Here is a 57,061-nt window from a genome sequence, read left to right on the forward strand (position 1 = left end):
TTCAGCCAGGGCAGGTAGTCGGGGGTGCGGTTGAGGAGCACGTAGCCCCAGGCCGCGGTGGCCGTGGCGGTGGCCGCGAGCGTGAGCGACGCCCACGTCCTCGACCGCTCCTCCCACAGGACCGTGACGCCCATACCGACCAGGGCGGCGATGTAGGGGGCGAGCGCCACCGTGTAGTACTGGTGGAAGATGCCCGCCATGTAGCTGAAGATGACCGCGGTCATCAGCAGGGAGCCGCCCCAGGCGAGGAACGAGCCGCGGACCGGGTCCGTGCGCCCCGCCATGGGGGTCCCCCCGCTCGAGCGAAGCCGAGAGTGGGGGAGGGTGAGCACCAGGCCCGCGACGAGCAGGATCAGCGCCGCCGGGAGCAGCCAGGAGATCTGGGAGCCGATCTCGGAGTTGAACATCCGGTTCCAGCCGGTCGCGCCCCACTGGCCGCCGTTGCCGCCGCCACCGCCGCCGACGCTGCCGGTCTCGTCGCCGTTGATGCGGCCCAGGCCGTTGTAGCCGAAGGTCAGCTCCAGGAAGGAGTTGTTCTGCGAGCCGCCGATGTACGGGCGGGACGAGGCAGGCCACAGCTCGACGATCGCGACCCACCAGCCGCCGGAGACGACCAGCGCGACGGTGGCGAGGCCCAGTTGCGCGAGCCGCTTCCTCAGCCTCACCGGGGCGCAGACGCCGTACACCAGCGCCAGCGCCGGCAGGATCAAGAAGGCCTGCAGGGTCTTCGTCAGGAAGGCGAAGCCGACCGCGACACCCGCCCACACCAGCCACTTGGTGCGGCCGTCCTCCAGCCCCCGGATGACGAAGTAGACGGTGAGCGACATCAGCAGCGCGAGCAGCGCGTCCGGGTTGTTGAACCGGAACATCAGCGCCGCGACCGGGGTGAGCGCGAGCACCGCGCCCGCGATCAGACCGGCGGCCGGACTGAACCGGCGCCGGACGGCCGCGTACACCACGGCGACCGTGAGGACGCCCATGACGACCTCGGGGACCAGGATCGCCCACGAGTTGAGGCCGAAGATCCGGACCGACAGGGCCATCGGCCACAGGGAGGCCGGTGGCTTGTCGACGGTGATGGCGTTGCCCGCGTCCAGCGAGCCGAAGAAGAACGCCTTCCAGGACTTGCTGCCGGCCTGGACCGCCGCCGAGTAGAACGAGTTGGCGTACCCGGAGGCGCTCAGGTCGTACAGGTACAGCAGCCCGGTGGCGAGCAGCAGGCCGAGGAACGCGGGGCGTACCCAGCGGGGGTCCTCGGGCCGGCCGCGCCAGAGTCTGCGCGTGAGCGGCTGCTGTGGCTGACCGGAGCCGGGGGCGGGGGTCGGTGGCGCGGCGGGTGTCTGCGGGGGAGCGGCCGGGGGCGGTCCCCAGGCGTGGGGGGCCGCACCCCCCTGGTAGGTCGGCTGTTCGTAGTGCGTGCTCATCGGAAGTCCCTCGGGTCGGTGTCCTGCGGGCGCACCGGCTGCAGCGGCACGGTGGCGTCCCTGAAGGGGGCGCGGTCCGCGTCGGCACCGGCGCGGAAGGGAGTGGGGTCGTACTCGGTGTCGTACGCGGCCTGCGGTGCCGCGTGGCGCTGGGGCAGCGGCGGGAGCGGCCGGTACGCGGGCCCCGGGACGTGTCGCTGGTGGGGGACCTCGGCCTGGGGCGTCGGGGTGTCGTCGCGGCGGTCGGGGAACACCCAGGCCCTGAAGAGCAGGAACCGCAGCACGGTCGCCGCGAGGTTGGCGGCGATCAGCACCGCCAGCTCGGTTGTGTGCGCCGGGTTGCTCGTGGCCGCGTTCAGGGCCGCGAGGGAGCCGCTCGTCAGGGCGAGGCCGATACCGAAGACCACCAGGCCCTGCGCCTGATGGCGGACGGCGCCGCCCCTGCCGCGGACGCCGAAGGTGAGCCGGCGGTTGGCCGCCGTGTTGGCGACCGCCGAGACCAGCAGGGCGAGCGCGTTGGCGATCTGCGAGCCCGAGAACTGCCGGAAGACGCTGTAGAGCAGCAGATAGAACAGGGTGGACAGGCCGCCGACCACGCAGAAGCCGACGAGCTGGCGGGCCAGGCCCCCCGGCACGTCTTTGAGGTCGCGGTCGCGCGGATCGTCACCGAACGGCCGGGCCAGCCGGTCCAGCGGCAGCGAACCGGTGGCCAGCGCCCTGCCGACGCGCCACACGCCCCTGAGGTCGTCGGTCGCGGTCTTCACGATGTTCACCGTGGAGTCCGGGTCGTCGACCCAGTCGACCGGCACCTCGTGGATGCGCAGCCCCGCCCGCTCGGCGAGCACCAGCATCTCGGTGTCGAAGAACCAGCCGGTGTCCTCCACCAGCGGCAGCAGCACCTGGGCCACATCACGGCGGATCGCCTTGAAGCCGCACTGCGCGTCGGAGAACCGGGCCTGCAGCGAGCCGCGCAGGATGAGGTTGTAGGCCCGGCTGATGAACTCCCGCTTGGGGCCGCGCACGACCCGGGAGCTGCGAGCGAGCCGGGAGCCGATCGCCAGGTCGGAGTGACCGGAGATCAGCGGCGCGACCAGCGGGAGGAGTGCGTTGAGGTCGGTGGACAGGTCCACGTCCATGTAGGCGAGGATCGGGGCGTCGGAGGCGGACCAGACGGTCCGCAGCGCCCGGCCGCGGCCCTTCTGTTCCAGCCGGAAGGACCTCACCTCGGGGAGCCGCTCCTCCAGCCGCGCCGCCACCTGCGGGGTGGAGTCCGTGGACGCGTTGTCCGCGATCGTGATGCGGAACGCGTACGGGAAGGTGCGCTTGAGGTGCTCGTGCAGTCCGAGCACACATGGCTGGAGGTCCTTCTCCTCGTTGTAGACGGGGATCACTACGTCCAGGACAGGCGTACCGGCTCCTGCGGCCGGGAGGTGCTCCCGCGCCGGCAGGGTGCCGGGAGAAGAGTCGGTTCGCATGGAACCGACTCTTCTCAAGCGCCCTGTCGCACCCGTGTGGTGGCGCTGTGCTGTGCCTGTGAGTGCTGTTGCCAGGCCGTTTCGGGGGCCGGCGAGGGCACGCGCGGGGTCAGCGCCGGCAGATGCACGGTGAACACCGTGTGCCCGGGAACGCTGTCGACGGTCACGGCGCCGCCGTGCGCGGTCGCGACGGCCTGCACGATGGCGAGCCCGAGCCCGGTGGAGCCGGTGGCCCGGGAGCGCGCCGAGTCGCCGCGCGCGAACCGCTCGAAGACGTGCGGCAGCAGATCGGGCGGGATGCCCTGCCCGTCGTCCTGGACGTCCACGCACAGCCACGGTCCGCGCCGCTGCACGCGTGCGGTGACGGTCGTACCGGGCGGGGTGTGGGTCCGGGCGTTGGCGAGCAGGTTGACGAGCACCTGTTGCAGCCGTGCGGCGTCCGCCGACACGAGCGCCGGCTCGTCGGGCAGTTCGAGCCGCCAGCTGTGGTCGGGGCCGGCGGCGCGCGCGTCGCTGATCGTGTCCACGACGAGCGGGACGAGGTCGGTCTGCTCGAACTGGAGCGGGCGGCCGGCGTCGAGCCGGGCGAGCAGCAGCAGGTCCTCGACGAGAAGGGTCATGCGCCCGGCCTCGGACTCGATCCGTCCGAGGGCGTGCCGTGTGTCGGGGCCCTGTTCCTCGCGTCCCCGTCTGGTCAGCTCGGCGTACCCGCGGATGGAGGCCAGCGGCGTGCGCAGCTCGTGACTGGCGTCCGCGACGAACTGCCGTACCCGCGTCTCGCTCTGCTGCCGTGCGTGCAGGGCGCCGTGGACGTGGTCGAGCATGCGGTTGAGGGCGGCCCCGACCTGCCCGACCTCGGTGTGCGGATCGGTCTCGGACTCCGGGACCCGCTCGTTGAGGGTCACCTCACCGGTGTGCAGGGGGAGTTCGGAGACACGGGTGGCGGTCGCGGCCACCTTCCGCAGGGGCCGCAGCGCGATCCCGACGAGCACGGAACCTGCGATGCCGGCGGCGACCAGGCCGGCGGCGGTGACGCTGATCTCCACGACCACGAGCGTCTTGATGTTGTTGGTGACGGCTCGTGTCGGCAGGGCGACGAAGAAGGTGCCCCGGCCGCCGGTGACGTACTTGACGCGGTACTCGCCGAGCCCCGGGAGCGTGACGGTGTGCACCTTGCTGTCACGGGGCACGGAGGCCAGTGCGGCGGTCTGTGCGTGGGAGAGCTCGACGGCCTTCATCCGCTCGAAGCCGGCGCTGGTGGAGGAGACCTCCTTCGCGATGACCGCCTTCCTGACGGCACCGGTGGAGTCCGTCTGAGCGGCGACCGTGTCGGGTTGCGTCGGCCCCTTGGTGACGAAGTCGTCCAGCCTGTTCTGCGTCGTCACGGTGCCGGAGGAGCTCCCCGTCGCACCCCCGTTCGGGTTGTCCGGGCCGCCCGGACGACCGTCCCCGAGGCCGGCCAGGCTTCCCCCGGGCGGACCCGAGACGCGCTTGCCGACATCGGCCACCTGCCCGTCCAGCTCCCCGTACAGGTGCTGCCCCAGCGCGATGGTCGTCACGGTGCCGATCACGGCGCAGACCACGGCGATCAGACTGACCGCCGAGACGACGAGCCGCGTCCGCAGCGTGCGCGGCTGTCGTCCTCGCCTCTGCGTACGCGGCCGTCGTCGCCTGCTCATGCCGCCGCGGGCTTGATCATGTAACCGGCGCCGCGCCGGGTGTGGATCATCGGCTCGCGACCCGCGTCGATCTTCCTGCGCAGGTACGAGATGTAGAGCTCCACGACGTTGGCCTGGCCGCCGAAGTCGTACGACCACACCCGGTCGAGGATCTGCGCCTTGCTGAGCACGCGCCGCGGGTTGCGCATCAGGAAGCGCAGCAGCTCGAACTCGGTGGCGGTGAGGTGGATGTTCTCCCCGCCCCGGGACACCTCGTGGCTGTCCTCGTCGAGCATGAGGTCCCCGACGACCAGAACGGAGTCGGAGCGGCGGTCGGCGGCACCGGACCGGCGGATCAGCCCGCGCAGCCGGGCCACGACCTCTTCCAGGCTGAACGGCTTGGTGACGTAGTCGTCGCCCCCGGCCGTCAGTCCCGCGATCCGGTCCTCGACGGCGTCCTTGGCGGTGAGGAACAGAACCGGCACATCGGGCAGCTCACGCCGCAGCCGACCGAGGATCGTCAGGCCGTCCATGTCCGGGAGCATCATGTCGAGCACGACGGCGTCGGGCCGGAAGTCACGCGCGGTCTGAATCGCGCCGTGTCCGTCACCCGCGCTGCGGATCTGCCAGCCTTCGTAACGAAGGGCCATGGACAGCAGTTCGGTGATCGACAGCTCGTCGTCCACCACCAGCACTCGGACGGGGCTCCCGTCCGGCCTCAGCAGTTCGGTGCGCCCCTGGGGCGAGGTCGTGGTCATGGTGGACACCTTGTCGGGGTCCTCTGAGAGCGCCCTTTCACGAATCTGTGATTTTCCTGAGAAACGCACAGGCGGCTCTCAGGAAACTCCTGGGTAGATGCCTTGACGCGCTGTCAGAGAGCAACCGGACGACGGCCCCCGGGCGACCCGCCCCGGTCACCCACGCGCCGGATCCCGCTCGAACGTATGGCTGCGCTCGACCTTGGCGACGTGCACGGTGTACGCCTCGTACCACTGGGCGCGCCCGCGCTTCTGGGCGGCGCGGTGCTCCAGGTCGCTCCGCCACTCCTCGACGGCGGCCAGGTCCCGGAAGTACCCGACCGTGATCCCCAGGCCGCCCGGCGTCCGGGCTTGGTCCATCCCGAGGAACCCGGGGACCTCTTTGACGAGTTCCTCCAGCCGCTCGGCGGTCTCCCCGTACCCGTCGCCGTCCTCGGTCCGCACGGAGGTGAAGACGACGGCGTAGTAGGGGGGTTCATGGGCGGTGACAGGCGCAACGCGGCGATCGCTCATGTCGCAACGATCGGCCACGGCGGCACGGACGTCCAGCCCCTTTCCGGACGCCGAGCCGAATCGGGATCCCGATAGGACCGGAGCGGGATCCGAGCGGCGACCAGGCGGAGCGCCGGCTGTCGGCCGGCAAGGAAGCCGCTGTCAGAACAGCCCGTCCTGCACCCCCGTCTCCCCCACCTCCCGCACCGGCACGGTCACCTCGTCCCGCTCGGCACCCGTCAGCTCCCACCCCGTCATCAGCCGCGTGTCCAGCACCAGGACCCCGCGCCCGGTGGCGAGGTGGAGATCAGGCCCTGCGACCGCCAGCACACCACCGCTCACCCCGGCGCCCGCCACCAGCTCGCTCACCACTGCGTCCATCCGGGGCAACCCCTCCAGCCCGAACACCCCGCCGTGGTCGACGGCCAGGAACGGCGCCCGCTCCAGCGACTCCGGCCAGCCGCCGAGCGACACCGCCCGCGCGTGCAGCTCAGCCAGCTCCTCGACCCGCTCCCCGACCGGCGGCAACGCGGCCCGCACCGCCCGCTTGTCGGCGTACGGGATCCGGTCGGGCACCCGGAGGGCGGCCCGCAGCAGCTCCTCCGCGCGCCTCGCCGCCATCAGCGGCCCGCACCCCAGCCAGCTGAAACAGACGGCACCCTGCTCCAGCAACCGTGCGGAGCCCCGCTCGGCCGCGGTGATCCCGACCTTGACCATGCCGGGCCCGAACCAGGCGAGATACACGCGGTACGGCCGCGGATCGTCGGCGAAGGTGTCGGCGGCGACGGAATGGGCCCGGTCGAGGCGGGCGCACTCCTCGCACCGCCCGCCCGTACTGCGCCCGGGCACCACGGCCCGCGCCGCACAGCCATGCCCCCGTGCCCCCACACACCGGCGCACACTCCCCGCGACCACCGCGAAGGCCACCCGCTTCCCCCGCTCCAGCGCACTGCGCCGCCCCCCTTCCCATGCCAGCACGGGCCCGTCCTCACCCCACCGCAGCCCCGCACATCTCCACACCTGAGTCATCGCTGCCGAGAGTAGGCGTCCCCACTGACAACGCGATGCGTGGGCGCACCCGCCCGTGCCCGGGACCCGCCTGCTCCGCTCCGGCGTGCGCCGACGGAATCCGCACCACCCTCGCGAAATGTTTTCGTGCGTCAATTCGCACTTTCGGGCACCTTGCCTTTCGTTGACGGTATGTCAACGGCGCGGGACCGTAGAAGCGATTTCAGTAGTGCTTTGCACTTCCGAGATCGCCGAACCGTGCGGTGCCACGTGGGTCGCCAATGCGGCCGTAGCGTCATTACTCGGGCCACCGCTTCACGAACGGTTACAAGTGCGGAGGAGGAAATATGTCGAAGAAGAAAGCCGCCAAGAGAGCCCGGAGAAGCCGCAGATATGTGATCGCCGTCCTGGCGGCTGCGTCAGCGCTGTTCACGGCTCAGGGCACCGCGTGGGCGGGCACACCCACCTTTGCGACCCATGTCGACTACGCGGCAGGCAACGCCTCTCAGGCGGTGCGGGTGGCCGACTTCGACAAGGACGGCCACCTCGACCAGGTCGTGGCGAACTCGCTGGACAATACGGTGTCGGTGTTACTGGGCAACGGCGACGGCACCTTCGCCACCAAGACCGACTTCGGCACGGGGGACTACCCGGGCGGCATCGCGGTCGGTGACTTCGACGAGGACGGCAATCCGGACCTGGCGGTCGACAACCTGAACGGTGACACGGTGTCGGTGCTGCTCGGCAACGGCGACGGCACCTTCGCCACCAAGGTCGACCACGCGACCGGCTCGGGCCCCTACAAGGTGGAGGTCGGTGACTACGACAAGGACGGCCACATCGACCTCGCGACCTCCAACACGAACGACAACACGGTGTCGGTGCTGCTGGGCAACGGCGACGGCACCTTCGGCCACCAAGACCGACTACGGCACGGGAGCGTACCCGTTCTCGGTCGTGGCCAAGGACGTGAACAAGGACACCGACCTCGACCTGGTCGTGTCCAACGTCAGTGACAACACGGTGTCGGTGCTGCTCGGGAACGGCGACGGCACCTTCGGCACCAAGACCGACTACGGCACGGGCGGCTCGCCCACCCGGGTCCAGGTGGCGGACTTCGACGGGGACGGCAACCTCGACGTCGCGGTCCCCGATCTGAGCGATGCCGCGGTGTCGGTGCTGCTCGGCAACGGCGACGGCACCTTCGGAACCAAGACCGACTACCCGGTGGGTGACGCGCCGATCCCGCTGGACGTGGCGGACTTCGACGGTGACTCGCATCTGGATCTCGTGGTAGGCAACGACAACGACGGGACGGTGTCGGTGTTGCCGGGCAACGGCGACGGCACCTTCGGGACCAGGGCCGACTTCACCGTCGGTGACGGGCCGTTCGGCATCGCGGTGGGGGACTTCGACGAGGACTCCCGCCCCGATGTGACGGTGGCCAATTACACCTCGGCCAACGTGTCGGTCCTCCTCAACACCACATCCCCGTAAGGCCAGGAGCCGCCCTGAGACGCCCTAGGCGACAGAGTGGGTCACTGTGCCGGTATAGGTGCCCGCCACTGCGCTGGCGGGCACCGACATGACCAGCGTCGGCTGCCAGACACAGGAAGTGCCGCTGGGACTGACCGAGGCGTAGGAGAACGCCGTGCGGGCGATGTCCAGAGCCACCTTGCTGGCAGCCGTGGGCTGACCGGGGCTGAAGGTTCCGGGCCCCGACTTGGACACGGCCGGCCCCGACCAGTAGGACAGGTTCCCTCGCGCGATGGTCTCGGCGGCGGAGCCTCGTCCCGTGGTGAAGTCGGTCGCCGACACCGTCGCGGTCCACCGCATCTGATTACTGCTCGTGACCTTGACCTGCCCCAACTGAACGGTCGTCGTGCTGCCGGGTGTTGCCGATCCGAGGTTGACCGACGCGGGGGCCGTGACCGAGGCCGAGGAGAGCGCTTCGGGAACCAGATAGACGGCGGTGGCCGCAGCCTCTGCCTGTGGGGCCTGCCCCGACGGAAGGAACAGGCAGTTCACACACAACGCTCCTCCCACACCGATCCGCAAGGAGATTCGGAACCATGAGAGGGGACGGGATCCCACTCATTCTCCTTCTGTTCGTCCGGCGTGTGCTTCTCCTGCATTCTGGGCGAACAAGAGGAGGGATCTGTGTGCTCGCCGACGCGACGTTTGTGGGTTCACCCATGAGAGTCACACAGAAGGAACTCGTGTTTGGTTTCCGGTGGAACGCCGGCGCCGAGACCGTCGATATCGCAGAAACGACATCGCGCCGCCGGTGACAGTCAGCACAATTCCCGTCGCGGCGTACCAGACCCTGCGGTCGGACGTGATCACGGCCCAGGCGACCGACGCGCCCCCCGGCTTCGGAAAGATCAACCGGGCGGAGAAGTCGTGCTGCACCATTCCGCTCTCCAGGTGCAGACGCGCGGTCCACGGACCGGCAGGCAGGCTTTTGTCCAGACCGTCCACTCGGACGGTTCCCGTACCGCCCGGAGGCAGCGTGGTGCCCTCGGTGACCGGGTGCGCCCCGGCGCTCAGCCCACCCGGGCCGTCCGAAAGGATGAGCTTCCCTCGCAGATCCAGTGCTCGCCTTCCCGTGTTGCACACATGGGCGATGACGCCTGGCAGTCCCTTCTTGTCACGGAGGGCGACGATCTTCTCGATCCGGAAGTCGGCGTACTCACCGCTGTTGCTGATGTCCAGATAGACCCGCGTCCCCACGCGCACCACTGAGCCGACGTTGTGCGTGGCGTCCGGCGGGGTTCCGCTCTCCGCCCAGACGACGGCGTAACGCTCCCCCGGCGTCGCTGTGCGCGGCACTTCGATCGTGACCTTGGCCTCGGTCTTCTCCCACGGCTTGAGCCTGAGGACGGCGGGCCTGACGCTGGTCCAGCGGGTCAGCTCGTTGGGAGTCCGCCCCTCGGCGAACAGGAACCTGTTGCCCGAGATCTGCGCCGCACCCGGATACAGCTGCACTTCCCGCCTGCTGCCGGACTTGTTGGCCACCTCGAACCGGCGCTCGATGACGGTTCCCGGCTTCAGATGGTCGACGATGTACTTCAGCGCGCGAGGGTCCTCGCGCCGCACGACCGGTGCTTCCAGGAGACGGAAGCCGATGTATCCGATCCCGGACGAGGAGTCGGCAGCCGCGGTCGGCACGTCGGCGACGGAACCCGCCAGGACGGCGAGAACGGCGAACAGGGTTGGGAGACACGAGGTGCTTCTTCTGCGCACGGCCTGAGACTCACGCCACGGAGTGCGTGATGGTGCCCGAATAGGTACCGGAGACGTTCCCCGCCGGCACGTTGACGGTGAGGGTGGGATTCCAGCTGACGGAGTTGGCGCCGTCGCCGCTCGTACGGGAGAAAGCGGTGATGGGGCTGGCCAGGCTCCCCGCATTCCCGGGGGTGTGCGGCGGGTTCGTTTCGGCGGTGGCCGACCCGGGGGTGTACGTCACGTTGCTGCCTGAGATCGTCTCGGCGGCCGTGCCGCCACCCGTCTTGAAAGCAGAGCTCAGGGAGACGGTCGCGATCCACGTGGTGCCCAGCTGAGAGCGCTGGTCACTCACCGTGACGATTCCTAGCTGGCCGGTCGCCGAGCCGCCGGGAGCAGCCGTCGAGAGCGAAGCGTTGGCGGGAGCGGTGATCGTCAGACCCGTGGTCGCGGTCACCGTGAACGTGGTCACCGTGTCGGCGGCCGTAGCAGGGATGGAAAGAGCCATGACGGCCCCCACCGTCGCGACCTGGATCACCACAGCGTCACGGGTCCTCATTCTCACTCCTCCGAAACCTGATCAATGCGTCGCCTATTGGTATCCGCTCATACGGCAGCCCTGGAGGTCCGCTGACGATCAACACGCCATAGGGGCACCCCAAGAGTCCGTACGGCCTATTCCGGAGGAGTCCGTTCCTGAGTGCACGAGCTGATGGACAGTCATGTGGCGGGAGTCGGTGGGCGGGTGACCTGCAGGAGGGTGCTGCCGCGCGCAGGCCCCAGTCCGGCGGGGCCGATCCGGGGCGCTGGACGCATGACTGCTCGATGGAATTGTCCGATTACTCAGCGTGTCGACTCGGGTCGACAGCGAGGTGGGCCTGCGAGAGCATGGACGGGACCGAAAGGCCGGCCCCCTGGTAGGGGCATGGCCGTCCTCGGATACGGAGTCCATGCGCAGGAAGCCGTCCGGGAGTTGTCCCGGCCTCACGGCTCCGGATGTGAGACCGCGCTGTTCGGGCGTGGAACCTCAGCATTCCTTCGCGCCCGCCCCCGCGTGTTCGAACCTCCCGCACCTGCACGTGGTTCCGTATGCCCCGAAGGGAAGGCAGAACCGTGAACGCACGTTCTCGTCTCGCAGCGTTGGCCCCCCTCGCCCTCTCCTCACTGGCATTCGGCTCGCTGCCCCTCATGGCCGGGCCCGCCCAGGCAGCGACGCCCACGGCCACGTGCCATGTGACACAAGACGCCCAGAAGCCCGACCGGTTCAACGTCATCGGGACGGGACTCACGCCAGGAGCGAACGTCAGCATCAGCCAGGGAGCCAACTCATTCGGCTTCAGGGCTTCGGCCGACGGTGGGCTCTCGGGCACGCTCACGGTTTCGCAGCAGGGCGGACCCGTGACCCTGCAGGAGGAGGGCGGACCCAAGCTCAGCTGCGGCTCGGTCAAGCAGGCCGAGGCGAAGCAGACCCAGGAGCAGTACGCCAAGGGCTACAAGGACGGCTTCAACCTCGCGAAGTCGACCTGCAAGGCCCAGGCGCCGCAGGGCGTCACCGCAGTGGACCCCAACTACGAGAAGGGCTTCAACGCGGGAGCGGCCGCAGCGATCGCCAAGTACTGCTAGCAGGGCCGGCAGGCCCACGAGAGCCGGCCACACATAGACGCCCTTGAGCGTCGCAGCCCATGAGTGAGCCGGTGAGGAGTCGGCCGGTGGTGCGCTGGAACCGCGCGAGACGCGACGTCCACACCACCGGCCCGACCTCAGGCTCGGCGAGCCGGACGAGGAATCGGGAGAGGCGGAGTCGCACGCCTGCGGCGGAGATCCGGTTCCGGCCGCGCTGATGTCACCGACTGACGTCAGAAGCCCTCTGGGATGATCCCAGAGGGCTTCTGACCTGTGCGCACTCGGCAGGATTCGAACCTGCAACCTTCTGATCCGTAGTCAGATGCTCTATCCGTTAAGCTACGAGTGCTTGTTCTGTTTTCGTCTCCGCTCCCGGCCCTTCCGGCCCGCTCGCGGCGACAGGAAGAACATTACATGACTGCCGCCGCCATGTGAAATCCGTTTGCCCCACCCCTTGTGACCTGCGAAAACGCGTTGCCGGGTGGGTCTCGGGGCGGCTTCCGGGGGCGGGGCGGGAGCGGCTCCCAGGGCCTGCCCCGGAAGCATCGAAGCCCCGGTCGCGAGGACCGGGGCTTCGGTGATCGAGCGCGGAGGCGGAGGGATTTGAACCCTCGATGGGCTTTAAGGCCCAAACCGCATTAGCAGTGCGGCGCCATAGACCGGACTAGGCGACGCCTCCAGCACAACCGCTCACACGCGAGCGCGAGTGGTGCGTGCAGATGATGACACAGCCGAGCGGGGTGTCACCAATCGGCTCCCACGGTACTAGGCGGAAAGCCCGCAGGGCAAAGCACGGGGCCGCATCGGGCTCCATTGAGTCGTGTCGCCCGCCACCAGGGCCCATGGACGGTCGCCGATTCGCCGGACGTGACCCTTCGCAGCATCCGCCGGCACGCTCCGCAACCGCTCCACCCCGTTGCCGTTAGGCAGGACATGGACCACTTCCGTCTTCGCCGCCGCCCTCTCCTCCTCGGAGCCCTCGCTCTTCTCCCTCTCACCGCCGCCGCCGGGCCCGCGCACGCGCACGGTCAGCGCCCGGCCCCTCACGGTGACCGGCTCCTCGTCACCGTCCGCCACACCGGGGGCGCCGACGGTGTCTACATGCTGCGGTGCCGGCCGGCAGGCGGCACCCACCCCGCCGCCGGCCGCGCGTGCGCCGTGCTCGAGCGGCGGACCGTCTGGGGGCGGGACCCCTTCGCCCCGGTGCCGCCGGACAGGCACTGCACCCTGCAGTACGGCGGGCCCGCCACCGCGCACGTCACCGGGAGGTGGGCCGGGCGGCCGGTCGACGCGTGGTTCGACCGCGGGGACGGGTGCCGGATCGCCCGCTGGGACGCGCTGGTGCCGCTCCTGCCGGACGTTCGTTCGTAGCGGGCGACGCTGCCGGAGCCCCCGCGCACGGCCACCTGCGCGGTCACAGGTTCTGCGTCACTTCCGCGTGCGACCTCCCTCTCATCCGGCGCCGCGGGCGCGACGACTGCCCGTAGACTCCCTCGCGTGACACGCTGCGGGCCGATTGGCAAGATGGCCCTCGCGGTCGGCAAGGTGCGGTAACAGGGAGGAAGCGTCTCGTGAGCAGCAGGCCATCCCGAGGCGCTGCTCGCCTCGCTGCCATACTGGACGCGCTCCCCGACGCATTGGTGCTGGTCAACGCCAACGGCACGGTCGTCAACGCCAACACCATCGCCCTGGAGGCCTTCGAGACGCCCGGGACCGCGCTCGTCGGGCGCGGGCTGCTCGATCTGCTGCCGCAGTTCGACTCGCGGCTGATCCCCGGCTCCATGCGCCGCCCGGACTCCCTCGACCCGCGCGGGCAGACCAAGCCGACCCGGATGATCGCCCGGCGCACGGACGGCAGCGAGTTCCCCGTCGAGGTCACGAGCGCCAACCTGGAGGACGGCCGGCAGGCCTACGACGGCTACGGCTACACCGGCGACGAACTGCTGATGCTCGTCGTCCGCGACCTGTCCGGCACCATCGACACCGAGGCCGAACTCGCCCGCTCGCAGCGGCAGACCGAGATGATCCTGCGCGCTGCGGCCGAGGGCGTGGTGGGCACGGACACCGACGGGCGGATCGTGCTCGTCAACCCGGCCGCCGCCCAGATCCTCGGCTACCGCGCCAGCGACCTCGGCGGCAAGGAGCTGCACACCCTCGTCCTGCACTCCCGCGAGGACGGCTCCCCCTTCCCGTACACGGAATCGCCGCTGTACGACACCCTGCGCTCCGGGCGCAAGCACCGGGTTCGCGGGCAGGTGCTGTGGTCGAAGCCCGGGGACAAGGTGCCGGTCGATCTGACGACCTCGCCGGTGCGCGACGGCGACCAGATCGTCGGCGCCGTGATGACCTTCACCGACCGGCGCCCGTTCGACGCGCTCGTCGCGGAGAAGGACGAGGCCGTCAAGCAGCACCAGGAGGAGCTCGAGCGGGTCGCCAAGGAGCACCGTGAGGAGCTGGAGCGGCTGCGCGAGGAGCATGCCGCCGAGCTCGCCGAGCTGCGCGAGCGGCACGCGGAGGAGATCGCGGCCGGCGAGGAGCGCTACGCCGCCCTCGGCGAGCGCGAGAAGGACCGCTACGAGGCGCTGACCGCCCGGCACGACCAACTGCTCGCGGTACTCGGCCAGTCGCTGCGCGGCCCCCTCGACGAACTGCGCGGTGAGCTGTCCAAGCTCGCCGCTGACGACGCCGGCCAGCTGTGGCCGGAGGCCAACCAGGTGCTCCACCACCTCGCGGCCGGTTACTCGCGCATCACCACCCTCATCGACAACGTCCTCGGTTACCAGCGGCTCGACGCCGGCGACGACGACCTCGCACGGACGGCCGTCATGCTCGACGCGGTGGTCGCCGCCGGTGTCGACGGCGCCGTCGAGCTGATCGGGCCCGGCCGGGTCCAGTTCGCGGTGCACGCTCCGCCCATCGAGGCCGAGGTCGACCCGCAGCGGCTCGCCCAGGCGCTGGCGCATCTGATCGCGGACGTGGCGGGCGTCGACTCCACGGGCAACGCGCCGGTCTCGGCGGGCGGTTACATGGACAACACCGTCGTCGTGGCGGCCGCACAGCGCGGCGAGGTCGTACGGATCGAGGTGCGCGGCCCGTACGCCGGGGGAGACGCGGTGCACCAGCCGATCGTCGGCGGCATCGTGCGCGCGCACGGCGGTGTGCTGCAGACGCACGAGGTGCCGGGCATGAGCGGCAGCGCGTACGTGCTCGAAGTGCCGCTCGGCGGTGGCGCGGGCGCGGTCGAGGCGGCCCCGGCGGAGCCCTCGGCCGAAACTCCGGCGGAGGGGCCCGGGAGCGAGATCGCGCTGCCCGAGCAGGGTGAGCAGCAGGGCGGCGGCCGACGGCGCGCCCGCCGGTCGTCCGTGGACGCGTTCCTGGAGAGCGAGGTCGGCGACTCCGCCCCCGCCCCGTCCGAGACGGCCGCGGCACCCACCGGGCGGCGCCGGCGACGTGCCGCGCAGGAACCCGCCGCCGAGGCACCGGTGCCGGCGCAGGCGACCGGTGGCGAGGGAGCCGAAGCCGCCGGAGGTACGGGACGCCGACACGGCCGGCCGAACCTCGCCGAGGGCGTGACCGAGGGCTCGGTGGTGACCGCCGCCGAGCACGCCGCGGGAGCCCCCGCCGCGGCCACCGGACTCGGCGGAACCGTGCCGCCGCAGGGCGTGCCGGCGCCGTCGGGCCGCCGGGCCCGCCGGGACACCGAGCAGCAGGCGCTGCCGCCCGCGCTGCCCGCCGCCTCCGATGCGCCGTCCTCCAGCGAGGCCCCCGCGCCCACCGGGCGCCGACGCCGTGCCCTGGCCGCCGCGAACGAGCGTGCCGCCGCAGCGGAAGCCGCTCCCCGTACGGTGTTCGCGCTGCCCCCCGCCGAGGCGGACCGCGCGCCGGAGCAGGACACGGCCGCCACCGCCGTCCCGGCCGACGAGGGCCGCCATGACGCCGTGCCGCACGTCGCCGAGGAGCACACGCCGCCGCAGCCGCACCCGGTGTCCGCGCCCACGGGCCGCCGGCGCGCCCGCCCGGCCGCCGAGCCCGGGCAGCCGCAGCAGGCGCCGGACGGCGCCTCCGCCACCGGGACACCGCCTCAGGACGTGCCCGCGCAGATGACGCCCGGCGCCCCTGCCGAAGGTGTTCCCGGGCAGGAGCGCCCGCAGCCCGTTCCGGTGCAGGGAGCCCCGGCCGCTCCGGCCGCGCAGGGCGGACCGGCGCTGCCCGGCGGGCCGCTGCCGGCTCAGGCGGCGCCCCAGCCGGTCCCCGCCCAGCCCGGCCCCGCCGTGCAGCCCCTGCCCATGGCACCGGGCCGACCGGTGGTGGCCCCGGGGCAGCCCATGGCCCCGGCTCAGCCGGTCCCCGCCGCCATGCCCGCCCAGCCCGTCGCGGGGCAGCCGAGCCGACCCCCCGTCGTGCCCCAGCCACAGCCCCAGCCCGGCCCGCACGCAACGCCGGCCGCGGCGCCCGCGGCAGCCGCCCCGACCGCCGGCGCCCCGGTGCCCCCGCAGGCTCCCCACCAGGCAGCCCCCGGCATCCTTGTGCCCCCGCAGGTCCCCCGGCCCGCTCCCGACACCTCGGTGCCCCCTCACCCGGCTCAACCCCAGCCGCAGTCCCAGCCCCAGCCCTGGCCCGGTTCTGGTGACACCGGCGCCGGCGTGCCCGCACCGCAGGCCCCGGGGACCACCCCGTCCGCGGGCACGCCGTTGCCGCCGGAGCAGCAGCGCACGCCCCAGCCGCGCGCAGCCCAGCCGCTGCCCGCGGAGTCGGCCGCCCCCGGCGACCCCCACTCGACACAGGGCCGCGCGATCAGCGTGCGCACGCTCGGCCAGGGGGTGCCCTTCGCGCGGCAGGCGACGCAGGCCGGGGCCCCGCCCCGCCCCACGGCGCCGACGCCTCCCCCGCACGCATCCAACGGTTCCGGCCGCCGCCGCAAGCTCGGCACGCCTCCCGAGCCGGCCGGTGAGCGCCCCGAGGCGACCGCGCGCCCGCACCCGCAGCCCGTGTCGGCCCCGGTTCCGCCCCAGCCGTCCCTGGCCGGGCAGTCCCGTCTCGCCCCGGCCACCGAGGGCGCCGGACGGTCGTACGCCATAGGGGCCCCGGACGAGAACGCCGACGAAGGTCCCGAGCCGCTCGACGGTCCCGGTGGTGCCATTGAAATCGCCGACCAGCCCCAGCTGCAGCCGATGGACGACGAGTTGCCCCCGGAGCCGCTCGACAACCCGCGCCGGCTGCTCGTGTGGCCCGCGCCGGACGTCACGACCCAGCAGGCGCTCAGCGACCGCGGCTACCGGCCCGTCGTCGTCAACTCCCGTGAGGAGGTCGACGCGCAGATCGCCGCGTTCCCGGCGGCGCTCTTCGTCGACCCGCTCACCGGCCCGATCACGCGCACCGCGCTCCAGTCGCTGCGCCAGGCCGCGGTGGCCGCGGAGGTCCCCGTCATGGTCACCGCGGGGCTCGGGCAGGCGACACGGGAGGCCGCGTACGGCGCCGACCCGGCCGTCCTGCTGAAGGCGCTCGCCCCGCGCGACTCCGAGCAGCACCCGCCGCGCGTGCTGCTCATCGAGGAGCACGCGGAGATCGCCCTGGCGCTGACGGCCACGCTGGAGCGGCGCGGTATGCAGGTCGCGCGGGCCGCTTCGGACGCGGACGCGGTCACCCTGGCCGCGCAGATGCGGCCGAACCTGGTGGTGATGGACCTGATGCAGGTGCACCGCCGTCAGGCCGGGGTCGTCGACTGGCTACGCGCGAACAACCTGCTCAACCGCACCCCCCTCGTCGTCTACACCGCCGCCGTGGACCCCGCCGACCTACCGCGGCTGGTCTCGGGTGAGACGGTCCTGTTCCTGGCGGAACGCTCGACCAGCACCGAGGTGCAGGACCGGATCGTGGATCTGCTGGCCCGCATCGGTACCAACTGAGGCCGGGGCTCAGCCCGAAGTCGGCACAAAGGCGCTGTTTCACGTGAAACAGCGCCCCGGCCACCGTACGTCCGACGTCAGATCTGCGTGACGTCCAGCTCACCTGCCGCGTACTGCCGCCGCAGCACCTTCTTGTCGAACTTGCCGACGCTCGTCTTGGGTACCGCCTGGATGATCGTCCAGCGCTCGGGCAGCTGCCACTTGGCGATCCCCCGCTCATCGGCGAGGAAGGAGCGGAGGACTGCGAAGTCGGCCGTGGCGCCCTCCTTCAGCACCACGGTGGCCAGCGGCCGTTCCCCCCACTTCTCGTCCGGGACCGCGACGACGGCGGCCTCGGCGACGTCCGGGTGAGCCATCAGGGCGTTCTCCAGGTCCACCGACGAGATCCACTCGCCGCCGGACTTGATGACGTCCTTGGCGCGGTCGGTGAGGGTGAGGAAGCCCTCGGGGCTGATGGTGCCGACATCGCCGGTCTTGAGCCAGCCGTCCTCGCTGAACTTGTCGGCGGGGCGCAGGGGTTCGGCGTCCGGACCGTTGTAGTAGGCGCCCGCGATCCACGGGCCGCGCACCTCCAGTTCGCCCGCGGACTCGCCGTCCCAGGGAAGCCGCTCGCCACCGGGGCCGGTGAGGCGGGCCTCGACCCCGGCGGGGAAGCGGCCCTGGGTGAGCCGGTAGGTGAACTCCTCGTCCGTGCCGACGGCGTGGGCGGGCGGCCGGGCGATCGTGCCCAGCGGAGACGTCTCGGTCATGCCCCAGGCGTGGCAGACCCGCATGCCGAGCTTGTCGAAGGCCTCCATGAGGGAGGGCGGGCAGGCGGAGCCGCCGATGGTGACCTGGTTGAGGGTGGAGACGTCGCGGGGCCGGGAGCTGAGCTCGGCGAGCAGGCCCTGCCAGATGGTGGGGACGGCGGCGGCGTGCGTGGGCCGTTCCTTCTCGATCATCTCCGCGAGGGGAGCGGGTTGCAGGAAGCGGTCCGGCATCAGCATGTTGACGCCGGTCATGAAGGTGGCGTGAGGCAGGCCCCAGGCGTTGACGTGGAACTGCGGGACCACGACGAGCGAGGTGTCCTGATCGGTCAGGCCCATCGACTGGGCCATGTTGACCTGCATGGAGTGCAGGTAGATCGAGCGGTGGGAGTAGACGACGCCCTTGGGGTCGCCGGTGGTGCCGGAGGTGTAGCACATGGCGGCGGCCTGGCGTTCGTCGATCTCGGGCCAGTCGAACGTCGTGGGTTTGCCCGCGATCAGCTCCTCGTACTCGTGCACCTGGGCGCGCGCGCCGTCGAGGAGGGAACGGTCACCGGGGCCCGACACGACGACGTGCTCGACCGTGGCCAGCTGCGGGAGCAGCGGTGCGAGCAGCGGGAGCAGCGAGCCGTTGACGATGATCACCCGGTCGGCTGCGTGGTTGGCGATCCACACCAGCTGCTCGGCGGGCAGGCGGAGGTTGAGCGTGTGCAGGACCGCGCCCATGGAGGGAATCGCGAAGTAGGCCTCGACATGCTCGGCGTTGTTCCACATGAGGGTCGCGACCCGGTCGTCGCCCCGGACGCCGAGGTCGTCGCGGAGAGCGGCTGCGAGCTGCACGGCGCGGATGCCCGCCTCGGCGAAGCTGCGGCGCTGCGGCTCGCCCTCGCCGGTCCAGGTGGTGATCCGGGACGTCCCGTGCACCAGCGTTCCGTGCGCAAGGATGCGTGTGACGGTCAGCGGTACGTCCTGCATGGTGCTCAGCACGGAGTCCTCCCGGGCGTCATTGCCTACGCGGCAGTAGGGGTCGCGCTGATTCTGCGCACATACCGATCGGTATGTCACTAGGCCTGGGGATGATCGATCAAGGCGTCGACCCTCGGCCATCCGCACGGCCACCAGCACCGGCCCGGCAACCGGCTCCCGGCCCCCCGGCCCCCCGGCTCCCGGCTCCCGGCTCCCGGCGCTCAGCGCACCGGTGCGAGTTCGGGATCCTCGCGGAGCTTGCCCAGGGCGCGGGACACCGCCGACTTCACCGTGCCGATGGACACACCGAGCACCTCGGCCGTCTGGGCCTCGCTCAGGTCCTCGTAGTAGCGCAGGACGAGCATCGCCCGCTGGCGTGCGGGCAGTTTCATGATCGCGCGCCACATGGCGTCGTGCAGCGCCTGCTCCTCGGCCGGGTCCGCGGCGGGCAGGCCCTCCGGCTCGGGCAGCTCGTCGCACACGAACTCGTCGACCTTGCGCTTGCGCCACTGCGAGGTCCGCGTGTTCAGCAGCGCGCGGCGCACGTACCCGTCGAGCGCACGGTGGTCCTCGATCCGGTCCCAGGCGACGTACGTCTTGGTCAGCGCGGTCTGCAGCAGGTCCTCCGCGTCGCTGGCGTTGGCGGTGAGCGACCGGGCGGTACGCAGCAGCACCGGCTGACGCGCCTTCACGTACGACGAGAACGACGGGAACGGAAGGGTCTGCCTCGCCGGCGTGGCGGCGTCCGAAGCGCTGGTGCAGACGGGTGTGGTCATGGCTCCACGCTAGGGATCGCGCCCCTTGCGGCGGATCGGCCGCAGGTCCCGAAGACGCCTCCCCCTCAGGTTGTAGGCGGGGGGCTGCCCCCACCTCCTGAAGGTGGACGAACGGGCGCCTACACCTGAGGGTTCGCCCCTGAGGGATGACTACGGCAGGAGCAGGCGAGCCACGCGCGTGCGGCAACCGTACCGGGGCGAACGGCCGGCGCGGCCCGCACCGCTCATCGGTCCGCCGTCAGGATCAGACCGGAGGTGGGGACGCCGGTGCCCGCGGTGACCAGGGTGCGGGCGGCCCCGGGTATCTGGTTGACGGCGGTGCCGCGCAGTTGCCGTACGGCTTCCGCGATGCCGTTCATGCCGTGCAGGTACGCCTCCCCGAGCTGCCCTCCGTGGGTGTTCAGCGGCAGCGCCCGCGCGGCCACGAAGTCCGCCGCCGTACCCCGCTCGCAGAACCCGAACTCCTCCAGCTGCATCAGCACCAACGGCGTGAAGTGGTCGTACAGGATGCCCACATCGATGTCCGCCGGGCCCATTCCCGATGTCCGCCACAGTTGGCGGGCCACCACGCCCATCTCCGGCAGGCCCGTCAGGTCGTCCCGGTAGAAGCTGGTCATCTGTTCCTGGCGGCGCCCCGCGCCCTGGGCGGCGGCCGTGACCACCGCGGGCGGGTGGGGCAGATCGCGCGCCCGTTCCAGGGAGGTGACGACCAGCGCCTGGCCGCCGTCCGTCTCCTGACAGCAGTCGAGCAGCCGCAGTGGTTCCACGATCCAGCGGGAGGCCGCGTGGTCGGCGAGGGTGATGGGCCGGCCGTGGAAGTGGGCCGCCGGGTTGGTCGCCGCGTACGTGCGGTCGACGACGGCCACGTGGCCGAACGCCTCCGGTGTCAGACCGTACGTGTGCAGGTACCGCTGTGCGGCCATCGCCACCCAGGACGCCGGGGTGAGCAGCCCGAACGGCAGCGGCCAGCCCAGCGCGGCCCCCTCCGCCGACGGCTCGCGGTGCCGCACCCCGGTGCCGAAGCGGCGGCCGGAGCGCTCGTTGAACGCCCGGTAGCAGACGACGACGTCGGCCACCCCGGTCGCCACCGCGAGCGCGGCCTGCTGGACGGTCGCGCACGCCGCACCGCCGCCGTAGTGGATCCGGGAGAAGAAGGACAGCTCGCCGATGCCGGTGGCCTGGGCGACGGTGATCTCCGGGCTGGTGTCCATCGTGAACGTGACCATGCCGTCCACGTCCGCGGGTGTGAGCCCCGCGTCGCCCAGCGCGGCCCGCACCGCCTCCACGGCCAGCCGCAGCTCGCTGCGCCCGGAGTTTTTGGAGAACTCGGTGGCCCCGATCCCCACGACGGCGGCCCGCCCGCCGAGGGTGTCCCTCGTCCGTACGCTCATACGGCATCGCCGTTCGGGACGGTCACCGTGACCGTGCCGGTGACGTGCCGGCCGATGCCGTTGGCCCCGACCACCCTCACCGTGGCCGTGTCCCCGTCGACCTCCTCGACCCTGCCGGTCAGCACCATCGTGTCCCCCGGGTGATTGGGCGCGCCGAGCCGGATGGCGACCTTGCGCAGGACGGCCGCCGGGCCGAAGTGGTCCGTGACGTACCGGCCGACCAGCCCGTTCGTGGTAAGGATGTTCATGAAGATGTCGGGGGAGCCCTTCTTCCGGGCCGGCTCGGGGTCGTGGTGGACGTCCTGGTAGTCCCGGGAGGCGATCGCACCGGCCACGATCAGCGTGCGGGTGATCTCGATCTCCAGCGGCGGCAGCTCCGTCCCCCCGCGCAGCCCCCTCATCGCTCCACCTCACGGCCGTCGACGGCGCGGAACACCGGAAGCTGAAGTTCCCTGTCGTATCGCTCGAACACCAGGCGTACGGGCATGCCGATGCGCACCTTGTCGTAGGGCACCCCGGTCACGTTGCTGACGATCCGGACGCCCTCGGCCGATTCGATCAGGGCGACCGCGTAGGGAGGGTCGAAGGCCGGGAAGGGCGGATGGTGCAGCACGACGTACGAGTAGACCGTGCCCGCCCCGCTCGCCTCGACCGTGTCCCATTCCGGTGAGCCGCACGCGTTGCACCCCGGCAGCCAGGGGAAGCGCGGGGTGCCGCAGTCGCCGCACCGCTGGATCAGCAGCCGGTGCCGGGCGACGCCCTCCCAGAACCCGGCGTTGTCCCGGTTGATCACCGGGCGGGGCCGTCCGGCCTCGGGCCCGGTGCGGGTGGGACGGGCGCGGGTGGGCTTGCCGGCGGGCGCGTACTTGAGGATCCGGAACCGATGCGTCCCCACGGGTTCACCGCCCACCCGCACGTTCATCCGCGTCGTCACGAAGTACCCCGTGCCGAGTTTCGTACGCTTCTGGTCCGAGACCGACTCGATGACCGCGTCGTACATGACCTCGTCCCCGGGGCGCAGCGGCCGCAGGTACTCCTGTTCGCAGTCGGTGGCGACGACGGAGGTGCAGCCCGCCCCGTCGAGCAGGGCCAGCAGCTCGTCGTACGCCTGTGTACGCCCCGCGTGGGCGGAAAGGCCTCTCATCGTCCACACCTGGAGCATGGTGGGCGGGGCGATGGCGTCCGGGCCGGTGTACGCGGGGTTGGTGTCGCCCATCGCCTCGCACCAGTGCCGGATCATCGGCGCGTTGACCGGGTCCTTGCCGACGCCCGCGACGACGGCCGGCCGGCCCTCGTACGCCTTCAGCCGCGCGGCGAAGTCCTCCTCGAGCCGCATCGTTGCGGGCCTCCCGGATCTCGTGGCACGTGGGTCCAAGAATTTCTGACTGTCCGTCAGGTATTGGCGGGCTGTCAAGGCCGCCGACTCCCGCGACCGGACTCCTCAGGGCACCGATTGCGTGAAGGGAGCCTTCCGGGGCAGCCGGGACGCGACGGGCCGGAGCAGAGGGGGTCGGATGTTCGACGGTTTCGAACTGACGTGGTGCGAAGGGGACGGGGCCCGGCTGCTGGTGCGGCACGGCGGCGACGGTCCCGCTGTGCTGCTCCTGCACGGCCATCCGCGCACCCACGCGACCTGGCATCGGGTCGCTCCGCTGCTGGCCGCGGCCGGTCACACCGTGGTCTGCCCGGATTTGCGCGGCTACGGCCGGTCCGCCAAGCCGCCGACCGACCGGGAGCACCGCCCGTACTCCAAGCGCGCCATGGCACGGGACTGCCTGGCGGTGATGCGCGGCCTCGGGCACGAGCGTTTCGCCGTCGTCGGCCACGACCGCGGCGCCTACGTGGCCACCCGTCTCGCCCTGGACCACCCGGAGGCGGTCTCCGCGCTGAGCGTGCTGGACGCGGTCCCCATCGGGGAGGCGCTGGGACGCTGCGACGCTGCGTTCGCCGCGAGCTGGTGGCACTGGTTCTTCCTGGGACAGACCGACAAGCCCGCCGAGCGGGTCATCAATGCGGATCCCGACGCCTGGTACCGGGCCACCCCCGAGCAGATGGGCGACGAGGCATACGAGGACTACCACCGCGCCATCCACGATCCGGCCACCGTGCACGCCATGTGCGAGGACTACAGGGCCGGTCTCGGCGTCGACCGGGAGCACGACGACGCCGACCGGCGGGCCGGCCGACGCGTCGCCTGCCCACTGCAGGTGCTCTGGGCCACCCGCGACGACATGGCCGAGCTCTATGGCGACGTGCTCGGCGTCTGGCGCGACTGGGCGGGCGACCTGCTGGCGGGCGGCCCGATCGACAGCGGACACCACATGGCCGAGGAGGCGCCCGGGGCGCTCGTCACCGCGCTGCGCGCCTTCTGGCAGGCGCACAGGAGCTGACCGCCGGAGACCGCCCACCGGCTCACCGGCCCGGGACATCGCGACCACCTCCTGGAGCCCGGCCCTCCTCCCCCTTCCCATTTTCGAACACAAGTACGAACATAGGGGCATGGCCACCACCGACCGGCAGGCCACCACCCTGGCCCTGGCCCACGCCCTGTCCGCCGCGGAGCGCGGGCTGGCGGTGATCCCGCTGTCCCGTACGAAACTGCCGGCCCTGCGTTCCCCGCACCGCGACGACCCGGACCCTTCGGCACCCGTCTGCCACGGCGCGTGCGGCCGTTTCGGCCACGGGGTGTACGACGCCACCACCGACCCCCGCCGCATCCGCGAGCTGTTCGCCGCCGCACCCTGGGCCACCGGCTACGGCATCGCCTGCGGTCTGCACCCCCACCATCTGATCGGCATCGACCTCGACACCAAGTCCGGCACCGACTCCTCGGCGGCCCTGCGCGAACTCGCCCTGCGCCACCTGTTCACCATCCCCGCGACGGTGGTCGTGCTCACCCCGAGCGGCGGCCGCCACCTGTGGCTGAGCGGCCCGCCGGACGTCGTCGTACCGAACTCGGCGAGCCGCCTCGCACCCGGTATCGACATCCGGGGCGCCGGCGGCTACCTGGTCGGACCCGGCTCGCGCACCGACAACGGCGTGTACAGCACGGCACCGGGCACCGCCCAACTGCCGCCCGCACCCTGCCCACCCGCCCTCCTGCGCCTGCTCACGCCCCCGCCGCGCCCGCGCCACGCCACTCCCTCGTCGGCGGGCCGGCACGGCCAGGGCCTGGTCCAGTTCGTCCTCGCGGCGCACGAGGGCCAGCGCAACACCCGCCTGTTCTGGGCCGCCTGCCGGGCCTACGAGAACGGCTTCGGCCCCGACCTGGTTCCCGCCCTCCTCGACGCGGCGATCCGCACGGGCCTCACGCCCCGCGAGGCCCGCTCGACTCTGGCGTCGGCGGCACGGATGACGGCGCAGCGGCCCTGAGACGGGGTCGAGGAACGCTGGCCAGAGGATGGCCGGGGAGACCGGCCGAGTTCCGTTCAAGCCGCCGTGGCCAGGGCTCTGACGGCCCACCCACCACGATGCGTCTACCGTGCGGCCGGGAACGGCGGGGCGGCCTGGCGGCCGGAGAGGTGGGCCGTCGCGCTGTTACACAGCGGTGACGGTTCCCGTATCGATCACGGTTATGTGATCAGTCACACTCACTGCATCGCACACCCGCCAGGGCCGAAACCGGGGGCCGGACGGAAAACCGCGCGGGGCGATCTTCTTGCTTCGCCACTCTTGTCATCCCTGGGGGGATCACCATGTCCGCTGTGCTCGCGCGCCACCGTCTCACCCTCCGTACCGCCGTCGCCACCGCCGCCCTCGCCGGCGCCCTGCTCACGCCGGCCGTCGCCTTCGCCGCCGACGGGCAGTCCGGCACCGACACGCACTGCACCGCGACGCAGACCATCCCCTCCGCCTTCGGCGGCTGGACGGTCGACCTGACCAACAGCCTCTCGGCGGGCCCCCAGGCCGTACTGAAGGACGACAAGGGCAAGACGATGTCCACCGTGGACCGCGCCCACCCCGAGGACCTCGCCAACGGCCTCAAGATCAAGAACGCGGACACCACCTCCCCGCTCTTCCTCGACCGCTCCCAGGGCGACCCGGCGCCGTGGCGCCAGACGCCGTTCCCGGCCCTGCCGAAGGGCTGCCTGGGGACGGGCACGGGCAGCGGTTCCGGCACGGGAACGGGGTCCGGGTCGAGCGCCGGTACCGGCACCGTCACCGTCATCGGCAAGTGCACCGTGATGCGGACCATCCCCTCCCGCTTCGGCGGCTGGACGGTCGACCTGACCAACAGCCTCCGTAAGGGCCCCAAGGCCGTGCTGAGGGACAGCAAGGGCAAGGCGGTATCCACCGTTGACCGCAACCGTCCCGAGGACACCGTCAACGGCCTGAAGATCGAGAAGGCCTACAGCACCGCCCCGCTCTTCCTCGACAACAACCAGGGCGGCGACTCCCCCTGGCGCACTACGCCCTTCCCCAAGCTCCCCAAGAACTGCCTGAACACGGGCACCGGAACCGGTACGGGCACCACCCGGACCACCACGGCCACCCAGACCAAGGTCGTCCCCACCGGCGCCGTCGCCGCGGGCGCCGAGGGCACCGGCAGCTCGCAGAACACCACGCTGCTGGTGGGCGGCACGGTCCTGGCCGCGGGCGGCGTGATCGGCCTCGGTCACGTGGTGCGCCGCCGCCGCGCCGGTGTCTGACCTTCCGTCACCACCGCCCCAGGCGGGCCACCGGTCATCACCGGCGGCCCGCCTTCCGCATCTCCCCCAGGCCACTCCCCAGCGCAGCCCAGGAAGCCCCGAGGAACCCCGATGAACGCGCCCCCAGCCCAGGACGCCCCGCCCCCGTCCCCGCCCTCCCGCAGCCGCCTGCGCTGGATCGCGGCCACGGCGGCGGCAGCACTGGTCGTCGGCGGCTGGATGACGGCCATCGCCCTGGACACCGGCACCCCGGCGCCCGCCGCACACGGCCCGGCAGCGAACATCACCACCTCCGGCCCACCGCCGTCGCCCGCATCCGCGTCCTCGCCCACATCCTCACCGGCTCCGCTACCCGCATCCGCGCCCGTGCGGGTCCGCATCCCGGCCGCCGGCGTCGACACCTCCCCGGTCCTCCAACTCGGCCTGGCCGCCGACGGAACCGTCCAGGTGCCGTCCGTCGCCCAGGCCGACCGCATCGGCTGGTACCGGGAGGGCGTCACCCCCGGCCAGACGGGACCGGCCGTACTCATCGGCCACTTCGACACCGTCAACGGGCCCGCCGTCCTGCGCAACGTGGCACGCGTGCGTCCCGGCGACACCATCACCGTCGACCGCGCCGACGGCTCCACCGCCGTCTTCGCCGTACGCACCCTGCAGCAGGTGGACAAGAGACACTTCCCCACCCAGCAGGTGTACGGCGACACCTCCCGCCCCGAACTGCGCGTCATCACCTGCGGCGGCGACCTGCGCGCGGGCCACCGCCCGGACAACATCATCCTGTACGCCGACCTGGTACGAACCTCCACGAGCTGAGCCCCGCGGGGGCTGGCGTGCCGCGCCGGTGATACGAACACGCCAGACCATCGCAGCAGGTGAGAGGCGCATCGGCACCAGTTCAGGCGCCCATCGAGTCGCTTCGGGACGAAGCGGCCGCGGGTTCGAAGTCCCGCCCCGAGACACAGGTCAGGCCATCTACCGGCCCTCGCTGGTAGATGGCCTGAGCCTTCCCGTGTCACAGCTGAGTACTGGGCTCCTGCTGTTGGGGCGGGTTGGGATCCCAGCCGACCGCGAACGACCATGTGACGTCCGGCTCCGAGGTGAAGCGAAGTGAACCGCTGGAGCGGCTCCTGCTCATGTGGATCTCGTTCATGGTGGACAGCACCTTTCCCTTTTCGCGCAGAAGGGGGAAGGAGAGGCTGGTCGGCTGCACCTCGACGGTGAGCCGGCCCGGACCCTCGCAGTCGATCGCGATCGCGAGGGTCTGCCCTGCCTTGATCCCGCCAGGAATCTCGTAGACGGCATCGCCCTTCACCTGGGTGCCGCTTGCCAGGGCCGTGATGCCGTCTGAGGCGATCTCTGGGGCCTTGGCTACGGATGGGGCGTGGGGATCAGGGGATGCGCCGACCGTCGCTGTCGTGGGCGGGGTGGTGGTCGTTCGCGCGGGGTGGCTTGCCGTGGTGCCGCCGTGATGACCGGAGGTGCAGCCGGCTGCCGCCAGAGCGGCGATGAGTGCGCAGCCGGTCAGGCGGGCGGACTGCCAGGTGATCGCCATCAGGCGTTCGTCTCCCAGATGTACCAGCCGACGTAGTGGGGGGCGTAGCTCGTGATGGTGCTCTTCGCAGAGGTCTGGCAATTGCTGTAGATGACCTCGATCTTGCCGATCATTGGCGCAGTTCGCAGCGCCGAACAGGTTCCAGGGCCTACAGCAGCGAAGTACAGCGACCCCAGCAACCGACCACGACCGACAGCCAGTTTGAGGGGCCGCACTGTGACCTCCATGGCCGCCGTTGACCGATTCCGTAGAGCTACGGATCAGAAGGCGGCCGTGCCCCACCCATGCCCGATCGTGCGGGAGACCCCGGAAACCACGGGGACGAGCGGGCATCGCACAGTGGAACGGCCCCCGACCGTATTACCTGGTCGGGGGCCGTTCCGTCTGGCGGTGGGTGTGGGATTTGAACCCACGGTGGCTTGCGCCACGACGGTTTTCAAGACCAGCCGGATTCAGGTGTCCAGATGCGCATTGACCTGCGCCTTAGCCGATGCGAGCCGCTTCCTCCGGCCCAAGTTGGCCAGAGGATGGCCGCAGGGCTCCCGCGGACGTTCCCAAGATCCGTGGCCATCATCCTCCCTCAGGCCACCGCCAACCGGAGGCACGTAGGGCTTCCGCCTGTGCTCTGACGACGACTCGAAGCTGATCCGCGTCAGCAATACCGACATACGCGGCTTGCGCGGTCGTTTGGCCAGGATGCTTGCGGTAAAAGCCACCTGGAGTTCCGATCATCCACCCGTCAGAGACGGCAGCGCAGGAAAGAACGACGGCAACTGTTTCCCATGCAGGCAAAGTCGGCCACGCTCCTACCGCGAGCAGCAACGGCGTTCGCACCGTCAGATGTTGGCCCATTACCGGAAAGCGGTCCTCATCGTAGGCAGTCAGCAGCGTCTCATAGGTGAGAGGCCCCTCCGGGGGATCGTACGGCCCTGCGACCGTGGATCCATCGGGAAGCAGGTCCAGTCCCGCGGCGACGCACCATCCCATCTCCGGGTGCTCTTCCATCGCGGCGATTTCCCGGGCCAGACCTCCAGGAATGATCATGTCGTCTGCGTCCAGCGTCCGTACCAACTCGCCGGTTACTCGCGGCAGGGCCATTGTGCGGGCCACCCCAGCGCCGCCTTTACCCGCCATGCCAGGCGAGATCCAGGGCTCCTTTGGAATGGCGTTTAGCGGCCTGCCCGTGGTCCCGTCTTCCTGGACGAGCCACTGGACATCCCACCCTTCAGGAAGACGCTCACGCTCATCCCGAAGAGACTCATACGCTTCCCGCAGGTATTTTTCGCCTCCGTCATAGACGGGCGTTACCACGCTGATGATTCGAGTCATGACCACCGCCTCAAAGGTGTGACGTACCGGAGTTCCACGCGATCCGCAGGTAGCGGTATGTCGGTTACTTCTACGGCCTGACCGGTCGTGGAGTACGAAACCTTTCTCACGCGGAGCACTGGGACTCCCGGGGGGATGTCCTGCTCTTCCATCTCTGTGTCCGTTGGCATGGAGGCTGTCACCCAGTCCTCGATGCGGTCGACCTCGACACCCACGGTGTGGAGTTGATGGAGGGCGCCGCCGGGCCAAGGCTCTCGTCCCAGGTCGAACAGTTCCGGGTTCTGGCTGGCGAGGTCATGCGGCATGTACGAGATGGACCTGCCGACGCCTGCACCTTCCTTGTGTCGACGAGTGTTGGTGCGGCGTAGGACCAGGGCTCCCGCCTCCAGTCCGAGCGCTTCGGCTACGTCAGGCGGGGCCGGGATCACGTCCAGCTCGACCTGGTTCTCGTACATGGCCGACAGCGACACGCCTGTGTCGAGTTCCGCGACGCCGGTAGTCGCGCGTTCCTCTTCTGGCCGGAGTACAAGATCCTTTTCCACTTGGTAGCGGGTGTTGGCCCTGACTTGATGGATTGGCTGCACTCGCACTCGGGTGGTGCCGCCGGCCTTGCCCGAGAGCAGACCTCGTTCCTTGAGTACCTGCACCGTCCGACTGGCGGTGTTGGGGGCCACGTTGTGCGCTCTGGCCAGCTCGTTGACGGTGGGAAACCGGTCGCCAGGCGCGTACTCCCCCCTCCGAATCTCAGCGGCCAGCGCATCCGCCAGCTCCAGGTACTTCGACGTGTTTGCCATGGCTGCACTCTCTCACCCCCCTCACCCTCACGCAACGACCAACGCAAGTTGCCTCTATCCATGTTGCGTTGGTTGTTGACCCGCCCGCCGCGGTGTGCCACAGTCTCCATGGCGCCAGATCCATCGCAAGATGCTTTGACCAATCTGGTTTGCCTGGCCTTGAGCTCAGTTGCTTGACAACTCAACAGCGTGCCAAGTCGATGGGGTGCGATTCCCCGTCCCCGTAGCGGCCCGGGTGATGGCCGCCGGCGGCCACTTCGAGACAGGAGAACACGTCCTGCCCTGCGTGCCAGCTCTGGAGAACAGCTCTGGGGATCATCCCTTCATTTCTGGAGGTCAACCCCTGGGCTGCCACCCGGTGCGCGCCGCCCTGCTGGCGTCAGAGCAGTGACGATGACGCGCCCGACTTTCCGGCTCGGGATCGATGCTCCGTGGCAACGGCGCACCGGTGAAGCCGGTCGCTTCTGGATCGCAGCGTGAGCGCTGCGGCCGGTTGCCTCCCTCGCCCGTCCGGCCGCTCTGGTCGTACGGGCGAGGCGGGGGAGCCGGATGTTCCGACTTCAACGGCGCGCACCCCCGGAGGGCGAACTCCGGGGGTGCTGTTCGGGCCGTTCCACCGTCTAAGGAGCTACGACCCATGAGGCACATCGGTGCTGTTCAGGCGGTTGTTACCGCCGACGAGTACGACCGCGAGCCGACGGCCGCGGAACTGGACGCCATCGAGCGGGAGCTCCCGCTCATCTCCGCGGAAGTGGAGTTGCTGGACGCGCAGATCACCACCCTGGACCGCACGCCGTCGGAGGTGGACGCGCGCCGGCTGCGGCGGGCCCGCCGCCGGGTGCTGGCCGCGCGTCGGGCACTGGCCAACCACACCGCCGCCCATGATGCGGTGGGGGGTGTGGCATGAGCGAGCAGACCGTACGCCTCGACTCCCTTCCGGAGCCGGTTGCGGCGCTGCTGCGCGCGGTCCATGACGCGCTGGACATTCCGCTGCCGGGCCTGACCGATGCGGACGAACGCGCCTACACCACGCTCCTTGCCCGTCGGGTGATGGAAGCGCGGGTCACCCTGGCCTGCATCCTGCAGGACGGGCACGAGGTGGGTTGGGCCGCCGCGTCGCTGCGTGAGCAGGTGAAGCGCGGGCCCGTCACCTACACCCCGTGGACCGATGGTGGGGGTGAGCGGTGAACCGCAAGGGAAGGGTCCTGCTCGTCCTGGCGCTGGTCACGGTCGTCGCCATGGCCTTCCGGGTCTCGTGGAACGCGCTGCGGGATGTGGCGAAGGCGATTGGTGCGGACGCCACCGCGGCGCTGCTGTACCCGTTCGTGGTGGACGGGCTGATGGCGCTGGCGCTGGTGGCCACGCTGGTGCTGACGGACGACGACAGGCGGTTCGCGCTGCGGGTGCTGGCCACCTACACCCTGGCGTCGCTGGTGCTGAACTACGTGCACGGGCTCGTCCCCACACTGCACAACGCGACCGCCGGCCGTGTGCGGCTCGCACAGTGGGACGCGGGCAACTGGGTGCTGGTCCTACTCGCCTCGTCGCTGCCGGTCGGCTCGATCTACTTCGGTTCGGACCTGGTGGCCAAGGTGCTCCACCACCGCACCCCCGCCGCCATCGAGCCGGTGTGCGGGCCGGACGGACAGGAATCCGCACCCGCCCCGCACACCCCCGCACACACCGAGCAGGCACCCGCCCCGGTGCCTTCCGGCGCTGCCGCCACTGCGCCCGCCTTGGAGCCGTCCGCGCTGGTCACTGCCCGTGCGGACGCCGAGCAGGCACCCGATCCGCACGCCCCGCACACCGCCCGCACGCCCGAGGCCGAGAGCGCCGATGAGGCGTTGCGACGGGAGCAGTTCGAGGAGGCGGAGTTGGAGCGGATGCGGCAGGACGCACGCCGTGCGTACACCGAGTCCGCACAGGCGGGCCGCCCGCTCAGCGCGCGTGCGCTGGGCGAGGCGTTCGGCATGAGCGAGTCCTGGGGACGCAAGCAGATCCTCGCCGTCCGCGACGAGGAGGAGCCGTCCCGCCCGCACCTGCGGGCCGTGGACACAGCGGCCGTGTGATGGCCGGCATCCCGGTCTACCGGTGGCGGCTCGCCCCGGACGGGTTGGCCACTCGTCGTCAGCTCCGCGCGAAGGGGTTGCGGCCCGGTGGTCAGGACGTGGCCGCGCAGTTGGAGCGTCCGCGGCGTCGGCGTCCGCCGCTGGTGGCCTACCTGTACGAGATCGACCGCGCCAAGCCGGTCCGGCCGATGACGCCCGCCAAGTGGGCGGCACTGGCGAAAGCGAACGCCGCCCGGCGCACCTGCCCCGAGTGCCGCCGGGATGCCGGATACGTCATTCCGCCCTCACTCGGCATGTGTGTGTCCTGCGCCTACCCCGAGGAACAGTGCGCCGCTTGAACCCCACTCACCGACTGGAGAGTTGAGCGTGAATCCCACTACTTCTCCCCGTCGTCGTCTGGTCTTGTCCGGCATCGTCGTCGCCTGCGCGGCGCTGGTCGGGGCGATCGGCGTGCGGCTGTCCGACTACGGCGTCCCTGCCGCGCTGCTGGTGGCCTGCTCGCTGTCGTGCCTGGCCACCTTCACCAGCTTGGCCTTCCGCGTGCTCGACGCGTTGTCGACCACGACGCATCAGTGCAAGCAGCCGGGCTGCGACTTCCGGGTGCGGCTGACCAACGCCGATGCCGCCGAGAACCGGCGCTGGCAGGAGATCGCCGCCCGGCACCCGCACCGCGCGCTCTAGCAGCCCAGCCCCTTGTTGGCAGGCCCGGCCGGCAACTTTCCACGGCCCCGGCCGGGCCCTACTCCCCCAAAGGAGTGCTCACAGCATGACGGAACTCAGCACCGAGCCGGTAGCCGTCGAGACTGCCCCGACCACACCGCCCCCGCCGCCCGACCCGCAGACCCCCGCGGCCAAGGACGTGAAGGAGGTGGAGCACACGCCCGGCGGCTGGCCGGTCGTCCCCCTCGCCCTGACCGGTGCGAACACGACCGTGGGCATGGTCGCCGCCGCCTCCCTGGCCAGCGGCCCCATCGCCGCCATGGTCGCCGCGACCGGCGCCGTCGTACTCGGCACGGTCGCCGCCACCCGCTCCCGCAAGCCCAACCCCCGCCGCGACGCCCGGCGAGCGGCGGCCCGGGCCGCTGGCCGCACGGCCGCCCGCAGTGCAGGCCTGCGCCACAGTGGGACGGGAGCAGGCGGCAGCGGAAGCCGCGGCACTCGCTCGGCTGCCCGTGCCGGTCGCTCCGGTGGCCGGTCGGGCAGCGCGCCGGGCCAGCACCGCGGCGCCGGTTCCACGGCCCGCCACGGCAGCACCGCCACCAGCGCAAAGACCGGCGGCAAGGCCGGTCAGAGCGCGTCCAAGCACCCCACCGGCACGACGAGGAAGGCCGCGGGCCGCATGGGGCAGATACGGGCCCTGCGAGCCGCGCAGCAGGCCGCAGGTGCCTCTCGCGCGGACAAGCGGGCGCAGAACACCGCCGCCCGGCGCGCGGTCGCGGACGCCCGCCGTAACGCCAAGGCCGCAGGTGGCAGCAGCCGGTTGGGCAAGGGCGGAACGGGCGGGGGCCGCCTGCTGGGCGGCGCCGTCCGTAAGGCCCGCGCCGTGCGGGATGCGGCGATCGCGAAGAACCGGGCCAAGCGGGATGCCAAGACCGGTGGCAAGGTCGCCGCGCAGCGCGCGCAGGTGCGTAAGGCCCCGGCCCGGAAGGCGGCGCGGCGGGCGCTGCGCAGGTCCGCGGCCCGCTTCCACGGGCGGCGCCTGCTCGCCGCCCTGCTCGCCCTGCCCGTGGGTCTGCTCGGCTGCCTGACCACCCCGATCGGCCGCAAGTTCAACATCCCGTGGCTGATGAACCCTGGCCGCCGCCTCTTCCGGCGCATGGTCCGCACGGCCACCGAGCAGCGCGCCGCACGGGATGAGGCCACCCGCGAGGACCTGCGCGAGCAGGAGGCCGCCGCCGATGCGGAGGCCGCCAAGGACGGTGCGGACGGCATCGCGGACGGCGTGGAACGCCCCGCGGCCACGGTCCCCACCTGCAGCAGCACATCCGAGGTGAGTGAAGGAGAGCACGTGTCCGGTTTCCGGTTCGAAGAGGCCGCCTCCGAGATGGAGCAGGCCGCCACCCAGTACGACCCCGAGAACGCCATGGAGATCCTGGCCATGGTCGAAGGGCTCCCGGCCGCGCTGACCAGCGTGGCGAACGTGATGAAGATCCTCGCCGAGCGGTCCGACTCGGAGTTTCCGCTGGAGAAGGAAGTCGCGGACGGCTTCAACGACATCTTCGGCGCCCTGATGAGCGCCGTCGCGGTCGCGGAGGACATGGGGCCGCTGTTCCGGCAGGCCCACGAACAGGACATCGCCCGCCACGAGGACCCCCGCAACGGCCACGAGGCCGAGAAGGGCTGGAACGTCTGAGATGAGCAGCACCGCCACCGCCAACCAGAGCAGTGGCCCGGTGCTGGACTGGGCCGCCGGTCACGGACCTGTGACCGGCGCCCTGTCCGCCACCACCGGAGCCTTCGCCGTCGCCACCACCGGCGCCGCAACCGCCATGCCGCCCGGCTGGGCCCTCGCCGTCGGCGCCGCCGGCGCCCTCGGACACACCGTCGTGGGGCTGCGCGTCCGCAACGCCGGCCGCACCCTGGCCACCCGCGCCGCATCCTGGCTCGTCGGCGCTGGGTGGACCACCTGGGCCATGACCCACGGTCCCCTGACCTGGGCCGCCCTCGGCTCGCTCGCCACCATCGGAGTCGGCATCGGCGCCGCCGCCCGCTCCACCGCCCTCTACGAAGAAGCCCGGGAAGAGGAGGCCATCGCCGCCGAACAGAGGCAGATCGCCGCCGAACTGTCAGCGGAGCGCCGGGCCATCGCCGCCGAGTGGGTGGACCGCATACAGCGCGTCTGCAACATCACCATCCGCGTGGTGGGTGTCGAGAAGTGGGAGACCGGCACCGGATACTCCATCGACGCCGAACTCCCGCCCGGCGGCGCCACCTGGAACAAGATCGCGGCCGAGTCGGCGCGGCTGTCCGCGGACGCCCGTCTGCCGCACGGCTGCACCGCCACCGCCTCCCCCGGCATCCACCAGGGTCGCGTCATCATCGACGTGACCACCGTCAACGTGCTGGAGGAAGAGCGGACCTACCCGGCCGAGTACGGGCCGCTGTCCCTGCACACCGGCATCCCCTGGGGCTACCGCACCAACGCCGAAGAGATCCGGGCCTACCTGCGCGAACAGTGCGCGCTCATCGTCGGCCCCACCGGCTCCGGTAAGACCAACTTGGTCCATTCGATCCTCGCGGGGTTCGCCCGCGCAGAGGACATGCTGACCTGGGTCATCGACCTCAACGCCGGCAGCGCTGGCCTGCCCTGGGTCCTGCCCGCACTCAACGGCGAGATCGAGGGACACGACGGCAAGCCCGTCCGCCCTGGGATCGACTGGCTGGCAGGGACGTTCGATGAGGCCATGACCATGCTGGACACCGCCGTGCGGGTCGCCAAGCAGCGCAAGATGGGCTACCAGGATCTGCTGGCCCGCCACAACACCGACCTGCTGCCCATCAGCGCCAAAATCCCTCAGATCATGCTGGTCATCGATGAGGGCGCGGAGATCCTGGCCAGCCCGGACCGGCAGATCCGCAAGCTCGGAGAGAAGATCCTGGAAGTGATCCGGATCGCCCGCGCCATGGGCATCCGCACCGTGCTCACCGCCCTCGGGGCCACCGGGAGCGTGCTGAGCAACCTGATGATCCGCCGCGAAGCCAAGGTCCGGGTTGCCCTCACCGGTGGTGAGACCGAGGGCATGGACCTGTCCAAGATGTTCCCCGGCTCCCGTGGCCTGCGCGTCGACCAAGCCCCCTACAAGGGCGCTGGGTTCATGGGCACCCCCGAATCGCCCGCCGGGCTGTTCAAAGCGTGGCGCATCCTGCCCAACCAGATCCGCGAGATCATCGCCGCCACCTCCGACCGCCACCCCCGGCTGGACGACGTGTCCGCCAAGGCAGCCGGGCCCGCCTACGCCCGCCGCTGGGACGCCGACCGCACCGCATGGATGCTCGACCGCGCCCCCAGCGACGACACCGAGGACGCCACCCCTTCCGGGGCGGGACTGAACCTGTCCGCGCTGCGGGGCGAGCAACCGGTGGAGCAGGTCTCGCCGGAAGACGAAATGCTGCGCCGCTTCCGCGAGGAGATCGACGCACAGTTCGGCACCGCGCCCGACCCGCACGCCCCGACGAGCGACGGGCCGCCGCCCGCCTCGGGCGGGCTGAACCTGTCCGCGCTGCGGGGCGAGCAGGACAGCCCCGCACAACGGGCCGCGCTCGCGCTGCTGCTCGCCGCCGGCACCGAGGGCACCGGAGCCTCCGCGATCGCCCGTGCCCTGGCCGACGAGTACGGAACGACCCGTCAGACGGTCGTCGGCTGGCTCAAGACGTGGGTGACGGACGGCACCGCCGTCCGGATCGGGGAGGGCACCAAGGCCCGTTACGTCCACCGCCAGCACGCCCCCGAGCAGCCTCCAGAGGACTGATCACTTGTCGCTTGTCGCCTCCCCAAAAAAGCCTCTGGGGCGGCCCTGGAGGCCCGGAAACGGCTTGTGACCTGCAAGGCGACAAGCGACAAGACAAGACAAGCGACAAGCCAGACGACAAGCCGCACGACAAGCGAGACGACAAGCAGGCACGGGCAGCCACCGCACGGCGCGGAGGCTGCCCGCCGCGTTGAAGGGACCCCGTTGTGCACCCCGACACCCCCGCCGAGAGCACCCCCGACCCCATCCGCTTCCACCCGCGGATGACCGACGCCGAAGCCACCGCCGAAGCGCAGCGGATCATCGCGGAGGCGTACCGGCCCGTTCCGCAGATGCCCACCGCCTACCGCGACCCCACCCCCCTGCCCACCTACGGCACCACCCCGCCCGTCCCGCAACCGGACCACCGGATCGTCCCCGCGTGGGCCGCGGGCACCGCCGTCGTCGGCATCGGCACCGGCGCCGCGTTCATCGGCGTCGGGTGCGGAATCTGGCTCGCCTGCCAAGGATTCGCCGCCGTGACCCTGACCAGCGTCCTGTTCATCACCCTCCCGATCGCCGCCCTGGCCGCCGTCGCCGCCGCCATCGGATCGGCCGTGCGCTCGATCAAGGCCACCCACACCGAAACCCACCACCACTACGCCGGACCCGTCCGGCAGGAGACAAACACGATCACCGCTCCGGCGTACGGGCTCATCGCCCGCAACCGCAACAACCTCTCCCGCTGAAACGGCAACGGCGGCCCCCTTCCGCCAAGAACCGGGGCCGCCGCCAATCCAGCACGCTGACATCGAACTGGAGACATCCAGCATGACCCAACCCATCGACATCCGGCGAGTACCGGCGTTAACCGCACCGTTCCGGGTGCTGGACGGCTGCTGCTGCATCGGCGGCGGCACCGAGGGATACAAGCGCGCCATCCCTGGCGTGCACATCACCGGCGTGGACATCGAGCCCCAACCCGACTACCGAGGCGACGTCTTCCACCAGGGCGACGTGATCGAGTTCATCCGGGCCCACGGCCACGAATTCGACTTCATCCACGTCTCGCCGCCCTGCCAGGGTGAAGGCGCCCCGACCAAAGGCACCAACAAGGCACGCAACGCTGCCATCGGCCGCACCTACCCCCGTCTCATCGCTCCCGTCCGCGCGGCCCTGGAAGCCACGGGCCGGCCGTACGTGATGGAGAACGTGGCTGGCTCGGAGGTCCGCAAGGACATTCGCCTGTGCGGGGAACAGTTCGGGCTCGGGGTGCTCATGCACCGCTACTTCGAACTCGGACGATGGACCACCCCGCAACCGGCTCACCCCCGGCATCGGGGCCGGGTGCGCGGCTGGAGGCACGGCGAGTACTTCGACGGCCCGTACGTGGCCGCGTACGGCAAGGGCGGGGGCAAGGCCACCGTGGAGGAGATCCGCGCCGCGAAGGGCATCGACTGGTCCACCGACCACTTCCGGCTGAGGGAGGCTCTGCCACCCGCCTACACCGAGTGGATCGGCCGCGCTTACCTCGCCACCCTCGCCCCCGCGCTGGAGGTGGCGGCGTGAGCACCCTGGGAAGCACCGACTTGGCCCGTCTGGCGCTGCTGGCCTGGGCGACACAGGCAATCCAGCGGGGATGGCACGTCATCCCGCTCCGCCCCAACGACAAGCGCCCGGCCGGGCACGCCGAGAAGTACTGCCCCGGCACCGGACGTTGCGCCGACGGGCACAAGACCCCCGAGCAGCGCGCCACCACCGACACCGAGCTGCTGACCGCCGCCTGGGCGCAACAGCCGTACAACGTCGGTATCGCCACCGGCCCGTCCGGGCTGCTGGTAGTGGACCTGGACACGCTCAAACCTGAAGAACCGAAAGGAACGCCTGACGGCGTAACCAACTTCCAAGCGCTCTGCGAGCGCGCCGGGCAGGCCGTCCCCGACACCTACCGGGTGCGGACCGCGCGCGGGGGAGAGCACCTGTACTTCACCCAACCGCCCGGCACCCGGCTGCACTCCACCGCCGGACGCCTCGCCAAGAAGATCGACACACGGGGCTGGGGCGGGTACGTCGTCGCCGCCGGCAGCACCACCCCCGACGGAACGTACAGCGTCGTGGACGACCGCGACCCGGTCATGCTGCCCGACTGGCTGCACGACGCGCTGAAACCTTCGCCACGGCCCGCGGCTGGCGCCGCCGTGCCCGTCACCACCCGCGCGAGCGGGTACGCCGCGGCTGCCCTGCGGGGCGAAGTGGCCAACGTGGCCACGGCCGCGGGCGGCACCCGCAACGCCACCCTGCTGCGGGCCGCGCGCGCTCTCGGTCGGCTGGTCGCGTCCGGCGACCTGACCCGGTCGGAGGTTGAGGAGGCTCTTAGTAGGGCGGCAGCGGGCAACGCCACACAGCCACAGCACTACTACGACGACGTGATCCGCCGTGGGCTGGACTGGTCCATCGCCCATAACCCGGCCAGCGGGAGGGCGGCGTGACCAACCCCCCGCCTACTAAGAGCCTCCCCGTCACCACCCACCGGTCGAATGTCGCTCCACAGCCTGTGGACGCGGCGGCCGTAGGCGGGCCGAAGGTCGCCGCCCGCAAGGGCGTCGTTTCTGCTCTTCGCTCTGACGGGTTCCGGAGCGACGAGGCTCGCCACGGCACGGAAGACCCAACGCCGGGGCGGCCCGGCATCCGCATCTACGCCCCACCGGTCTACCGCTCCCACTGGGACGGAGCCCGCTGGTCCAAGCGCACCGGCGACACCCCCACCGCCGCCTACGCCTGCACCTGCGGACAGACCGGCACCGCCACCGGAGCCCAGAAGGTCATCGCTCTGGCTGCCGAGTACGACGCCCACAAGTCCGTCTGCACGGGAGCTCCCGCACCACTCCTGGAAGGGAGGAACGCCGCATGATCCCCACGACCATTGACGGGGCCGCGCTGCTCGACGAGGTGGAAGCCTTCCACCGCCGCTTCAACGTCTTCCCCACCGAGGCCGCCTACATCGCCGTCGCACTGTGGGACGCCCACGCCCACCTCATCGAGTGCTTCGAGACCACGCCCCGGATCGCTTTCCTCTCCCCGGAGCCGGGGTCGGGTAAGTCCAGGGCGCTGGAGATCGTGGAACTCATCACCCCTCGACCGGTCACCACCGTGTCCGCCTCCGCGAACGCCCTATACCGGCTGGTGGACTCCGCCGCCGGACTGCCCACCGTTCTGTTCGATGAGGTGGACACCATCTTCGGACCCAAGGCCGGCACGGATGAGGCACTGCGCGGCTTCCTGAACGCCGGGTACCGACGGACGGCCGGTGCCCTGCGGTGCGTCGGGGAGGGCTCCAACCAGAACGCGCAGATCTTCGACTCCTACTGCGCCGTGGCCATGGCGGGACTCGGCTCCCTGCCCGACACCGTCCTGACCCGCGCGGTCATCATCCGTATGCGCAAGCGCGCCCCCAACGAGAAGGTCGAGCCCTACCGCCAGCGCATTCACGAGAAGCAGGGTCACGCCCTGCGTGACCGACTCGCCAAATGGGCCGACACCGTGCGCGAACAGGTCGCCAACGCCTGGCCCGAGATGCCCGAAGGCGTCACCGACCGACCTGCGGATGTGTGGGAACCCCTGCTCGCCGTCGCGGACGCCGCCGGGGGCGACTGGCCGGCGCGGGCCCGCGCCGCCTGCCTGGAACTCGTCAACGCCGCTCACGACAACGACGAAGCCTCCCTCGGGGTCCGGCTGCTGACCGACCTGCGCGACAAGGTGTTCTGCGGCGCCGACCGCATGCCCACCGCCGTCATCCTCGAAATGCTGCTCGCCCTGGACGACGCCCCCTGGGGCGACGTGGACGACAAGCCGCTCAACTCCCGGATGCTGGCCAAGCTGCTCAGCCAGTACGTCACCCCCGCCAACAAGCCCATCAAGCCCCGTGGCATCCGCACCCCGTCCGGCTTTCCGAAGGGCTACTACGCGGAAGACCTCACGGACGCCTGGACGCGGTACTGCCCCCCGCCCTCCGGAAAGTCCGCCACGTCCGCCACGTCCGCCACACCGCAGGTCAGCGGGGGTGAATCCGTGGCGGATACCGCCACAGCCATCCGCCACACGCCCGCTGAAACCGCCACACAGCCCACCCTCGCCGGATAGCCAGCCCGGCCCCTCGGTGCCACCGCATCCGCCGGGTGTGGCGGCACCTATCCGCCACAAAACCGCTATCCGCCACACGATCAAGGCTGTGACCTGCGATGTGGCGGCGTGGCGGACGTGGCGGATTCCCCAGAAGGAAGACCGAGACAAGGAGTCGCACCTTGGCCCGCCCCCAGATGCTCAAGCTCCCCGAGGTTCTCGAAGAGATCGGCATGAGCCGAGCCGCCTTCTACCGCATGCGCGCCCGTGGGCAAGCACCCCGGCTCCGGAAGCTCCCCAACGGGCAGCTCCGCGTGAGCCGCGCCGACCTGGACGCCTGGTGGCAGCAGTGCGGAGAAAACGCCGCCTGAATCCGTGACCGACCGGAGAGGCCCCGCCGTTCAGCGGGGTCTCTCCCCACGAGGGAGATCAATGCACAGCTACGACGTGCGCATTTGGAACATCCGCAAGCGTCCCAGTAAGGCTGCTCCGTTCCAACTGCGCTGGCAGGTGGACGGCAAGGAGCACCAAGAGAAGTTCGCCACCAAGACGCTCGCTGACGCGCGCCGCGCCGAGTTGCTGACCGCGACTCGTAAGGGGGAGCCGTTCGACACGGAGACCGGGCTCCCCGTCTCGGAGGTGCGCGAACGGAATCGCACGAGCTGGTACGCCCACGCCCGCGCACATGCCGCGCGGAAGTGGCCAACGGCCGCGGCCAAGCACCGGGCGAGCATCGCGGAGAGCCTGACCATCGCCACCATGGCTCTGTGCCCGACAGGGAAGGGGCGTCCCGACGATGAAGTCCTGCGCCGCGCGCTCTACCAGTGGGGATTCAACGCAGGGCGCCACGATCAGGATCCACCGGAAGCGGAGGCCAAGGCGCTCGCGTGGGTGGAACGCAACTCGCCGGCCGTGGTGGACCTGGACAGCGCCAAGCGCGTGCGCTCGGTGCTGGAGCACCTGGCCAAACGGCAGGACGGCAAGCCGGCCGCCGCCAACACGCTCCGACGCCGCCGTGCGGTGCTGAGCAACTGCCTGCGCCTGGCAGTCGAGCACGAGTTGCTGCCCGGCAACCCCCTGCTTCGCGTGCACTGGGAGACTCCCAAGGCAGTGGAAGAACTGGACGTGCGCAGCGTCGCCACGCCCGCACAAGCGCGGGCACTGCTGGACGCCGTCCGTGCGCAGGGTCCGCGCGGTGCTCACCTGGTCGCCTTCTTCGCGTGCATCTACTACGCGGCGATGCGGCCGGAAGAGGTGTCCATGCTGAGTGCCGATCAGTGTGAACTCCCCGAGGAAGGGTGGGGACGGCTCATGCTCGCGGGCGCCCGGCCGCAGGTGGGGTCCGCATGGACGGATGACGGCAAGCCGTACGAGGAGAGGCAACTGAAGCACCGGGCCCGGCGGGCGGTGCGGCCCCTGCCGATTCCGCCGGTCCTGGTCGCCATCCTGCGGGAGCACATCGATACGTTCGGCACTACGGCCGATGGCCGGCTGTTCAGCGCAGTGCGCGGCGGCCCGGTTCGGTCGCAGGAGTACGGCTCAGTGTGGAAAGAGGCACGCAAGAAGGCGCTCACCCCTGTGCAGGTCGCCTCCCCGCTGGCTCGCATCCCCTATGACCTGCGGCATGCCTGTGTGTCGTTCTGGCTCCGCTCCGGGGTGAGCCTCGCGGAGACGGCCCGCCGCGCGGGACAGAGCGTCGCTGTTCTTCAGCGCTACTACGCCAAGGTTCTGGATGGGGAGGAGGCGAGGATGAACGCGCTGATCGAGCAGGGGTTGGCGGAGCAGGAGAGCGTGTCCCACGGCCCGTGAATCCTGGCCGCAGGTTGGCCGCACGGGCTGGTCAGAGGTGGGATACCGCCGAATCAGGGTGAGACAGGGTGCATGGGGAAGGGGTGCCGCTCGGAGAGTGGCACCCCTTCTGACCTGCAAGTCTCTGACCTGCGGAGCGGTGGGTGTGGGATTTGAACCCACGGTGGCTTGCGCCACGACGGTTTTCAAGACCGTTCCCTTAGGCCGCTCGGGCAACCCACCTCGGCCCCGGTCCGCCTGGGGCGGGGCGGGTCCAGCCTACCGGTCCCGGGCGGTGCTCGTCCGTGCCACCTGGCTCACCGTGCGGCTCAGTTGTCGCCGACGCGGGAGCCCAGGGTCACTTCAGCCGTGTGGGTCCTGCCGTCGCGCTGATAGGTGATCGTCACCTTGTCCCCGGGCTGGTGGGTCCAGATCTCGCCGATCAGGGTCGGGCCGCTGTCGATCACCGTGTCGTCCAGCTTGGTGATCACATCGCCCGGCTTGAGGCCCGCCTTGTCCGCGGGGCCGCCCGACTCGACCGCGGCGGAGCCGTCCGTGCCCTGGTCGGTGATCTTCGCGCCGCCGGAGGAGTCGTCCAGGGAGACCGAGGCGCCGATCTTCGCGTAGACCGGCTTGCCCGTGGCGATCAGCTGCTGGGCGACGTACTTCGCCTGGTCGATCGGGATCGCGAAGCCCAGGCCGATCGAACCGGACTGGCCGCTGCTGCCGAACCCGCTGTTGTTCGTCGACTGGATCGCCGAGTTGATGCCGATGACCGCGCCCTGGGCGTCCAGCAGGGGGCCGCCGGAGTTGCCCGGGTTGATCGAGGCGTCCGTCTGCAGGGCGCTCATGTAGGAGGCCTTGCTGCCGGAGCTGCCGTCGCTGGAGGCCACCGGGCGGTGCTTGGCGCTGATGATGCCCGAGGTCACCGTGTTCGACAGGCCGAAGGGCGCGCCGATGGCGATCGCCGGATCGCCGACCTGCACCTTGTCCGAGTCGCCGAGGGCGAGCGGCTTGAGGTCCGACGGGGCGTTCTTGAGCTTGATGACGGCCACGTCGTAGCCCTGCGCGTGACCGATGACCTCGGCGTCGTACTTCTTGCCGTTCGGGAACGTCGCCGTGAGCTTGCCCCCGTCGACCGCGTCGGCGACCACGTGGTTGTTGGTGATGATGTGGCCCTGCTTGTCGAAGACGAAGCCCGTGCCGGTGCCGCCCTGGCCGCCTGTGGACTCGGCCTCGATGGTGACCGTGCTCGGCAGCGCCCTCGCGGCCACGGCGGCGACCGTGCCGTTGTCGTGCCTCACATCGCCGCCGCTGGTGGCCGCGGAGACCGTGGTGGAGCCGCTGGAGTCGTCGTCCTTGGCCAGCTGGTAACCGATGCCGCCACCGACACCGCCCGCGGCCAGCGCGGCGACCAGGATCGCGGCGACCAGGCCGCCCCGCCTGTTCTTCGGCTTCGGGGCGGGACTCTCGTACGGGGCACCCCAGGGGTCGCCCGCACCGCCCCCGTACGCCGGGGTGGTCGGCGGAGGCGGCGGCCAGCCGGACTCGGGGGCGGAGGAGGCCACGGGGTGACCCGGCGGCACCGGCGGGAGCTGCGCGGTCGGCGCGCCCTCCGGCTGCGGCGCGCCCTCGGGCCTCGGCGGCTGCGGGGCGCCGTGCCCGAACGGCGCGGCCCCCGCGGGCGGAGTGCCTCCCGCGCCCGGGGTGCCCGCGGAGGCCGACCCCACCGCCGACGTCGAGGGGTTCGACGCCGGCGCCTGCCCTTCGGGGGCCTCGCCCGGCGCGGAAGCAGGAGCGTCCACCGGCACAGGAGGTGCAGACGGGGCCGGGGGTACCGCAGTGCCCTCGTTCTCGGTGCTCACAGCTCTTCTCCTCGTTCCACGGCTGTCTTCTCGGTCGCATTCGGCCGCACTCGCACACCCACACGCGGCGACGGGCGCTCTCAGCTGTGCGTGTCCCTTTGTACGCCGTCAAGCTTTTCCCACCGGACGTCAGGGCACCATAAGCGGTGGCTGTGGGTCCGTGGCCATCCTTTATATCGGACCGGTGCGAACAAAAATCTGCATTCCCGACACCTCGCCGATTCCCTCAGGCCGCCCTCCGGTCCCACGTGTACCCCGCGACGGTGGGACGATGGCGCGGTGACCCACGCACGACAGCACCAGGTTCAGGTCGTCGCCCACCGCGGGGCCTCCGAGGACGCCCCCGAGCACACCCTCGCCGCGTACAAGAAGGCGATCGAGGACGGTGCAGACGCCCTCGAGTGCGATGTCCGGCTGACCGCGGACGGGCACCTCGTATGCGTCCACGACCGGCGCGTCAACCGTACGTCCAACGGGCGCGGCGCGGTCTCGACCCTGGAACTCGCCGAGCTGGCCGCGCTGGACTTCGGCTCCTGGAAGAGGAGCGACGAGGAGCCCGACTGGGAGCACCGGCCGCAGGACCCCGAGGACACCTCGGTGCTCACCCTGGAGCGGCTGCTGGAACTCGTCGCCGACGCCGGGCGGCCCATCGACCTGGCCGTCGAGACCAAGCACCCCACACGCTGGGCGGGGCAGGTCGAGGAGCGGCTGCTGCTCCTGCTGAAGCGGTTCGGCCTGGACGCCCCGGAGTCCCCGGAGAAGTCGCCGGTACGGATCATGAGCTTCTCGGCGCGGTCGCTGCACCGGGTGCGGACGGCCTCGCCCACGTTGCCGACGGTGTACCTGCTGCAGTTCCTCTCGCCCCGGTTGCGGGACGGGCGGCTGCCGGCCGGTGTCCGGATCGCGGGGCCCTCGATGCGGATCGTGCGCACTCACCCGGCGTACGTCAAGCGGCTGAAGCTGGCCGGACACCAGGTGCACGTGTGGACGGTGAACGAGCCCGAGGACGTCGACCTCTGCCTGGAACTGGGCGTCGACGCCATCATCACCAACCGCCCGCGCGCGGTGCTGGACCGTCTCGGTCGCTGAGCGCGGTCGACCTCCGCCACGGAACGTTTCTCCCCCACGCTCCCATATGGGACGAAACCAGCCACACCGATGACAGGGAGTGCACCGGCGCGTTCGGTACGTGTTCGGTCGTGTCGAGTGCATCACTGGGCGTGTACGGACGGTTTCCGGCCCGGTCACGCGGGGCATTCACACCGTGGCGTGGGGCAAAGGAGGTCTCGGGGGTGGCGTTGGTGGTGGCACAGGAGGTGCCCACGTCGTCGAGCATGGCCGTACCCCATGGTCCTGCGGGCGTGGGGGAGGCGAGACACCGGATGCGCGATCAGTTGCGCACCGGTGGAGTGTCGGAATCGGTCATCGACGATGCTGTATTGATCCTTTCGGAACTGCTCAGCAATGCGTGTCGGCATGGCAGACCACTCCGCGACAGCCTGACGGGAGACGGGGACGTGCGCGCCGCATGGCGTGTCGACACCTCCGGACGGCTCACGGTCGAGGTGACGGACGGGGGCGGCCCGACCCGCCCGGTTCCGGCGACCCCCTCGGTGACGGCGCACGGCGGCCGGGGGCTGAACATCATCAGCGCGCTGGCCAAGGACTGGGGCGTACGGGACGACGCCCACGGCGAGGTCACGGTCTGGGTCGTCGTCCAGGACGACACCGACTCGGCCCGCCGCAGCGAGGACTTCGCCTCCCGCGTCGCGGCACCGGCCGTGTCTCAGATACCGGGCCTGGACTTCGAGGACGCGTTCGACGACATGGACTGAGGTGGCCGGGGACGCGTACGACGACCTCGACTGACGTGGTCGGGGAACGTGTACGGCCGACCCGGACCGAGGCGGCCGGGAACGCGTACGACGACCAGGACCGACGTGGTCGGGAAGCGTACGACGACCCCGAGTGGACAGGACGCTTTCGGCGGCCAGGACTCAGACCGCCGGTGACGGCCCGCCGACCTCGCGCCGCCCGGCAGCCACGCTCGCCCGGCACCGCACAGACCGACCGCCGCCGAGCGCGAACCGGCAGACGCGCACAGGTACGGACCGCCGGCGAACCGCCGCATGCCGCACTCCCCACCCCCCGATCCGCGTACCGCCAGGTGGACCCTCCGGTGCGTTGTCCACAGGATCCCGTCGGGGCTCGTACGAGCGGCTAGGCTCGCGACCGTACGAAACGAGCCGTAACCGGGAGACACCCACGATGGCCAAGAAGCGACCCCAGACCCAGGCCAAGCGCCCGCAGCCCACGGACGGTGCCCGCGCCGATGGGGACGTCCCGGTCGTCGGCGGCCGGGAGCCCTGCCCCTGCGGCAGCGGCCGCCGCTACAAGGCCTGCCACGGCCGCGCCGCCGCGCACGCGGTGACCGAGCTGGTGCAGCGCCCGTTCGAAGGACTGCCCGGCGAATGCGACTGGGTCGCACTGCGCGAGCTGGTGCCGGCGGCGACCGTCGAGCTGAAGCTCCGGGAGGAACTCCCCGAGGGCGTCCCCTCGGTCACGCTCGCAACGGTGCTGCCGATGGCATGGCCGGCGCTGCGCCGCGACGACGGCTCCATCCTGCTCGGCCTGCAGAACGACACGGCGTCGGGCGACATCAGCCGCGATCTCGCCGACACCCTCCAGCGCGCCCTCACCGCCGAGCCCGGCACCCCGGTCCAGGGCCGCCGGCCGCCCGCCGACGGGCCGCGCCTGCAGGACCTGCTGGACCCCGAGGGCCCCTTCGAGCCCGTCGTGCACAGCGGCTTCGAGTTCTGGGTCCCGGACGCGGAGAACACGACGCCGGAGGTGGCCGCGTCCCTGGAGCGGGCCAACGCCGCGGCGATCCCCACCGTCCGGCTGACCGGCGTGGACGCCGCCTACTGGTGCCAGACCCCCGAGAAGAACCACCTGCGGTGGGTCATGCCGCACCCCGAGGAGCGGCTTCTGGACGCTCTCGCGCGGCTGCACGCGGCCGGCGGGTCGAGCCTCGGCGAAGGCACGCGCCTGGTCGGCTCCTTCCGGGCGCACGGGCTCACGGTGCCGGTCTGGGACCTGCCGAGCGACATGGGCGCAGAGGACGTGGAGAAGCCGGCGGCCGAGTTCGCCGAGCGTCTCTCGACCGCGTTGGCCACCGACGCGCCGCTCACCGCGGACGAGCGCCGGGCCCGCGGCGGGCTCACCAACCGACAGGTGACGCTCAGCTGACGCGCAGTCCCGGCCCGGCCACCGGTCGGGCCGGGGCGGACACCGACCAGGGGTCCGACCTCAGGTGACTCCTGTCACAAGTTCCCGCCGTCACCGGCCAATCCGTGTCCGAATAGCCGAGATCGAATTTGCGAACCGCCGATCTCTTGTTACCGTTCCAGTAGCCCGGTTGCTGGTGCATCCCCCGTCGCCAGCAACCGGGTCTTTCCATGTACGGGTGCCTGCGGCGCAACAGGCCGCCAGATCAACTGCCCTTCGGGAGCGGCGAGTTACTCCGTGCGAGTCGATGAGTCACCGTCGCACGAGATCGGTGCGTCACTGCCGGACGGGACGGCGAGTCACTGTCCGCTCGCGGCCGCCTGGTCGCTTCCCGAGCGCAGCAGCAGCGGTCCGCCCCCGTCGCTCCGGGAGAACTCCGCGACCGCCGAGTAGGCGCCCATGTCGCCCGCCACACGCTGCCGCGGCGTGTCACAGACCGCCGGGTCGTCCGCGGCGTCCACCGCGCAGTGCATCTCCACGCTGCGCCCGCCCGGCGCCATGAAGCTCAGGACCCCGGTCAGCTTCTCGCCGGTGGCGTTGCGGTAGTAGGTGCGCGCCCAGGTGTCCCGCCCCTGCGTCAGCACACACGTCTGCGCCTCGATGCCGTCGCCCGAGGAGATTTGGGGGCCGCAGCGGGCGGCGGTGGCCAGGCCGAGACCCAGCAGCCGGGGGCGGGAGGGGACCGCCCGCTTCCCGTCCTCGTGCACGGGCGGGCGCAGCGCGGCGTGGTCCGCGTCGCCGACCGGCCCGGCCGACGCCACGGCGAGCGGCAGCGCGATGACGGCCGCCACCACGCCCAGGAGCGCGAGCAGCCGCTTCCTGCCGGACTGGGGCCGATCGTCGGCCCGCGTGCCCGTCTGCATCCCCCGTTTCCCGTGTCCCCCAGGACGAATCAGCATGAGGCCGAAGATATCGGCCGATCACGGGCGCCCGGTCCGCCGCGCGCCCGACACCCTCACAACTCGGGCGCGCTCACACCCGTACGAGTGAGGACGTCCACGACCGCGTCCACCACGGCCTCGACGTCGGGCACCCACGGGGAGGCGGAGCCGGGCAGCGGCGCCCGCTCCCAGCGGATGCCACCGTGGCCGGTCTCGGACGGGGGCAGCGCCAGATAGCCGCCCTCGCCGTGGAAGCGCAGTGAGCCGGGGACGAAGTCCTTGGCGTACAGCAACTCGCCGAGCTGCTCCATGGAGTAGGGCGCCACGAGGATCGCCCAGCGGTGCGGCGCCGCCACGACCGGGCCGAGGCGCATGCCCTTCCGGTCGAGCGCCGTCAGGGCGCGCGAGGCGGCGAGGGCGGGCAGGCTCACCGCGCAGGGCGCCTGGCCGCCGGTGGCCAGCACGATCGGCGCGGACGGCCGGTTGGTCCACCACCAGCGCACCATGCGCTCGTCGGTGGTGGCCGCCAGCAGCCCGGGGTCGAACGGGTGCGCGCCGGGCACCGTGCACTCCGGATCGGGACACCCGCAGCGGGCACGCCCCTGCGGGTCCGGTGCCACACCCGGGAGTACGGGCCACTGCCATTCGGTCGCGAAGGTCAGGGCCGCGCTGATCAACTCAGGCCTCCCGTCGTTCCGCCTGGACAGGAGCCTGCGTCGCCTTCCGAGGATCTCGCGCATGAGCGCTCGTTCCTTTCCGTTGCACGCCGGCAACACCGAGGGCCATCACGTCATGTGTCGATCATGTGTCGATCACTTCACTGTGCGTACCTACTGGCGCATCACACCCCTGTCCTGGACAAGGGGAACCCCTATGGGCCGAGCGTTGGCTGCGTCCGCGTCCATACTGCGCCCACCACAAGCATGGGCCTGGCGTGGGGTGGCGACGCCTGGCGTTTTACCGTCCCGCTCTTACTCGCCGCCTCCACCACGGGAGGATGGGGCTCGGCCGTCGGTGGTTATGACGCCCGGTTGCGGTGCCAGGTTCCGGGTGGCCCCCAACCACCCCTGGCCTTCACCGAGTACGTACCCATCACGACCGTTGTGACGCTCCGTTGAACAAGGCCAGTCGACCGCAATACGGCGGTCCTTGAGGCTATTTTAGGCCAACTTTGCTGTGCCGTAAGGGGGAAGAACCTGCATCCCGGACACCAGGAATCCCAGCAGGACAATGCTGGACATCCCCTCCTGAGTGCGTGTACATGTGGAGCCACCGCTAGCGGCGCAGATTGACATGGGGGTTTGCGATGCTATCGAGCGATACGCTCCGGCCCGAAGGCCGGACGACATGAACGCCCCTCACCCTCCGAAAGTGGCCGGAATCGATTCAACGGTTCCCCCGCCCACCCACACTGTCGCGCCGACGCCTGCCGTCACGGGAGCCCCCTCGGCCGCCCCCTCCGCCTCCACCGGCCCCTCCGGCCCCGGAGCGCTCCTCCAGGACCGGCTCGCCGGCTGGGTCTCCGACCTGACGACGCTGCACGAACTGACCGAACGCCTGGCCCGCACCGGCTCCCTCGCCGAAGCGCTCCAGGAAATGCTCCGCGCCGGAGCCGCCCTGGTGGGTGCCCGGCGCGGTCTCGTCGTACTGGAACCACGCGACGGGCTCGGCCCGGACACCACGATGGGCCTGGGCCTGGGCCGCGCCGACCTCGGGCACATCGAGACCGTGCCGCGCAGCTCCCTGTCGTACGGCAGGATCCTCGACGGACTGCCGGGCGGGGAGCGCGGGATCGCCGAGCCCGACCTGTTCTCCGAGGACGGGCTCGACCCCCGCCACCGCGATGTGGCCGCCCGCCTCGGCTACGCCGCGAGCTACGCGCTCCCCCTGTCCACCGAGGCCGCCGGCCGCCTCGGCGCCGCCGTCTGGCTCTACGACGAACCCGCCGAGCCGGTCGAACGCCAGCGCCACCTCGTCGGTCTGTACACCCGCTACGCCACCGAGCACCTGGCGCGCATGGTGGAGATCGAGCGCACGCGCGCGTGCATGGCGACGATCACCGAGGAGCTCGTGCCCACCCGGCTGCCCCGCGTCCCCGGCGTCCAGCTCGCCGCCCGGCGCCGCACGAGCCCGCGCGGAGGCGGCGACTGGTACGACGCGCTGCAGCTGCCCGACGCCGCGCTCGGCCTCGCCGTCGGGTCCGTCACCGGTTCGGGGCCGGGCACGGTCGCCGCGACGGGCCGGTTGCGGGCCTCCCTGCGCGCGTACGCCGTGATGGAGGGCGAGGACCCGGTGGCGGTCCTCTCCGATCTGGAGCTGCTGCTGAGGCTCACCGAGCCCGCCCGCTCGGCCACCGCCCTGTTCGCGTACTGCGAGCCCGCGCTGCGCAAGCTGACGCTGGCCGGGGCCGGACACAGCCCGCCGCTGGTGATCGGCCCCAGACGCACCGAGTTCGTGGAGACCTCGCTGTCGGCGCCCCTGGGCATGCTGGCCTGCTGGGAGGCGCCGAGCATCGAACTGACCGCGGAGCCCGGCGAGACCGTGCTGCTCTACACCGACGGTCTGCTCCAGCGCACCGGCGACCCCATGGACCGCGCCTTCGCCCGGCTGCACGCGGCGGCCACGAGCGTGCCGAGGCCGCTGCGCATCGACCCGGGAGCGGTCGCCGACCACATCCTGCGGACGGTGCTCCCGGACGGGCTCGGCGAGGCCGACAGCACGGAGGACGTGGTGCTGCTGGCGGCCCGCTTCGAGTGACCCGCCGCCCACACCGGGTGACGGTCCCTTCCTGCCCGGGACCCCCTTCTGTACGACCGTACGATGGGGGTGGCCCAGTGCCGTATCCAAGGAGGATGACCGTGGCGGACGAGCTCACCCCCGAGACCCCGGCGACCCCGGAGGCCGTGGAGGAGACCGAAGAGCCCATCAAGCAGCGCAAGAACGGCCTGTACCCGGGCGTGTCCGACGAGCTGGCCGAGAACATGAAGTCGGGCTGGGCCGACACCGAGCTGCGCGACCTGGAGCCGATCGCCCAGGCCGCCGAGACCGCCGCCCGCCGCGCCTCGCTGTCCGCGCGCTTCCCGGGCGAGCGTCTGGTGATCCCCGCGGGCAACCTGAAGACCCGCTCGAACGACACGGAGTACCCCTTCCGCGCCTCGGTCGAGTACGCGTACCTCACCGGCAACCAGACCGAGGACGGCGTCCTGGTCCTGGAGCCCACCTCCGACGGCCACCGCGCGACCCTCTATCTGCTACCCCGCTCCGACCGGGAGAACGGCGAGTTCTGGCTCTCCGGGCAGGGCGAGCTGTGGGTGGGCCGCCGCCACTCGCTCACCGAGGCGGAGAAGCTCTACGGCATTCCGGCCTCGGACGTGCGCGAACTGCCTCAGAAGCTGAAGGAGGCCACCGGCCCGGTGCGCGTGGTGCGCGGGTACGACGCGGGCGTCGAGACCGCGCTGCACGACAAGGTCACCGCCGAGCGGGACGAGGAGCTTCGGGTCTTCCTCTCCGAGATGCGGCTGGTCAAGGACGCGTTCGAGATCGGCGAGCTGCAGAAGGCGGTCGACTCGACCGTGCGCGGCTTCGAGGACGTGGTGAAGGTCCTCGACAAGGCGGAGGCGACCTCCGAGCGCTACATCGAGGGCACCTTCTTCCTCCGGGCGCGCGTGGAGGGCAACGACGTCGGCTACGGCACCATCGCCGCGGCCGGTCCGCACGCCTGCACGCTGCACTGGGTGCGCAACGACGGCCCGGTCCGCTCGGGTGACCTGCTCCTGCTGGACGCGGGAGTGGAGACGCACACGTACTACACCGCCGACGTCACCCGCACGCTGCCGGTCAACGGCCGCTTCAGCGAGATCCAGAAGAAGATCTACGACGCGGTGTACGAGGCCCAGGAGGCCGGTATCGCGGCGGTGAAGCCGGGCGCCAAGTACCGCGACTTCCACGACGCCGCGCAACGCGTTCTCGCGGAGCGGCTCGTCGAGTGGGGCCTCGTCGAGGGCCCGGTGGAGCGGGTCCTGGAGCTCGGCCTGCAGCGCCGCTGGACCCTGCACGGCACGGGCCACATGCTCGGCATGGACGTCCACGACTGCGCCGCCGCGCGGACCGAGACCTACGTGGACGGCGTCCTGGAGCCCGGCATGGTGCTCACGGTGGAGCCGGGCCTGTACTTCCAGGCGGACGACCTGACCGTCCCGGAGGAGTACCGCGGCATCGGCGTCCGCATCGAGGACGACATCCTGGTCACCGAGGACGGCAACCGCAACCTCTCGGCGGGCCTGCCGCGCCGCGCCGACGAGGTCGCGCAGTGGATGGCGTCCCTGAAGGGCTGACACGCGAACTGCAGCACGGGCGTCGGGAGCGAAGGGCCGAGTACCGCTGGGGTGCCCGGCCCTTCGTATGAGGTCCGGGGCTCTCTCGGCTCGGTCCCGCGCAAAGGGCGGGTGAGACGGGGAACGGCCACAGAGATGGTGAACTCCGGCCTTCTGGACTTGGGTTCGTCGCGCATGCGCTCGTGCCGCGGCGGCAGGCCTCGGCCGTGAGGGACTCCACGCGGCACGGTCCGGCAGGGCACTACACCGCCATCAGCGGAGAGTCGTCGCGCCACTTGAGGATCTTGTCGAAGCTCACCACCGCGCCGCCCCGACCCGGTTTGTTGCCGATGTGCACATGGTCGGCGAGCTCCTCGATGAGACCCAGGCCACGACCGTGCTCGGCGTCCGCGCGCACCGGGCGGGTCACCGTACGAGGTCTGCCGGCCGGGAAACCCGGGCCCGAGTCGGCGACTTCGATGCGGCACTTCTCGCCGTCGAGGTAGGCCGTGACCCGGTACGCCTCCGACACACCGCCGTTCGCGGTGTCGCCCCCGTGCTCGACCGCGTTGGCGCAGGCCTCGGTGAGGGCGACGGAGAGGTCGTAGGAGATGTCCGGATCGACGCCCGCGGTCTCCATCGTGCCCAGCAGGAGCCGTCGGGCGAGCGGCACGCTCGCAGCTTCGCGCCGCAGATGGAGTGACCACCAGATGCTCATGCTCCAGCCTCCTGGCCGCGGCTCGACATACCGTTACGTATTGCCACGCCTGCTGGAGGGCAATCGCCCGATTGTCGACTTCCCGCCCATTCGGCAGATGCGCCGGGGCGGGGATCAGGTGTATGCGGGGGTGGTTGGAGCACGGGTCACTAGAACGCGATCTTCCAGATCACTGTTCTGATTACCACATTTACATCACCTTGCGGACCTGCCGTACTGCCCCGCCGAGACCAGTGGGATGATGAGGCCGCCATGAGTGCCCCCCACCCGCGCACGGCGCGCGCCGGAGGCGATCTCCGGATACTGCGGGCCGCGGTCTTCGCCGCGGTCTGCGTCGTGCTGGCCGCGGCCGGGCACGGGCTCGCCTCCTGCGCCACGGTCCCGCTGTGGACGCTGGGCGCCGGCCTGCTCGGAGTGTTCGCCGTCGCCGCCCTCCTCGCCGGGCGGGAGCGCTCGCTGCCGGGCATCGCGGCGGTCCTCGCGGTGGGCCAGGTCGTGCTGCACACGCTGTTCGGGCTCGGGCAGCACTCCGGCGCCATGGCGTCCAAGGCGATGTCCACGGCCGACGCCGCACTCGTGGCCCGGGCCGCGCACCTGGTGTGCGGCGCCACCGCGGCGACGATCTCCCCCGCACACGCCCAGAAGATCCTCTCCGACGCGCGCCTCACCACGGCGGCGGACACGGCCGCCGCGCACCACCCGGCCGACGCCCTGTCGGCCGCCGGCTCGTGGTGGTCGGTCCTGCCGTCCCTGCCCATGCTGCTGGGGCACCTCCTCGCGGCCGTCGCCGCCGGGTGGGTGCTGCGCCGTGGGGACATGGCGCTGCTGCGGCTCATGCGGCTGTCGGCGCACGGAGCCGCAGAGGGGGCGCTCGTACGATCCCTGCGCTCGTCGTTCGCACTCGCACGCGCCCTCCTGGCCGGGCTCCCCGGCGCGCCCGACGCCGGGCCGCGCGCCCCGCGCACCGGCTTCCTGCTGCCTCACAAGCCGCGGACGACCACGCTGCAACACACGGTGATCCGGCGCGGACCGCCCTCCTCCACTCCGTTCCTCCTCGCTGCCTGACGCGACCGCACCACTCCACCCGTCCGTACGGGAGAGAGTGCCGTCGCGCGGCACGCGCGCGTGCCCACACGAAGGAACCGGCCACGGCCGCGATCACCCGCGCACGCGCATCTCCTCGTCGCCAACGGACTCTCACTCGAAGTGGAGTGGTCTCAAGCCATGAAGGCCATCAAGGGTTCCCTGAAGGGCTCCCGCATCGCCGTCACCGGTGCCGCCGCCGCATCGGCCGTTCTCGTCCTGTCCGCGCCCGCCTTCGCGCACGTGACCGTGCAACCGGAGGGTCAGGCCGCCAAGGGCGGTTACGCGGTCGTCGACTTCAAGGTCCCGAACGAGCGGGACGACGCCTCGACCACCAAGCTCGAGGTCAGCTTCCCGACCGACCACCCGCTGGCCTCGGTGATGCCGGAGCCGGTCGACGGCTGGAAGGTGCAGGTCACCAAGTCCAAGCTCGCCAAGCCGCTCACCCTGCACGGCCGGCAGATCAACGAGGCCGTGACCAAGGTCACCTGGACCGCCACCGGCAAGGGCATCGAGCCGGGCTACTTCCAGAAGTTCCCGCTCTCGGTCGGCCAGCTACCCGAGGACACCGACCAACTCGTCTTCAAGGCCCTCCAGACGTACTCCAACAACGAGGTGGTGCGCTGGATCGAGCCGCAGAAGGAGGGCCAGGAGGAGCCCGAGAACCCCGCCCCGGTGCTCGAACTGGCCTCCGCCTCCTCGTCCGGCCACCACGGCTCCACGGCCGAGGACGCCTCCGACACCACGTCGACCGCCAAGGACACCGCCGCCGGCACCTCCTCCGGCGGCACCGACACCACCGCCCGAGTCCTCGGCGTCGTCGGCATCGCCGTCGGCGCGGCGGGCGTGGCGTACGGCGTCCTGGCCGGCCGCCGGCGCACCACCGGCGCCTGAGCTCCACCTCGCCTCCGGGCACGCGCAGGGGTCGTACGACAACGCCGTGACGCGACACGTACGGCCCCGGCGCACCCGTAAGAACTGACATCTGGGACATTTCTCTATGCGCACCAAGAAGACGTTCGCAGCGGCCGCGCTCCTCGCCACCGCCGCGCTCACCCTCACCGCCTGCGGGTCCGGCGACAGCGGCGACAAGCCGGTCGCCGTCGTGTCCGCGGAGCCCGGCTCCGACAAGGCCGGAACGGTGCTGGACCAGCCGTTCGAGAAGCCGGACCTCGTCCTCACCGACACCCACGGCAAGAAGTACGACCTCCGCGAGCAGACCAAGGACAAGCCGACGTTGATCTACTTCGGCTACACCCACTGCCCCGACGTCTGCCCGCTGACGATGAACAACCTCGCCGTCGCCAAGAAGGAGGTGGACCGGAGCAAGCAACTGACCCAGGCGCAGAAGGACTCGCTGCGAATCGTCTTCGTCACCACCGACCCGGAGCGCGACACCCCCTCGGCACTCGGCACGTGGCTCAAGGGCATCGACCCGTCCATCGTGGGCCTGACCGGCGACTTCTCCACCATCCAGGCCGGCGCCCGCACGCTCGGCATCAGCATCGAGCCGCCGAAGAAGGACAAGGACGGCAAGATCGTCTCCACCCACGGCACCCAGGTCATCGCGTTCTCCCCGAAGAGCAACGGCGGTTACGTGGTCTACGGCCAGGACGCCACCGTGGACGACTACATCCGCGACATACCCAAGATCATCAAGGGGGAGAACCCGTGAGCCGCCGTCTCGGCGGCCCCGCCGCGATGCTGGCGGCGGGGATGGTCCTCGCCGGCTGCGGCGGGCTGGTGCTCGTCGGCTGCGGCGGCTCGGGCGGATCCTCCGCAGAGCCGGAGCTGAAGGTCACCGGCGCCTACATGCCCCAGCCCGTCACCGCCGACATGGCGGCCGGCTTCTTCACCGTCACCAACTCCGGCGGCGCCGACACCCTCACCTCCGTCACCAGCGGCCTCGCCGGCGACGTCACGCTGCACTCCACCAAGGGCGGCGCCATGGAGGAGGAGAAGTCGTTCGCCGTACCCGCGCACGGCGAGCTGGACTTCACCAGCGGTGGCAACCACCTCATGTTCGAAAAGCTCACCCACAAGCCGAAACAGGGCGACAAGGTGTCCGTACAGCTCCACTTCGCGAAGTCCGGAACGGTCACCGTCGAGATGCCCGTGAAGCCGGCGACGTACAACCCGAAGACCGGCCACTGAGGGAGGCATCACCGTGACGCAGGCCATCGCTCCCGGCGGGCGCGCCGCCCCGAGCACCATCCATGCGGCGTCCCGGCGCACGGTCCGCATCCGCGCGGCCCGCCTGCTGCTGACGCTGCTGCTCGCCGCCGCGGGCGGGCTGTTCGCCGGGGCCTCGCCCGCCTCCGCGCACGCCGCGCTGCTCGGCAGCGACCCCGCGCAGGGAGTGGTGGTCGACAAGGCGCCCACCCAGGTCACGCTCACCTTCTCCGAGCAGGTCGCGTTCTCCGACAGCTCGCTGCGCGTTCTCGACCCCCGGGGGCAGCGCGTCGACACCGGAAAGCCGACCGATCTCAGTGGCACGACCTACGGCGTGCAGGTGCGGCCGGGGCTTCCGAGCGGCACCTACACCGTCACCTACCAGGTGGTGTCCGCCGACAGCCACCCCGTCTCCGGGGCCTTCACCTTCTCCGTCGGCGCCCCCTCCGCGACCACGGTCTCCGCCTCCGGTCCGACCGTGGGAGGCGGGGTCGTCGGCACCCTCTACGGGATCGGGCGGTACGTCTCCTACGCCGGGTACATCC

Annotated in this window: 54 protein-coding genes and 3 tRNA genes (1 of these 57 cut by a window edge); 33 read left to right on the top strand and 24 right to left on the bottom strand. The window is 71.2% G+C overall.

The features are described 5' to 3' along the window. The 6 genes from C3488_RS00005 to C3488_RS00030 all read right to left on the bottom strand — a co-directional run. Nucleotides 1-1,424: glycosyltransferase family 39 protein (locus tag C3488_RS00005; RefSeq protein WP_146067818.1), on the bottom strand; the 1,424-nt coding region annotated here is incomplete at its 3' end. Further along, nucleotides 1,421-2,899 (bottom strand): bifunctional glycosyltransferase family 2/GtrA family protein, encoded by a 1,479-nt coding sequence (locus C3488_RS00010; RefSeq protein WP_103837192.1) that lies wholly within the window; start codon nt 2,897-2,899, stop codon nt 1,421-1,423. The genes C3488_RS00005 and C3488_RS00010, both read right to left, overlap by 4 nt. Before the next feature lie 14 nt (nt 2,900-2,913). Continuing rightward, nucleotides 2,914-4,578 carry a cell wall metabolism sensor histidine kinase WalK gene (locus C3488_RS00015; protein ID WP_103837193.1) on the bottom strand — a complete coding sequence of 555 codons (1,665 nt, stop codon included), beginning with the start codon at nt 4,576-4,578 and terminating at the stop codon, nt 2,914-2,916. Further along, nucleotides 4,575-5,315 carry a response regulator transcription factor gene (locus C3488_RS00020; RefSeq protein ID WP_103837194.1) on the bottom strand — a complete coding sequence of 247 codons (741 nt, stop codon included), beginning with the start codon at nt 5,313-5,315 and terminating at the stop codon, nt 4,575-4,577. The genes C3488_RS00015 and C3488_RS00020 overlap by 4 nt, the downstream gene beginning before the upstream one ends. A 156-nt stretch (nt 5,316-5,471) precedes the next feature. Beyond that, nucleotides 5,472-5,828: an antibiotic biosynthesis monooxygenase gene (locus C3488_RS00025; protein ID WP_103837195.1), complete on the bottom strand. Its 357-nt coding sequence runs from the start codon at nt 5,826-5,828 to the stop codon at nt 5,472-5,474. 141 nt (nt 5,829-5,969) lie between these two features. Continuing rightward, nucleotides 5,970-6,836: a DUF2797 domain-containing protein gene (locus C3488_RS00030; RefSeq protein ID WP_103837196.1), complete on the bottom strand. Its 867-nt coding sequence runs from the start codon at nt 6,834-6,836 to the stop codon at nt 5,970-5,972. 326 nt (nt 6,837-7,162) lie between these two features. Between C3488_RS00030 and C3488_RS00035 the strand changes: the two genes are divergently transcribed. Together C3488_RS00035 and C3488_RS00040 are read left to right on the top strand one after the other, a co-directional pair. After that, nucleotides 7,163-7,831, top strand: coding sequence for a VCBS repeat-containing protein (locus C3488_RS00035; RefSeq protein WP_103837197.1), 669 nt, complete (start codon nt 7,163-7,165; stop codon nt 7,829-7,831). Beyond that, nucleotides 7,785-8,312 (top strand): VCBS repeat-containing protein, encoded by a 528-nt coding sequence (locus C3488_RS00040; RefSeq protein ID WP_181138828.1) that lies wholly within the window; start codon nt 7,785-7,787, stop codon nt 8,310-8,312. Before C3488_RS00035 ends, C3488_RS00040 begins: the two co-directional genes overlap by 47 nt. Nucleotides 8,313-8,336: 24 nt before the next feature. On the opposite strand, the gene C3488_RS00045 is transcribed toward C3488_RS00040, so the two are convergent. From C3488_RS00045 to C3488_RS00055, 3 genes are all read right to left on the bottom strand, one after another. After that, nucleotides 8,337-8,843 (bottom strand): hypothetical protein, encoded by a 507-nt coding sequence (locus tag C3488_RS00045; RefSeq protein ID WP_103837199.1) that lies wholly within the window; start codon nt 8,841-8,843, stop codon nt 8,337-8,339. A 174-nt stretch (nt 8,844-9,017) separates the two neighbouring features. Beyond that, the gene (locus tag C3488_RS00050) at nt 9,018-10,061 is read right to left on the bottom strand and encodes a peptidase (RefSeq protein ID WP_258053220.1); all 1,044 of its coding nucleotides are present in this window, start codon (nt 10,059-10,061) and stop codon (nt 9,018-9,020) included. Between the two features lie 10 nt (nt 10,062-10,071). Further along, nucleotides 10,072-10,599, bottom strand: a complete 528-nt coding sequence (locus tag C3488_RS00055) for a hypothetical protein (protein ID WP_103837200.1) — start codon at nt 10,597-10,599, stop codon at nt 10,072-10,074. Between the two features lie 839 nt (nt 10,600-11,438). Here C3488_RS00055 and C3488_RS40010 point away from each other — a divergent pair. Beyond that, nucleotides 11,439-11,663, top strand: coding sequence for a hypothetical protein (locus tag C3488_RS40010; RefSeq protein WP_146067819.1), 225 nt, complete (start codon nt 11,439-11,441; stop codon nt 11,661-11,663). Between the two features lie 276 nt (nt 11,664-11,939). On the opposite strand, the gene C3488_RS00065 is transcribed toward C3488_RS40010, so the two are convergent. Both C3488_RS00065 and C3488_RS00070 read right to left on the bottom strand, forming a co-directional pair. Then, nucleotides 11,940-12,012: transfer RNA gene (locus C3488_RS00065), tRNA-Arg, on the bottom strand. Nucleotides 12,013-12,251: 239 nt separating this feature from the next. Next, nucleotides 12,252-12,342, bottom strand: a tRNA-Ser gene (locus C3488_RS00070). A 254-nt stretch (nt 12,343-12,596) separates the two neighbouring features. Here C3488_RS00070 and C3488_RS00075 point away from each other — a divergent pair. After that, nucleotides 12,597-13,034, top strand: coding sequence for an SSI family serine proteinase inhibitor (locus tag C3488_RS00075; RefSeq protein WP_103837202.1), 438 nt, complete (start codon nt 12,597-12,599; stop codon nt 13,032-13,034). A 200-nt stretch (nt 13,035-13,234) separates the two neighbouring features. After that, on the top strand, nt 13,235-17,569 hold the full coding sequence (locus tag C3488_RS00080) for a PAS domain-containing protein (RefSeq protein ID WP_103837203.1): 4,335 nt from the start codon (nt 13,235-13,237) through the stop codon (nt 17,567-17,569). Nucleotides 17,570-17,646: 77 nt separating this feature from the next. Here C3488_RS00080 and C3488_RS00085 read toward each other — a convergent pair whose 3' ends face one another. The 5 genes from C3488_RS00085 to C3488_RS00110 all read right to left on the bottom strand — a co-directional run bounded on the left by C3488_RS00085 (nt 17,647) and on the right by C3488_RS00110 (nt 22,784). Beyond that, complete coding sequence (locus C3488_RS00085; protein WP_103837204.1) at nt 17,647-19,302, bottom strand: long-chain fatty acid--CoA ligase; 1,656 nt, start codon at nt 19,300-19,302, stop codon at nt 17,647-17,649. A 200-nt stretch (nt 19,303-19,502) separates the two neighbouring features. Continuing rightward, nucleotides 19,503-20,057, bottom strand: coding sequence for a SigE family RNA polymerase sigma factor (locus C3488_RS00095; protein ID WP_103837205.1), 555 nt, complete (start codon nt 20,055-20,057; stop codon nt 19,503-19,505). A 224-nt stretch (nt 20,058-20,281) separates the two neighbouring features. Further along, entirely contained in the window at nt 20,282-21,448 is a 1,167-nt protein-coding gene (locus C3488_RS00100; RefSeq protein ID WP_103837206.1) for a lipid-transfer protein, read from the bottom strand. Further along, entirely contained in the window at nt 21,445-21,840 is a 396-nt protein-coding gene (locus tag C3488_RS00105) for a MaoC family dehydratase (protein ID WP_103837362.1), read from the bottom strand. Before C3488_RS00105 ends, C3488_RS00100 begins: the two co-directional genes overlap by 4 nt. A gap of 5 nt (nt 21,841-21,845) precedes the next feature. Continuing rightward, nucleotides 21,846-22,784, bottom strand: a complete 939-nt coding sequence (locus C3488_RS00110) for a bifunctional MaoC family dehydratase N-terminal/OB-fold nucleic acid binding domain-containing protein (protein WP_103837207.1) — start codon at nt 22,782-22,784, stop codon at nt 21,846-21,848. Nucleotides 22,785-22,962: 178 nt separating this feature from the next. Here C3488_RS00110 and C3488_RS00115 point away from each other — a divergent pair, with 178 nt between their 5' ends. The 4 genes from C3488_RS00115 (at nt 22,963) to C3488_RS00130 (ending at nt 26,910) form a co-directional block, all read left to right on the top strand. After that, complete coding sequence (locus tag C3488_RS00115; protein ID WP_103837208.1) at nt 22,963-23,838, top strand: alpha/beta fold hydrolase; 876 nt, start codon at nt 22,963-22,965, stop codon at nt 23,836-23,838. 109 nt (nt 23,839-23,947) lie between these two features. Next, nucleotides 23,948-24,820 (top strand): bifunctional DNA primase/polymerase, encoded by an 873-nt coding sequence (locus C3488_RS00120; RefSeq protein ID WP_103837209.1) that lies wholly within the window; start codon nt 23,948-23,950, stop codon nt 24,818-24,820. A gap of 323 nt (nt 24,821-25,143) precedes the next feature. Then, nucleotides 25,144-26,097, top strand: coding sequence for a hypothetical protein (locus tag C3488_RS00125; RefSeq protein WP_103837210.1), 954 nt, complete (start codon nt 25,144-25,146; stop codon nt 26,095-26,097). A 111-nt stretch (nt 26,098-26,208) separates the two neighbouring features. Further along, on the top strand, nt 26,209-26,910 hold the full coding sequence (locus tag C3488_RS00130) for a class F sortase (protein ID WP_258053221.1): 702 nt from the start codon (nt 26,209-26,211) through the stop codon (nt 26,908-26,910). A gap of 199 nt (nt 26,911-27,109) precedes the next feature. Here C3488_RS00130 and C3488_RS00135 read toward each other — a convergent pair whose 3' ends face one another. From C3488_RS00135 to C3488_RS00145, 3 genes are all read right to left on the bottom strand, one after another. Then, entirely contained in the window at nt 27,110-27,649 is a 540-nt protein-coding gene (locus C3488_RS00135) for a hypothetical protein (RefSeq protein WP_103837211.1), read from the bottom strand. A gap of 570 nt (nt 27,650-28,219) precedes the next feature. Then, on the bottom strand, nt 28,220-28,978 hold the full coding sequence (locus C3488_RS00140; protein ID WP_103837364.1) for a glycosyltransferase: 759 nt from the start codon (nt 28,976-28,978) through the stop codon (nt 28,220-28,222). Beyond that, nucleotides 28,975-29,772: a GntR family transcriptional regulator gene (locus C3488_RS00145; RefSeq protein WP_103837212.1), complete on the bottom strand. Its 798-nt coding sequence runs from the start codon at nt 29,770-29,772 to the stop codon at nt 28,975-28,977. Before C3488_RS00145 ends, C3488_RS00140 begins: the two co-directional genes overlap by 4 nt. 637 nt (nt 29,773-30,409) lie before the next feature. Between C3488_RS00145 and C3488_RS00150 the strand changes: the two genes are divergently transcribed. From C3488_RS00150 to C3488_RS00215, 14 genes are all read left to right on the top strand, one after another. Then, nucleotides 30,410-30,679, top strand: coding sequence for a DUF6284 family protein (locus C3488_RS00150; RefSeq protein WP_103837213.1), 270 nt, complete (start codon nt 30,410-30,412; stop codon nt 30,677-30,679). Continuing rightward, complete coding sequence (locus C3488_RS00155) at nt 30,676-30,960, top strand: hypothetical protein (RefSeq protein WP_103837214.1); 285 nt, start codon at nt 30,676-30,678, stop codon at nt 30,958-30,960. Before C3488_RS00150 ends, C3488_RS00155 begins: the two co-directional genes overlap by 4 nt. Continuing rightward, a complete protein-coding gene (locus tag C3488_RS00160) occupies nt 30,957-31,841 on the top strand; it encodes a DUF2637 domain-containing protein (RefSeq protein WP_103837215.1) in 885 nt (294 codons plus the stop codon). The genes C3488_RS00155 and C3488_RS00160 overlap by 4 nt, the downstream gene beginning before the upstream one ends. Then, complete coding sequence (locus C3488_RS00165; protein WP_103837216.1) at nt 31,841-32,179, top strand: RRQRL motif-containing zinc-binding protein; 339 nt, start codon at nt 31,841-31,843, stop codon at nt 32,177-32,179. The genes C3488_RS00160 and C3488_RS00165 overlap by 1 nt, the downstream gene beginning before the upstream one ends. A 64-nt stretch (nt 32,180-32,243) precedes the next feature. Next, a complete protein-coding gene (locus tag C3488_RS00170) occupies nt 32,244-32,522 on the top strand; it encodes a hypothetical protein (protein WP_103837217.1) in 279 nt (92 codons plus the stop codon). A gap of 85 nt (nt 32,523-32,607) precedes the next feature. Beyond that, nucleotides 32,608-34,194, top strand: a complete 1,587-nt coding sequence (locus tag C3488_RS00175) for a hypothetical protein (RefSeq protein WP_103837218.1) — start codon at nt 32,608-32,610, stop codon at nt 34,192-34,194. Nucleotide 34,195: 1 nt separating this feature from the next. Beyond that, nucleotides 34,196-36,310 (top strand): hypothetical protein, encoded by a 2,115-nt coding sequence (locus tag C3488_RS40330; RefSeq protein WP_103837219.1) that lies wholly within the window; start codon nt 34,196-34,198, stop codon nt 36,308-36,310. A 206-nt stretch (nt 36,311-36,516) separates the two neighbouring features. Then, a complete protein-coding gene (locus C3488_RS00185; RefSeq protein ID WP_258053222.1) occupies nt 36,517-37,038 on the top strand; it encodes a hypothetical protein in 522 nt (173 codons plus the stop codon). 82 nt (nt 37,039-37,120) lie between these two features. Continuing rightward, a complete protein-coding gene (locus C3488_RS00190) occupies nt 37,121-37,858 on the top strand; it encodes a DNA cytosine methyltransferase (RefSeq protein WP_103837220.1) in 738 nt (245 codons plus the stop codon). Beyond that, nucleotides 37,855-38,778 carry a bifunctional DNA primase/polymerase gene (locus C3488_RS00195; RefSeq protein ID WP_103837221.1) on the top strand — a complete coding sequence of 308 codons (924 nt, stop codon included), beginning with the start codon at nt 37,855-37,857 and terminating at the stop codon, nt 38,776-38,778. The genes C3488_RS00190 and C3488_RS00195 overlap by 4 nt, the downstream gene beginning before the upstream one ends. Nucleotides 38,779-38,843: 65 nt before the next feature. Continuing rightward, nucleotides 38,844-39,200, top strand: a complete 357-nt coding sequence (locus C3488_RS00200; RefSeq protein ID WP_103837222.1) for a hypothetical protein — start codon at nt 38,844-38,846, stop codon at nt 39,198-39,200. Beyond that, complete coding sequence (locus C3488_RS00205) at nt 39,197-40,429, top strand: DUF3631 domain-containing protein (RefSeq protein ID WP_103837223.1); 1,233 nt, start codon at nt 39,197-39,199, stop codon at nt 40,427-40,429. The genes C3488_RS00200 and C3488_RS00205 overlap by 4 nt, the downstream gene beginning before the upstream one ends. A 161-nt stretch (nt 40,430-40,590) precedes the next feature. Beyond that, nucleotides 40,591-40,779, top strand: a complete 189-nt coding sequence (locus tag C3488_RS00210; RefSeq protein WP_103837224.1) for an AlpA family transcriptional regulator — start codon at nt 40,591-40,593, stop codon at nt 40,777-40,779. A 61-nt stretch (nt 40,780-40,840) separates the two neighbouring features. After that, on the top strand, nt 40,841-42,217 hold the full coding sequence (locus C3488_RS00215) for a tyrosine-type recombinase/integrase (RefSeq protein ID WP_103837225.1): 1,377 nt from the start codon (nt 40,841-40,843) through the stop codon (nt 42,215-42,217). A gap of 137 nt (nt 42,218-42,354) precedes the next feature. Here the strand turns inward: C3488_RS00215 and C3488_RS00220 are convergent. After that, nucleotides 42,355-42,439 (bottom strand) — tRNA-Ser (locus C3488_RS00220). 86 nt (nt 42,440-42,525) lie between these two features. Next, nucleotides 42,526-44,061, bottom strand: coding sequence for a S1C family serine protease (locus C3488_RS00225; RefSeq protein WP_181138830.1), 1,536 nt, complete (start codon nt 44,059-44,061; stop codon nt 42,526-42,528). Between the two features lie 279 nt (nt 44,062-44,340). On the opposite strand from C3488_RS00225, the gene C3488_RS00235 reads away from it, so the two are divergent. From C3488_RS00235 to C3488_RS00245, 3 genes are all read left to right on the top strand, one after another. Beyond that, complete coding sequence (locus tag C3488_RS00235) at nt 44,341-45,150, top strand: glycerophosphodiester phosphodiesterase (protein ID WP_103837227.1); 810 nt, start codon at nt 44,341-44,343, stop codon at nt 45,148-45,150. Nucleotides 45,151-45,353: 203 nt separating this feature from the next. Next, nucleotides 45,354-45,896 carry an ATP-binding protein gene (locus C3488_RS00240; RefSeq protein WP_258053223.1) on the top strand — a complete coding sequence of 181 codons (543 nt, stop codon included), beginning with the start codon at nt 45,354-45,356 and terminating at the stop codon, nt 45,894-45,896. 433 nt (nt 45,897-46,329) lie between these two features. Then, the gene (locus C3488_RS00245) at nt 46,330-47,310 is read left to right on the top strand and encodes a DUF5926 family protein (RefSeq protein WP_103837228.1); all 981 of its coding nucleotides are present in this window, start codon (nt 46,330-46,332) and stop codon (nt 47,308-47,310) included. Nucleotides 47,311-47,648: 338 nt separating this feature from the next. Here C3488_RS00245 and C3488_RS00250 read toward each other — a convergent pair whose 3' ends face one another. Continuing rightward, nucleotides 47,649-48,212, bottom strand: coding sequence for a hypothetical protein (locus C3488_RS00250; protein WP_103837229.1), 564 nt, complete (start codon nt 48,210-48,212; stop codon nt 47,649-47,651). 92 nt (nt 48,213-48,304) lie between these two features. Beyond that, on the bottom strand, nt 48,305-48,970 hold the full coding sequence (locus tag C3488_RS00255; RefSeq protein ID WP_103837230.1) for a bifunctional DNA primase/polymerase: 666 nt from the start codon (nt 48,968-48,970) through the stop codon (nt 48,305-48,307). 553 nt (nt 48,971-49,523) lie between these two features. On the opposite strand from C3488_RS00255, the gene C3488_RS00260 reads away from it, so the two are divergent. Further along, the gene (locus C3488_RS00260; protein ID WP_103837231.1) at nt 49,524-50,987 is read left to right on the top strand and encodes a PP2C family protein-serine/threonine phosphatase; all 1,464 of its coding nucleotides are present in this window, start codon (nt 49,524-49,526) and stop codon (nt 50,985-50,987) included. A 101-nt stretch (nt 50,988-51,088) separates the two neighbouring features. Then, the gene (locus C3488_RS00265) at nt 51,089-52,564 is read left to right on the top strand and encodes an aminopeptidase P family protein (RefSeq protein WP_103837367.1); all 1,476 of its coding nucleotides are present in this window, start codon (nt 51,089-51,091) and stop codon (nt 52,562-52,564) included. Nucleotides 52,565-52,805: 241 nt separating this feature from the next. On the opposite strand, the gene C3488_RS00270 is transcribed toward C3488_RS00265, so the two are convergent. Continuing rightward, nucleotides 52,806-53,261: an ATP-binding protein gene (locus C3488_RS00270; protein WP_103837232.1), complete on the bottom strand. Its 456-nt coding sequence runs from the start codon at nt 53,259-53,261 to the stop codon at nt 52,806-52,808. A 252-nt stretch (nt 53,262-53,513) separates the two neighbouring features. Between C3488_RS00270 and C3488_RS00275 the strand changes: the two genes are divergently transcribed. From C3488_RS00275 to C3488_RS00295, 5 genes are all read left to right on the top strand, one after another. Continuing rightward, nucleotides 53,514-54,326 carry a hypothetical protein gene (locus C3488_RS00275; RefSeq protein ID WP_103837233.1) on the top strand — a complete coding sequence of 271 codons (813 nt, stop codon included), beginning with the start codon at nt 53,514-53,516 and terminating at the stop codon, nt 54,324-54,326. Between the two features lie 180 nt (nt 54,327-54,506). Further along, nucleotides 54,507-55,238: a YcnI family protein gene (locus C3488_RS00280; protein ID WP_103837368.1), complete on the top strand. Its 732-nt coding sequence runs from the start codon at nt 54,507-54,509 to the stop codon at nt 55,236-55,238. A gap of 106 nt (nt 55,239-55,344) precedes the next feature. Continuing rightward, on the top strand, nt 55,345-56,019 hold the full coding sequence (locus C3488_RS00285; RefSeq protein ID WP_103837234.1) for an SCO family protein: 675 nt from the start codon (nt 55,345-55,347) through the stop codon (nt 56,017-56,019). 26 nt (nt 56,020-56,045) lie between these two features. Further along, nucleotides 56,046-56,498, top strand: coding sequence for a copper chaperone PCu(A)C (locus C3488_RS00290; protein ID WP_103837369.1), 453 nt, complete (start codon nt 56,046-56,048; stop codon nt 56,496-56,498). Between the two features lie 88 nt (nt 56,499-56,586). Continuing rightward, nucleotides 56,587-57,061: the start of a copper resistance CopC/CopD family protein gene (locus C3488_RS00295; RefSeq protein ID WP_258053236.1), read on the top strand. The gene runs 1,586 nt beyond the window's last position; 475 of the gene's 2,061 nt are visible here — the first part of the coding sequence; its start codon is at nt 56,587-56,589; its stop codon lies beyond the right edge, outside the window.

The sequence above is a fragment of the Streptomyces sp. Ru72 genome, assembly GCF_002920635.1.
Lineage (GTDB): Bacteria > Actinomycetota > Actinomycetes > Streptomycetales > Streptomycetaceae > Streptomyces.

What these genes read in the sequence shown, in the direction of transcription:
- C3488_RS00010 (WP_103837192.1), bottom strand. Translation starts at nt 2,899, where the DNA reads ATGCGAACCGACTCTTCTCCCGGCACCCTGCCGGCGCGGGAGCACCTC.
- C3488_RS00015 (WP_103837193.1), bottom strand. Translation starts at nt 4,578, where the DNA reads ATGAGCAGGCGACGACGGCCGCGTACGCAGAGGCGAGGACGACAGCCG.
- C3488_RS00020 (WP_103837194.1), bottom strand. Translation starts at nt 5,315, where the DNA reads ATGACCACGACCTCGCCCCAGGGGCGCACCGAACTGCTGAGGCCGGAC.
- C3488_RS00025 (WP_103837195.1), bottom strand. Translation starts at nt 5,828, where the DNA reads ATGAGCGATCGCCGCGTTGCGCCTGTCACCGCCCATGAACCCCCCTAC.
- C3488_RS00030 (WP_103837196.1), bottom strand. Translation starts at nt 6,836, where the DNA reads ATGACTCAGGTGTGGAGATGTGCGGGGCTGCGGTGGGGTGAGGACGGG.
- C3488_RS00035 (WP_103837197.1), top strand. Translation starts at nt 7,163, where the DNA reads ATGTCGAAGAAGAAAGCCGCCAAGAGAGCCCGGAGAAGCCGCAGATAT.
- C3488_RS00055 (WP_103837200.1), bottom strand. Translation starts at nt 10,599, where the DNA reads ATGAGGACCCGTGACGCTGTGGTGATCCAGGTCGCGACGGTGGGGGCC.
- C3488_RS00075 (WP_103837202.1), top strand. Translation starts at nt 12,597, where the DNA reads ATGGACCACTTCCGTCTTCGCCGCCGCCCTCTCCTCCTCGGAGCCCTC.
- C3488_RS00095 (WP_103837205.1), bottom strand. Translation starts at nt 20,057, where the DNA reads ATGACCACACCCGTCTGCACCAGCGCTTCGGACGCCGCCACGCCGGCG.
- C3488_RS00100 (WP_103837206.1), bottom strand. Translation starts at nt 21,448, where the DNA reads ATGAGCGTACGGACGAGGGACACCCTCGGCGGGCGGGCCGCCGTCGTG.
- C3488_RS00110 (WP_103837207.1), bottom strand. Translation starts at nt 22,784, where the DNA reads ATGCGGCTCGAGGAGGACTTCGCCGCGCGGCTGAAGGCGTACGAGGGC.
- C3488_RS00115 (WP_103837208.1), top strand. Translation starts at nt 22,963, where the DNA reads ATGTTCGACGGTTTCGAACTGACGTGGTGCGAAGGGGACGGGGCCCGG.
- C3488_RS00120 (WP_103837209.1), top strand. Translation starts at nt 23,948, where the DNA reads ATGGCCACCACCGACCGGCAGGCCACCACCCTGGCCCTGGCCCACGCC.
- C3488_RS00125 (WP_103837210.1), top strand. Translation starts at nt 25,144, where the DNA reads ATGTCCGCTGTGCTCGCGCGCCACCGTCTCACCCTCCGTACCGCCGTC.
- C3488_RS00130 (WP_258053221.1), top strand. Translation starts at nt 26,209, where the DNA reads ATGAACGCGCCCCCAGCCCAGGACGCCCCGCCCCCGTCCCCGCCCTCC.
- C3488_RS00135 (WP_103837211.1), bottom strand. Translation starts at nt 27,649, where the DNA reads ATGGCGATCACCTGGCAGTCCGCCCGCCTGACCGGCTGCGCACTCATC.
- C3488_RS00140 (WP_103837364.1), bottom strand. Translation starts at nt 28,978, where the DNA reads ATGACTCGAATCATCAGCGTGGTAACGCCCGTCTATGACGGAGGCGAA.
- C3488_RS00145 (WP_103837212.1), bottom strand. Translation starts at nt 29,772, where the DNA reads ATGGCAAACACGTCGAAGTACCTGGAGCTGGCGGATGCGCTGGCCGCT.
- C3488_RS00150 (WP_103837213.1), top strand. Translation starts at nt 30,410, where the DNA reads ATGAGGCACATCGGTGCTGTTCAGGCGGTTGTTACCGCCGACGAGTAC.
- C3488_RS00155 (WP_103837214.1), top strand. Translation starts at nt 30,676, where the DNA reads ATGAGCGAGCAGACCGTACGCCTCGACTCCCTTCCGGAGCCGGTTGCG.
- C3488_RS00165 (WP_103837216.1), top strand. Translation starts at nt 31,841, where the DNA reads ATGGCCGGCATCCCGGTCTACCGGTGGCGGCTCGCCCCGGACGGGTTG.
- C3488_RS00175 (WP_103837218.1), top strand. Translation starts at nt 32,608, where the DNA reads ATGACGGAACTCAGCACCGAGCCGGTAGCCGTCGAGACTGCCCCGACC.
- C3488_RS40330 (WP_103837219.1), top strand. Translation starts at nt 34,196, where the DNA reads ATGAGCAGCACCGCCACCGCCAACCAGAGCAGTGGCCCGGTGCTGGAC.
- C3488_RS00190 (WP_103837220.1), top strand. Translation starts at nt 37,121, where the DNA reads ATGACCCAACCCATCGACATCCGGCGAGTACCGGCGTTAACCGCACCG.
- C3488_RS00205 (WP_103837223.1), top strand. Translation starts at nt 39,197, where the DNA reads ATGATCCCCACGACCATTGACGGGGCCGCGCTGCTCGACGAGGTGGAA.
- C3488_RS00215 (WP_103837225.1), top strand. Translation starts at nt 40,841, where the DNA reads ATGCACAGCTACGACGTGCGCATTTGGAACATCCGCAAGCGTCCCAGT.
- C3488_RS00245 (WP_103837228.1), top strand. Translation starts at nt 46,330, where the DNA reads ATGGCCAAGAAGCGACCCCAGACCCAGGCCAAGCGCCCGCAGCCCACG.
- C3488_RS00250 (WP_103837229.1), bottom strand. Translation starts at nt 48,212, where the DNA reads ATGCAGACGGGCACGCGGGCCGACGATCGGCCCCAGTCCGGCAGGAAG.
- C3488_RS00255 (WP_103837230.1), bottom strand. Translation starts at nt 48,970, where the DNA reads ATGCGCGAGATCCTCGGAAGGCGACGCAGGCTCCTGTCCAGGCGGAAC.
- C3488_RS00260 (WP_103837231.1), top strand. Translation starts at nt 49,524, where the DNA reads ATGGGGGTTTGCGATGCTATCGAGCGATACGCTCCGGCCCGAAGGCCG.
- C3488_RS00270 (WP_103837232.1), bottom strand. Translation starts at nt 53,261, where the DNA reads ATGAGCATCTGGTGGTCACTCCATCTGCGGCGCGAAGCTGCGAGCGTG.
- C3488_RS00275 (WP_103837233.1), top strand. Translation starts at nt 53,514, where the DNA reads ATGAGTGCCCCCCACCCGCGCACGGCGCGCGCCGGAGGCGATCTCCGG.
- C3488_RS00285 (WP_103837234.1), top strand. Translation starts at nt 55,345, where the DNA reads ATGCGCACCAAGAAGACGTTCGCAGCGGCCGCGCTCCTCGCCACCGCC.
- C3488_RS00290 (WP_103837369.1), top strand. Translation starts at nt 56,046, where the DNA reads ATGCTGGCGGCGGGGATGGTCCTCGCCGGCTGCGGCGGGCTGGTGCTC.